This is a genomic window from Streptomyces sp. NRRL S-244, assembly GCF_000717915.1.
Classification (GTDB): domain Bacteria; phylum Actinomycetota; class Actinomycetes; order Streptomycetales; family Streptomycetaceae; genus Streptomyces.
On the sequence record NZ_JOCX01000003.1, the window covers coordinates 1 to 57,671 of the forward strand.

Annotated in this window: 49 protein-coding genes and 3 pseudogenes; 21 read left to right on the forward strand and 31 right to left on the reverse strand. The window is 72.1% G+C overall.

Annotated elements, in window-relative coordinates; translation table 11 throughout:
* Positions 1-523: 523 nt before the first annotated feature.
* A complete protein-coding gene (locus tag IF02_RS0104065; RefSeq protein WP_030153832.1) occupies positions 524-1,297 on the forward strand; it encodes a CAP domain-containing protein in 774 nt (257 codons plus the stop codon).
* A gap of 76 nt (positions 1,298-1,373) precedes the next feature.
* On the opposite strand, the gene IF02_RS0104070 is transcribed toward IF02_RS0104065, so the two are convergent.
* The 5 genes from IF02_RS0104070 to IF02_RS0104090 form a co-directional block, all read right to left on the reverse strand.
* A complete protein-coding gene (locus IF02_RS0104070) occupies positions 1,374-1,940 on the reverse strand; it encodes a DinB family protein (protein WP_030153833.1) in 567 nt (188 codons plus the stop codon).
* Between the two features lie 50 nt (positions 1,941-1,990).
* A complete protein-coding gene (locus IF02_RS0104075) occupies positions 1,991-2,434 on the reverse strand; it encodes an iron chaperone (protein WP_030153834.1) in 444 nt (147 codons plus the stop codon).
* Between the two features lie 67 nt (positions 2,435-2,501).
* The gene (locus IF02_RS0104080; RefSeq protein WP_030153835.1) at positions 2,502-3,125 is read right to left on the reverse strand and encodes a glyoxalase; all 624 of its coding nucleotides are present in this window, start codon (positions 3,123-3,125) and stop codon (positions 2,502-2,504) included.
* Positions 3,122-3,535, reverse strand: a complete 414-nt coding sequence (locus IF02_RS0104085; RefSeq protein ID WP_051695671.1) for a helix-turn-helix transcriptional regulator — start codon at positions 3,533-3,535, stop codon at positions 3,122-3,124. The genes IF02_RS0104080 and IF02_RS0104085 overlap by 4 nt, the downstream gene beginning before the upstream one ends.
* Before the next feature lie 31 nt (positions 3,536-3,566).
* Positions 3,567-3,977, reverse strand: coding sequence for a VOC family protein (locus IF02_RS0104090; protein WP_030153837.1), 411 nt, complete (start codon positions 3,975-3,977; stop codon positions 3,567-3,569).
* Between the two features lie 372 nt (positions 3,978-4,349).
* Between IF02_RS0104090 and cseB the strand changes: the two genes are divergently transcribed.
* The 4 genes from cseB (at position 4,350) to IF02_RS0104115 (ending at position 9,983) form a co-directional block, all read left to right on the forward strand.
* Positions 4,350-5,135: a two-component system response regulator CseB gene (gene cseB / locus IF02_RS0104100; RefSeq protein WP_030153838.1), complete on the forward strand. Its 786-nt coding sequence runs from the start codon at positions 4,350-4,352 to the stop codon at positions 5,133-5,135.
* 5 nt (positions 5,136-5,140) lie between these two features.
* Entirely contained in the window at positions 5,141-6,439 is a 1,299-nt protein-coding gene (locus tag IF02_RS0104105; RefSeq protein ID WP_030153839.1) for a sensor histidine kinase, read from the forward strand.
* 163 nt (positions 6,440-6,602) lie between these two features.
* A complete protein-coding gene (locus tag IF02_RS0104110; RefSeq protein ID WP_030153840.1) occupies positions 6,603-7,346 on the forward strand; it encodes an ABC transporter ATP-binding protein in 744 nt (247 codons plus the stop codon).
* A 75-nt stretch (positions 7,347-7,421) separates the two neighbouring features.
* Positions 7,422-9,983, forward strand: coding sequence for an ABC transporter permease (locus IF02_RS0104115; RefSeq protein ID WP_030153841.1), 2,562 nt, complete (start codon positions 7,422-7,424; stop codon positions 9,981-9,983).
* An 84-nt stretch (positions 9,984-10,067) separates the two neighbouring features.
* On the opposite strand, the gene IF02_RS0104120 is transcribed toward IF02_RS0104115, so the two are convergent.
* The 5 genes from IF02_RS0104120 to IF02_RS0104140 all read right to left on the reverse strand — a co-directional run bounded on the left by IF02_RS0104120 (position 10,068) and on the right by IF02_RS0104140 (position 13,420).
* Complete coding sequence (locus IF02_RS0104120) at positions 10,068-11,285, reverse strand: cytochrome P450 (RefSeq protein ID WP_051695676.1); 1,218 nt, start codon at positions 11,283-11,285, stop codon at positions 10,068-10,070.
* Positions 11,282-11,998, reverse strand: a complete 717-nt coding sequence (locus IF02_RS0104125) for a tRNA-dependent cyclodipeptide synthase (protein ID WP_030153843.1) — start codon at positions 11,996-11,998, stop codon at positions 11,282-11,284. Before IF02_RS0104125 ends, IF02_RS0104120 begins: the two co-directional genes overlap by 4 nt.
* Before the next feature lie 256 nt (positions 11,999-12,254).
* A complete protein-coding gene (locus tag IF02_RS0104130) occupies positions 12,255-12,491 on the reverse strand; it encodes a hypothetical protein (protein WP_030153844.1) in 237 nt (78 codons plus the stop codon).
* Between the two features lie 86 nt (positions 12,492-12,577).
* Positions 12,578-13,054 (reverse strand): DUF6328 family protein, encoded by a 477-nt coding sequence (locus IF02_RS0104135; protein WP_030153845.1) that lies wholly within the window; start codon positions 13,052-13,054, stop codon positions 12,578-12,580.
* 90 nt (positions 13,055-13,144) lie between these two features.
* Entirely contained in the window at positions 13,145-13,420 is a 276-nt protein-coding gene (locus tag IF02_RS0104140; RefSeq protein WP_030153846.1) for an isoamylase early set domain-containing protein, read from the reverse strand.
* A gap of 268 nt (positions 13,421-13,688) precedes the next feature.
* Here IF02_RS0104140 and katG point away from each other — a divergent pair, with 268 nt between their 5' ends.
* The gene (gene katG / locus IF02_RS0104145; RefSeq protein ID WP_030153847.1) at positions 13,689-15,878 is read left to right on the forward strand and encodes a catalase/peroxidase HPI; all 2,190 of its coding nucleotides are present in this window, start codon (positions 13,689-13,691) and stop codon (positions 15,876-15,878) included.
* Positions 15,879-15,949: 71 nt separating this feature from the next.
* Here katG and IF02_RS35365 read toward each other — a convergent pair whose 3' ends face one another.
* The 11 genes and pseudogenes from IF02_RS35365 to IF02_RS0104205 form a co-directional block, all read right to left on the reverse strand.
* Positions 15,950-16,201, reverse strand: coding sequence for a hypothetical protein (locus IF02_RS35365; protein ID WP_051695678.1), 252 nt, complete (start codon positions 16,199-16,201; stop codon positions 15,950-15,952).
* A gap of 107 nt (positions 16,202-16,308) precedes the next feature.
* Positions 16,309-16,515: pseudogene (locus tag IF02_RS36060) on the reverse strand (RNA polymerase sigma factor); the annotation flags it as partial.
* A gap of 24 nt (positions 16,516-16,539) precedes the next feature.
* Positions 16,540-17,082: a carotenoid oxygenase family protein gene (locus tag IF02_RS35375; protein ID WP_324603749.1), complete on the reverse strand. Its 543-nt coding sequence runs from the start codon at positions 17,080-17,082 to the stop codon at positions 16,540-16,542.
* Between the two features lie 67 nt (positions 17,083-17,149).
* Positions 17,150-17,407 (reverse strand): annotated as a pseudogene (locus tag IF02_RS35380) (carotenoid oxygenase family protein); the annotation flags it as partial.
* 129 nt (positions 17,408-17,536) lie between these two features.
* Entirely contained in the window at positions 17,537-18,232 is a 696-nt protein-coding gene (locus IF02_RS0104170) for an alpha/beta fold hydrolase (protein ID WP_030153851.1), read from the reverse strand.
* A gap of 514 nt (positions 18,233-18,746) precedes the next feature.
* On the reverse strand, positions 18,747-19,811 hold the full coding sequence (locus tag IF02_RS0104180) for a pyridoxal-phosphate dependent enzyme (protein ID WP_030153853.1): 1,065 nt from the start codon (positions 19,809-19,811) through the stop codon (positions 18,747-18,749).
* Entirely contained in the window at positions 19,732-20,739 is a 1,008-nt protein-coding gene (locus tag IF02_RS0104185; protein WP_051695683.1) for a GHMP kinase, read from the reverse strand. The genes IF02_RS0104180 and IF02_RS0104185 overlap by 80 nt, the downstream gene beginning before the upstream one ends.
* Positions 20,736-21,611 carry a Rossmann-like domain-containing protein gene (locus tag IF02_RS0104190; protein ID WP_078621859.1) on the reverse strand — a complete coding sequence of 292 codons (876 nt, stop codon included), beginning with the start codon at positions 21,609-21,611 and terminating at the stop codon, positions 20,736-20,738. Before IF02_RS0104190 ends, IF02_RS0104185 begins: the two co-directional genes overlap by 4 nt.
* An 11-nt stretch (positions 21,612-21,622) precedes the next feature.
* Positions 21,623-22,420 carry an ABC transporter ATP-binding protein gene (locus tag IF02_RS0104195; protein WP_030153856.1) on the reverse strand — a complete coding sequence of 266 codons (798 nt, stop codon included), beginning with the start codon at positions 22,418-22,420 and terminating at the stop codon, positions 21,623-21,625.
* Positions 22,417-23,460, reverse strand: a complete 1,044-nt coding sequence (locus IF02_RS0104200; protein WP_030153857.1) for a FecCD family ABC transporter permease — start codon at positions 23,458-23,460, stop codon at positions 22,417-22,419. Before IF02_RS0104200 ends, IF02_RS0104195 begins: the two co-directional genes overlap by 4 nt.
* Positions 23,450-24,472 (reverse strand): ABC transporter substrate-binding protein, encoded by a 1,023-nt coding sequence (locus IF02_RS0104205; RefSeq protein ID WP_030153858.1) that lies wholly within the window; start codon positions 24,470-24,472, stop codon positions 23,450-23,452. Before IF02_RS0104205 ends, IF02_RS0104200 begins: the two co-directional genes overlap by 11 nt.
* A gap of 153 nt (positions 24,473-24,625) precedes the next feature.
* Here IF02_RS0104205 and IF02_RS0104210 point away from each other — a divergent pair, with 153 nt between their 5' ends.
* The 13 genes and pseudogenes from IF02_RS0104210 to IF02_RS0104270 all read left to right on the forward strand — a co-directional run bounded on the left by IF02_RS0104210 (position 24,626) and on the right by IF02_RS0104270 (position 39,805).
* On the forward strand, positions 24,626-25,903 hold the full coding sequence (locus IF02_RS0104210) for an MFS transporter (protein ID WP_030153859.1): 1,278 nt from the start codon (positions 24,626-24,628) through the stop codon (positions 25,901-25,903).
* 87 nt (positions 25,904-25,990) lie between these two features.
* Positions 25,991-26,542 carry a GNAT family N-acetyltransferase gene (locus tag IF02_RS0104215; RefSeq protein WP_030153860.1) on the forward strand — a complete coding sequence of 184 codons (552 nt, stop codon included), beginning with the start codon at positions 25,991-25,993 and terminating at the stop codon, positions 26,540-26,542.
* 118 nt (positions 26,543-26,660) lie between these two features.
* Positions 26,661-28,140 (forward strand): annotated as a pseudogene (locus tag IF02_RS32130) (Y4yA family PLP-dependent enzyme).
* Entirely contained in the window at positions 28,137-29,465 is a 1,329-nt protein-coding gene (locus IF02_RS0104225) for a pyridoxal-phosphate dependent enzyme (RefSeq protein WP_030153861.1), read from the forward strand. The pseudogene IF02_RS32130 and the gene IF02_RS0104225 overlap by 4 nt, the downstream one beginning before the upstream one ends.
* Before the next feature lies 1 nt (position 29,466).
* Positions 29,467-30,657 carry an aminotransferase class V-fold PLP-dependent enzyme gene (locus IF02_RS0104230; protein ID WP_030153862.1) on the forward strand — a complete coding sequence of 397 codons (1,191 nt, stop codon included), beginning with the start codon at positions 29,467-29,469 and terminating at the stop codon, positions 30,655-30,657.
* A 55-nt stretch (positions 30,658-30,712) separates the two neighbouring features.
* Positions 30,713-31,480, forward strand: coding sequence for a class I SAM-dependent methyltransferase (locus IF02_RS0104235; protein ID WP_030153863.1), 768 nt, complete (start codon positions 30,713-30,715; stop codon positions 31,478-31,480).
* 146 nt (positions 31,481-31,626) lie between these two features.
* Positions 31,627-32,091 (forward strand): VOC family protein, encoded by a 465-nt coding sequence (locus IF02_RS0104240; protein WP_030153864.1) that lies wholly within the window; start codon positions 31,627-31,629, stop codon positions 32,089-32,091.
* Positions 32,092-32,287: 196 nt separating this feature from the next.
* A complete protein-coding gene (locus IF02_RS0104245) occupies positions 32,288-33,964 on the forward strand; it encodes an FAD-dependent oxidoreductase (RefSeq protein ID WP_030153865.1) in 1,677 nt (558 codons plus the stop codon).
* Positions 33,961-35,421 (forward strand): ATP-binding protein, encoded by a 1,461-nt coding sequence (locus IF02_RS0104250; RefSeq protein ID WP_030153866.1) that lies wholly within the window; start codon positions 33,961-33,963, stop codon positions 35,419-35,421. The genes IF02_RS0104245 and IF02_RS0104250 overlap by 4 nt, the downstream gene beginning before the upstream one ends.
* Positions 35,418-35,774 (forward strand): UBP-type zinc finger domain-containing protein, encoded by a 357-nt coding sequence (locus tag IF02_RS0104255; RefSeq protein WP_030153867.1) that lies wholly within the window; start codon positions 35,418-35,420, stop codon positions 35,772-35,774. Before IF02_RS0104250 ends, IF02_RS0104255 begins: the two co-directional genes overlap by 4 nt.
* A 452-nt stretch (positions 35,775-36,226) precedes the next feature.
* Positions 36,227-37,453, forward strand: coding sequence for a methyltransferase domain-containing protein (locus tag IF02_RS35075; protein WP_030153868.1), 1,227 nt, complete (start codon positions 36,227-36,229; stop codon positions 37,451-37,453).
* A 170-nt stretch (positions 37,454-37,623) separates the two neighbouring features.
* Positions 37,624-38,298 (forward strand): pyridoxine/pyridoxamine 5'-phosphate oxidase, encoded by a 675-nt coding sequence (locus IF02_RS0104265; RefSeq protein WP_051695699.1) that lies wholly within the window; start codon positions 37,624-37,626, stop codon positions 38,296-38,298.
* Positions 38,299-38,425: 127 nt separating this feature from the next.
* Positions 38,426-39,805, forward strand: coding sequence for a (2,3-dihydroxybenzoyl)adenylate synthase (locus tag IF02_RS0104270; protein WP_051695704.1), 1,380 nt, complete (start codon positions 38,426-38,428; stop codon positions 39,803-39,805).
* Here IF02_RS0104270 and IF02_RS0104275 read toward each other — a convergent pair.
* The 6 genes from IF02_RS0104275 to IF02_RS0104300 form a co-directional block, all read right to left on the reverse strand.
* Positions 39,774-41,333 (reverse strand): alpha/beta hydrolase, encoded by a 1,560-nt coding sequence (locus tag IF02_RS0104275; protein WP_078621862.1) that lies wholly within the window; start codon positions 41,331-41,333, stop codon positions 39,774-39,776. The genes IF02_RS0104270 and IF02_RS0104275 overlap by 32 nt on opposite strands.
* A gap of 331 nt (positions 41,334-41,664) precedes the next feature.
* Positions 41,665-42,888 (reverse strand): carotenoid oxygenase family protein, encoded by a 1,224-nt coding sequence (locus IF02_RS0104280; RefSeq protein ID WP_030153872.1) that lies wholly within the window; start codon positions 42,886-42,888, stop codon positions 41,665-41,667.
* A 34-nt stretch (positions 42,889-42,922) separates the two neighbouring features.
* Positions 42,923-44,437, reverse strand: coding sequence for an MFS transporter (locus tag IF02_RS0104285; RefSeq protein ID WP_051695708.1), 1,515 nt, complete (start codon positions 44,435-44,437; stop codon positions 42,923-42,925).
* A gap of 122 nt (positions 44,438-44,559) precedes the next feature.
* On the reverse strand, positions 44,560-46,551 hold the full coding sequence (locus IF02_RS0104290) for an ATP-binding protein (protein WP_199809173.1): 1,992 nt from the start codon (positions 46,549-46,551) through the stop codon (positions 44,560-44,562).
* A 76-nt stretch (positions 46,552-46,627) separates the two neighbouring features.
* Entirely contained in the window at positions 46,628-47,878 is a 1,251-nt protein-coding gene (locus IF02_RS0104295) for a cytochrome P450, cyclodipeptide synthase-associated (RefSeq protein ID WP_051695714.1), read from the reverse strand.
* 220 nt (positions 47,879-48,098) lie between these two features.
* On the reverse strand, positions 48,099-48,800 hold the full coding sequence (locus IF02_RS0104300; protein ID WP_030153876.1) for a DUF1345 domain-containing protein: 702 nt from the start codon (positions 48,798-48,800) through the stop codon (positions 48,099-48,101).
* A 469-nt stretch (positions 48,801-49,269) separates the two neighbouring features.
* Between IF02_RS0104300 and IF02_RS0104305 the strand changes: the two genes are divergently transcribed.
* Entirely contained in the window at positions 49,270-51,090 is a 1,821-nt protein-coding gene (locus IF02_RS0104305; RefSeq protein WP_030153877.1) for a glycoside hydrolase family 15 protein, read from the forward strand.
* A 39-nt stretch (positions 51,091-51,129) separates the two neighbouring features.
* On the opposite strand, the gene IF02_RS0104310 is transcribed toward IF02_RS0104305, so the two are convergent.
* The 4 genes from IF02_RS0104310 to IF02_RS0104325 form a co-directional block, all read right to left on the reverse strand.
* Positions 51,130-52,899 carry a cation:proton antiporter gene (locus IF02_RS0104310; RefSeq protein WP_030153878.1) on the reverse strand — a complete coding sequence of 590 codons (1,770 nt, stop codon included), beginning with the start codon at positions 52,897-52,899 and terminating at the stop codon, positions 51,130-51,132.
* A 31-nt stretch (positions 52,900-52,930) separates the two neighbouring features.
* The gene (locus IF02_RS0104315; protein ID WP_051695722.1) at positions 52,931-54,325 is read right to left on the reverse strand and encodes an NAD(P)/FAD-dependent oxidoreductase; all 1,395 of its coding nucleotides are present in this window, start codon (positions 54,323-54,325) and stop codon (positions 52,931-52,933) included.
* 255 nt (positions 54,326-54,580) lie between these two features.
* Positions 54,581-55,429, reverse strand: a complete 849-nt coding sequence (locus IF02_RS0104320; protein WP_030153880.1) for a hypothetical protein — start codon at positions 55,427-55,429, stop codon at positions 54,581-54,583.
* 56 nt (positions 55,430-55,485) lie between these two features.
* Positions 55,486-56,130, reverse strand: coding sequence for a GAP family protein (locus tag IF02_RS0104325; RefSeq protein WP_030153881.1), 645 nt, complete (start codon positions 56,128-56,130; stop codon positions 55,486-55,488).
* Between the two features lie 253 nt (positions 56,131-56,383).
* Here IF02_RS0104325 and IF02_RS0104330 point away from each other — a divergent pair, with 253 nt between their 5' ends.
* Complete coding sequence (locus IF02_RS0104330; RefSeq protein WP_030153882.1) at positions 56,384-57,424, forward strand: vWA domain-containing protein; 1,041 nt, start codon at positions 56,384-56,386, stop codon at positions 57,422-57,424.
* Positions 57,425-57,671 lie beyond the last annotated feature (247 nt).

Consider the following 57,671-nt stretch of genomic DNA (forward strand, 5'->3'; position numbering starts at 1 on the left):
TCCCCATCACCGCAACCGCCACCGACACCACCACGGCAACCGCCACCACCACCTTCCCCCTCACCATCAACTGGTTCTGATCAGCGGCGGCCGGGGGCGGGTGCGCACCACCCGCCCCCGAAACCCCGCTTGGTTCCACGCGAAACAGTGACATGCATCACCACGGGACAACTGATCACGGAAGCATTACGTCCGTTCACCCTTCCCCGACATGTCGATATTTGTCCCACTCGAATCGACATTCCCCTCTTCGCCCGACATGGGTATCGCACGCAAGGGCGCCGTCTGCGGCAACTTGCCACGTCACGACCATGTCTGATGGTGGATCCCGATCTCACGCGGCCGGCCGGCCACCCGGTCAGCACGACTGTCCGCCCTTTTCAAGCCCGGCGTCCGGCCCTGCTCCGCCGCCCGGCGGCGAGACTTGCCAGCCCGTTCCGGGGCTTCTAAGAATGGCGGCCCGGCCCCCGCGCTCCAGCAGCTCAGGCGCAGGACGCATCGCAGAAACCACGTGAGGTCACGCATGCACAAGCACCGCAAGAAGACGCACTACAAGAAAATAACCATCGCCGCCGTCACCCTGGGCCTCGTGGGAATACCCACGGCCGCCATGGCATGCCTGCACACCAATGAGGCAGGTGGGGCGAAGGCCGGCGGCAGGCACGGCATGCGCCCCTCCCACAGCGTCCCCTCCCCCACCGAGTCGATCCTGACCCTGACGGAACCGACGGACGCCCCCCTCCCGGTCGAGACGGCGACGGCCACGCCGGCCGCGCAGACCACGCAGGCCCCGGAGCCGACCCAGCCGGCCGCCGAGCCGACGCAGCAGCCTCCCGCGGCGAAGCCCGCGCGCCCTGCCCCGGCGAAGCCGACGGCTCCGCCCACCGCGCAGCAGCCGACCACCCCGACCGGTACGGCCTCCGGCCCGGCGGCCGAGGTGGTGGCCCTCGTGAACAAGGAGCGCGCCAAGGTCGGCTGCTCGGCGCTGACCGTCAATCCGAAGCTGACGGCCGCCGCGCTGAACCACAGCCAGGACATGGCCGCGCACTCCAACATGTCGCACACCGGCTCCGACGGCTCGGACCCGGGCGAGCGCATCACCCGCAGCGGCTTCAGCTGGATGACGTACGGCGAGAACGTCGCGTACGGCTACAGCACGCCCGAGCAGGTCATGACCGGCTGGATGAACAGCCCCGGGCACCGCGAGAACATCCTCAACTGTGCCTTCAAGGAGATCGGCGTCGGCCTCGCGCAGCCGAACTCCTACTGGACGCAGGACTTCGGCACGGCCCGCTGACCGACCCTGCCGACGGTTCGCGGCGACACCTCCACCCCCTGCCGGCCGGAGGTGTCGCCGGGCCGGGGAGCGAGCGCTACTGGCCCACCCGGCCGTCGACGCACTCGCGCAACAGGTCGGCCTGCCCGCAGTGCCGGGCGTACTCCTCGATGCGGTGCACCATCAGCTCCCGGATCGCGATCCCGTCCTTCCCCACCCGCTCGCCCAGATCCGGGTGCTCGGCCAGCGCGGCGTCGGTCGCGGCCTGCTCGCGCTCCAGATCGGCGTGGGCGGCATCGACCACGGCCTGCTCGGCGACGGCTCCGTGGAAGTCCGCGTCCTTCGCGCCGTACAGTTTCGGCACCGGTTCACCGTCGGTGATCCAGTTCCGCCAGTCCCGTTCCGCCTCGGCGAGGTGCCTCAGCAGGCCGAGCAGCGACATCGTCGAGGGCGGAACCGACCGGCGGGCCAGCTGCTCCGCGTCCAGTCCCTCGCACTTCATCCGCAGGGTCAGGCGGTAGTTCGCCAGGAAGTCCTGCAGCGTCGCGAGCTCGCCCTCCGGGCTGTTCTCGTTGTTGCGGGGGTCGTCGTCCGGGTCGGCCCACATGTCGGGGTAGACGGTTGCCTCGGTCCATCGCTCGGGTTGATCGCTCATGCGGCGCATGTTCGTACGCAACAGCCCTGGTGCGCCACTGAATTCACTTGACGGCTGCCTCAGCTCACCGCGCGCTTGACGAGTGCGCCGATCCGCGCCTCGTCGTCGGGCGTCAGCTCGGTCAGGGCGTAGGCGGCCGGCCACATCGTGCCGTCGTCGAGCTTCGCCAGGTCGCTGAAGCCGAGGGTGGCGTACCTCGTCTTGAACTTCTGCGCGCTCTGGAAGAAGCAGACGACCTTGCCGTCCCTCGCGTAGGCGGGCATGCCGTACCAGAGCTTCGGCGTGAGCTCCGGCGCGTTGGCCTTGACGATGTCGTGGATGCGCTCGGCGATGACGCGGTCCGCGTCCGGCATGTCGGCGATCTTGGCCCGCACCTCGCCGTCCCCGTCCGCCTTGGCCGCCCGCGAGCCGCGGCGCGCGGTGGCCTTCAGCTCACTGGCACGCTCCTTCATCGCGTCCCGCTCCTCGGCCGTGAATCCGTCGTACTTCTCCGTGCTCGCCATGACGGGCGTCCTCTCTCATACGGGTCGTGGAAACTGATCGGTCGGTCGCCGGTGGGTCGGCGGCAGGTCAGGGCGCGGGCGTCAGCGACGCGGCCTCCCAGGCGAAGCCGTCCGGGTCGGCGAAGGCACCGGCGTCGCCGCCGAGCACGAGCCGGTGCGATCCCGTGCCGTCGGCGGGGACGCCGAGGTCCTTGGCGAGGGCGCGGCGCCCGTACAGCGCCAGCTTGACCCCGCCCGTCGGGGCCTGGAACTGGACGTACTTGCTGCCGAAGCTCTTCTCCACGGCGAGTCCGCGGCCGACGTAGAACCGCTTGCTCGCGGTCACGTCCGCGGATCCCAGCAGCAGCACCACCTCGTCGAACTGCAGAGGGGCCGGGCCGCTGTCCTTCTTCTGCGACGTGGCGACCTTCCAGATCGTCCCGTCCGGTGCCTGTACGACGCCGCCGTAGCCCCAGAAGGACTTGGCGGCCGGCTTCAGCGGCGTGGCACCGGCGTCGAGGGCGGCGCCGATGAAGCCGTTGACGACGGACGGCTGGGACACGGTGAGCGAGAGCGCGAACCCGCGGAAGCCGGTCGTCGGTGCCTGCGAGGCGCGCAGGCGGACCTGGGCGCCCAGACCGAAGGCGGTGTAGAAGCGGTCGGCGGCCGTGGGGTCGGCCACCTCGAGGGTGACGGATGCGATGGAGTTCATGTCCTTGACGCTAGTTGCGGCGGGGCGGCCGGTGCTTCTCGATTCCTGACCGGTCCGTAGGCGCTCGGCGGTACGCCGACCAGCTCGGTGAAGCGGGTGCCGAAGGTGCCGGGCGAAGGGCAGCCGACCGCGGAGCAGACCTCGGTGACGCCGAGGTCGCCCCGGCGCAGCAGCGCCGCCGCACGTTCGATGCGGCGCGCCACCAGATAGCCGTACGGCGACTGCCCGTACGCGAGCCGGAACTCCCGGCTGAGGTGCCCGGCCGCCATGCCGGCGCCGCGCGCGAGTGCCTCGACGTCCAGCGGCTGCGCGTACTCCCGGTCGATCCGGTCGCGGACGCGGCGCAGTCGGGCGAAATCCTTCAGGCGCTGCGCCTCGGTGAGTGCGCGCCCCCACGCGGGATTGCACATACGGGAACCCCCTCTGTTTCGGTGCCGCGGCTCAGCGGAGTTCTTGGATGCGGATCAGGTTGCCCGCGGGGTCGCGGAAGGCGCAGTCGCGGACGCCGTACGGCTGCTCGGTCGGTTCCTGGACGACCTCGGCGTCGCCGGCCTGGATCTTCTCGAAGGTGGCGTCGAGGTCCCCGGTGGCCAGCAGGATCCAGCCGTACGTGCCCTTGGCCATCATCTCGACGACGGTGCGGCGCTCGTCGTCGGTGATGCCGGGGTCGGCGGCCGGGGGCGCCAGGAGGATGGACGTGCCGGGCTGGCCGACGGGGCCGACGGTGATCCAGCGCATCTTGCCGTGCCCGACGTCGCTGCGGACCTCGAACCCGAGGGTGTCGCGGTAGAAGGCCAGCGCGGCCTCCGGGTCGTCGTGCGGCAGGAAGCTCGTGTGAATGGTGATGTCCATGACCAACACGGTAGTTGGGGGGCCAGGCCCCGCGCTTCTCCGTTCCTGATCCGTCCGCCGGTCACTTTCCGACGGTGTTCATCAGGATGATCGCCGCGAGGTCGGCGAGGATGACGAAGAGGATGCCGAAGATCGCGATCCAGGCCCGGCGTGATTCGTCCATGCGTTTCAGTCAAGCCCCACGGCCCCGGAGCGGCAACCAGAGTGCCTCCGGGGCGGGTTTTGTATCCGCCGCGTATCAGCGAGCGCGTGGTTGCCCATCGAAGCGCGAGACCGGGTCGGCGGGGCCGTCGCCGCGCCCGCCACCTGCCGTATCGTTCCTTTTCGGGTCGCCCGCCGCCCCCGCCCGTCCGCCCCACAGGAGTCCTCCCCGTGTCCTCGTCCGCGCCCTCCCCGGCCTCTCCGCGCCCCGTGCGCGTCTTGCTGGTGGAGGACGACGAGCTGATGCGCCGCTCCTTCACGGTCGCCCTCGAACGCTACGGCTACCGGGTGGAGGCCGCGGCCGACGGGCTCGCGGGGCTGGAGCTCTTCCGTGACGGCGACCGTGGCAGCAGCGACAACGGCAGCAGCAGCGGCGACAACGGCTTCGACCTGCTGATTCTCGACGTGATGCTGCCCGGCCTGGACGGCATCGGCCTGTGCCGCAGGGTCCGGGAGACCAGCCTCGTGCCGATCCTGATGATGTCCGCCCGCGGCGACGGGCTCGACATCGTGGCCGGTCTGGAGGCCGGGGCGGACGACTACGTCGTCAAGCCCGTGGACACCTACGTACTCGTGGCCCGCATCCGCTCGCTGCTGCGGCGGGCGACGTACGCGCCCTCGGCCGCCGGAGCCGGGCGCACCGCGGGCGAGGAGCCGGCCCCCTCCGAGGGGAACCTGCTGGTCTTCGGGGACCTGACCCTCGACACCGGCGGCCTGGAAGTCTTCGTCTCCGGAAGCCCGGTGGCGCTGACCCCGACCGAGCTGAAGCTGCTGCTGGAGTTCGCCGCCCACCCGGGCGTCGTACTGGAGCGGCACACCCTGCTGCGCAACGTCTGGGAGTACGGCTGGGACGGCGACAGCCGGGTCGTGGACCTGTGCGTGCAGCGGCTGCGCCGGAAGCTCGGCCGGGACCGGATCGAGACGGTCCGCGGCTTCGGCTACAAGCTCAGGCGCTGAGACCGGTGCGCCCGTACCGCCGACTCCCCCGCCCGTACCGCCGACTCCCCCGGCCGGACCGCGTCTCCCTGCGCTGGAAGATCGCCGCGCTGGCCGCGGCCACCGCCTGCCTCGTCGCGGCGGCCGTCGGCGTGCTCGTCCACCTGTGGACCGCGAGCGACATCCGCAGCCGGGCCGAGATGCGGGCGTTCAACGGCGTGTACGCGGCCATGGAGACGTACCGGCGCACCGGGACGCTGGTGGACGGTGCCGAGCTCGATCCCGCCGGGCTGCCCCTCGTACTGGACCACCCGGCGGACGGCGACCGGCACACGGCCTACGACGGGCACGTGGACAACAACGTCGGGCCGAGCGTCTGGGCCGCCCAGCGGGTCGGCGGCCCGGGCAGCCCGGTGCTGGCCGTCCAGGTCAGCATGAACTCGGAGCTTTACGACCTGCGCCGGCTCGACATGAGCGTGACGGTGGCCTCCCTCGTCTCGCTCGCGGCCGCCGTGCCCCTGGCGGCCTACGGGGCCGGGCTGCTGGGCCGCCGGCTGCGGCGGGTCTCCGAGACGGCCGGGCGGATCTCCGCCGGTGACCTGGACGCCCGTACCGGGCCCACCAAGGGCGGCGACGAGGTGGCCGACATCGCCGCCACCGTCGACCTCATGGCCGACAGCCTCGGCCGGCGGCTGCGGACCGAGCGCCAGTTCACTGCGGACGTGGCCCACGAGCTGCGCACCCCGGTCGGCGGTCTGCTGGCCGCCACCGATCTGCTGCCGCCCGGTGAGACGGAGGACCTGGTCAGGGGCCGCGTACGCGATCTGCGCGGGCTGGTCGAGGACCTGCTGGAGATCTCCCGGCTGGACGCGGGCGCGGAGCATCCCGTCCGCGCCCGTGTGCCGCTCGGCGCGGTCGTCCGCGAGGCCGTGGCCCGCACCGGGTTCGACGCGCCGGTCACCGTGACCGAAGCTGCGGGGACGGCGGCCGCCGAGACCGGGGAGACCGTAGAAACCGATCCGCGCCGCCTCGAGCGGATCGTCGGCAACCTCGTCGTCAACGCCCACCGGCACGGCGCGACCCCGGTCGAGGTCACCGTCGAGGGCCGTACCGTCGTCGTACGCGACCACGGCCCCGGCTTCCCTCCCGACCTGCTGCGCGACGGTCCGCGCCGCTTCCACACGGGCGCGGCCGAGCGCGGCTCGGGCCACGGCCTGGGCCTGACCATCGCCCTGGGCCAGGCCCGGGTCCTCGGCGCCGAGCTGCGCCTGGCCAACGGCCCTGACGGCGGCGCCGTCGCCACCCTGCGCCTGCCGCCGTCCTGACGGGCCCGCCCCGCTACGCAACCGATACGAAGCGACGCGGACGCCGATACACGGCGGCCCGGGTCCCGATACACGTCCCGGACACCCTTCGAAGTGCATCTACCCGCACCGAAGAGGAGTCCCCGTGACCGCCGCACCCTTTGACGCCCTCGCGCCGCACCCCATGACCGGGTTCGCTGCGGCCACCAGCGACCTGTCGAAGGTCTACGGCAGCGGCGACACCCGCGTCGTCGCGCTGGACCGTGTCAGCATCGCCTTCCGGGAGGGTGAGTTCACCGCGATCATGGGCCCTTCCGGCTGCGGCAAGTCCACCCTGATGCACTGCGCCGCCGGCCTCGACTCGGTCAGCTCCGGCTCCGTACGCATCGGCACCACCGAGCTGAGCGGCCTGGGCGACCGGCAGCTCACCGAGCTGCGCCGCGACCGGATCGGCTTCATCTTCCAGGCCTTCAACCTGCTGCCGACGCTGACCGCGCTGGAGAACATCACGCTGCCGCTCAGCATCGCCGGCCGCCGCCCCGACCGGCAGTGGCTGGACCGCGTGGTCTCCATGGTCGGCCTCTCCCAGCGGCTCGGCCACCGGCCCGGACAGCTGTCCGGCGGGCAGCAGCAGCGCGTGGCGGTGGCCCGCGCCCTGGCCTCCCGGCCCGCGATCGTCTTCGGCGACGAGCCCACCGGCAACCTCGACTCCCGAGCCGGGGCCGAGGTCCTCGGCTTCCTGCGCGACTCCGTGCGCGAGCTCGGCCAGACCGTGGTCATGGTGACCCACGACCCGGTCGCAGCCGGCTATGCCGACCGCGTGGTCTTCCTCTCGGACGGCCGACTGGTCGACGAGATGTCCCGTCCCACCCCGGACCGGGTCCTGGACCGGATGAAGGCGTTCGACGCCCGCTCCCGCACCAGCTGACCCACGTCTCCCTCCCCCGGCCCCCGGATCCCGGCCCTCCGGCTCCACGTACGCCCACGTCCCCGAAAGCTGCCCATGCTGAGAACAGCCCTGCGCAACGTCCTGGCGAACAAGGCCCGTCTGGTCATGACCGTCCTCGCGGTATGCCTCGGTGTCGCATTCGTCTGCGGCACCCTGGTCTTCGCGGAATCCTCCGCAGCGGCCTACCGCGCCGCCGCGTCGAAGGACTTCGCGGACATCGCGGTGAGCGTGACCCCGAAGTACGCCCCTCCCGGGGCCGCCGAGGAGAAGGCCGGACCGCTCGACGACGCGCTCGTCCGGAAGCTGGCCGAAGTGCCCGGCGTCGCCGCCGCGCGGCCCGCGGCCGACGGCTCGGCCACCCTGAACGGCGCGGACGGCCGTCCGCTGCGGGCCGGCAAGGCGTGGTCGAACCTGGCCGCCGCCTACGTGCCCGGCAAGGACGGCAAGGACGACCGCCATCCGCTCGTCGAGGGCCGCGCCCCGCGCAGCGGCGGGGAACTCGCCGTGGACAGCGGCACCGCGGCGGCCGGCGGGTTCGGAATCGGCGACACGGTCACGCTGGCCACCGACGGCCCGGTCCTGAAGAAGCGGCTCGTGGGCATCGTCAAGACCAGGGACTCGCGGGTGACGGCCGGAGGCACCCTCGCCGTGTTCGACAAGGCGACCGCCCAGGAGCTGTTCGCGTCCCCGGGCCGGTACACGTCGATCGACGTGTCCGCCGAACCCGGCACCGACGAGTTCAAGCTCGCCGAGCGGATCACCGCGCTGCTCCCGGCCGACCGGGCCGAGGCCGTCACCGGCACCGCCCAGGCGACCCAGCAGGCCACCTACACCGACACCCTGACCCGCGGGTACCAGAAGATGCCGATGATCTTCGCCGGGGTCTCGCTGTTCATCGGCTCCTTCCTCATCGTCAACACCTTCACCATGCTCGTCGCCCGGCGCACCCGGGAGATCGCGCTGCTGCGGGCGATCGGCTCCTCGCGCCGCCAGGTGGTCCGCTCCATCCTCTGGGAGGCCGTCCTGATCGGCCTGGTCTCGTCGGCGGCCGGCTTCGTGCTCGGCCTCGGCATCGCCTCCGTACTGCCCGGCCTCCTGAGCACCTCGCAGGACACCCTGCCCGACGGCCCCCTGGTGATCGGCCCGCTGCCCGTCGTGGCGGCGCTCGGCGTGGGCGTCGGCGTCACGGTGCTCGCCGCGTGGCTGCCGTCCCGCAAGGCGGCGAAGGTCGCGCCCATCGAGGCGCTGCGCGCCGGTGAGCAGCCGCCCACCGCGACCGCGTCCCGGGTCCGCGGTGGGGTGGGACTGGTCCTGCTCGCCGCCGGGGCCGGGCTGCTGGTCTCGCTCACGGGGGCGAAGGACGCCTCGGAGGAGAACCTGCGGACCGCGATGTCCGGCTGCGCCCTGCTCATCGTCGCCCTGATCGTGCTGGCGCCGCTGCTCGCCGTCCCCGTGATCCGGCTGGCCGGACGGCTGACCGGCCGGTTCGGGATCACCGGGCACCTCGCCCGCGAGAACGCGCTGCGCGATCCTCGCCGTACCGCGGCCACCGCCTCCGCCCTGATCGTCAGTACGGCGCTGGTCGCCGGGCTCGCCGTCATCGGCAACTCCACCGGGCAGGCCCTGGACCGGCAGGCCGCGGCCGGCCTCGGCGCCGACTACGTGATCGGCAGCCGCAGCGCCATGACCGCCATCGACCCGGGCACCGAGAAGCGGGTGGCCGGCGCCCCCGGGGTGAGGACGGCGGCGGGCATCGCGGACTCCACCCTCTTCACCGGCGGCGCCGTCCGCAAGATCGCCGGCGTCGACCCCGCCACCGTGCACGACGTCATGAAGCTCGACTTCGTCAGCGGCTCCCTGAAGGAGCTCGGACCGGGCCGCATCGCGCTCTCCGCCGCCGTCGCCCGCGAGGAGGGCGTGAGCGCGGGCAGCCAGGTCAAGGCCCGCATCGGCCGCAACCAGGAGTTCACGCAGTACACCGTCGTCGGCGTCTACGAGGACAACCCCACCGCCGGGGACGTGCTGGGCTCGCGCGCCGACGTACAGCGGGACAGCTTCCTGCCCGACTCCGTCCAGCGGATCCTCGTCCGCGCCGACGGCGCCGCGGTCTCGAAGACCACCGAGGACCGGCTGCGCGCCGCCGCGGGCAACAGCCCGCTGGTGCAGGTGAAGGACCGGCAGGCACTCGTCGACGAGGCCGCCGGTTCCCTGTCCGACCTGCTGACCCTGATGTACGGGCTGCTCGCCATCGGCACCGTGATCTCGCTGCTCGGCATCGCCAACACCCTGGCCATGTCGGTCGCGGACCGCACCCGCGAGATCGGTGTCCTGCGGGCCATCGGGATGGACCGCGCCGGGATCCGGCGGATGATCCGGCTGGAGTCGGTGACCGTCGCCGCCTTCGGCACGCTGCTGGGCCTGGCGGGCGGGCTGGCCGGGGCCTGGGCGGTCGGGTCGCTGACCAACGGCGCCATGAAGCAGTACTCCCTGGCGCTGCCCTGGGGGACGCTGCTCCTCGTCTGCCTGGTGTCCCTGACGATCGGCGTGCTCGCGGCCGCCGTACCGGCCCGCCGCGCGGCCTCCCTGAGCCCGCTGGAGGCCGTGGCGGAGAGGTGACGGACGGACGTGCCGAGGGCCGGGCTGGTCAGACCCGGCCCTCGGCGCCGTACGCTCAGTTCCCCCGCACGCTCCCGCGCAGGCTCACCAGAGCACGGGCATCCGCTCCGGGATCCGCTTCATGAACCCGGTGCGCCAGACGAGTTGCTCGATCGGCACGGCCAGGTCCAGGCCGGGCAGCCGCTCCAGGAGCACCTCGATGGCGATCTGTGCGTGCCGCTTGCCCAGGGCGGTGGCGGGGCAGTAGTGGCCGCCTCCGCCGAACGACAGGTGCGCGTTCGGGTTCGGCCGGTCGAGGCGTACGGTGTGCGGGTCCTCGAACTCGGCGGGGTCGTGGTTCGCGGCCTCGACCAGGACGAGGACCAACTCCCCCTTCTGTACGGTGGCATCGCCGAGCTGCATGGTCTCGGTGGCGATGCGGGGCAGTCCGTCGGCGATCGACAGGTTGATGCGCAGCAACTCGTCGACGGCGGCGGGGATGAGCGCCGGGTCGGCGATCAACTCCGCCTTGAGCTCGGGGTGTTGGATGAGCGAGACGAGTGCCATGGTGAGGAATCCCATGACGCTGATGACGCCCGCGCCGAACATCGTGACGCCGACGGTGGCGAGCATCTCGTCGGTCAGGTGCGCGTAGTCGGGGTCGCTGCGCAGGGCGGCGAGTTCGGCCATGAGGCCCGTCGTCGCCGGGTCGTCGAGCCGGTCGACCATGTGGCCCATGTCGCGGTCCCAGTTGATGCCCGCCGCGGGGATGGCGCGGGGGCTGTTCATGAACGCGACGTGCAGCGACCGGTAGAGGTCGGGGCCGTCGCTCTGCGGGATGCCGAGGATGTGGCAGTGCAGCCCGGTGGAGTACGGGACGGTGAAGTCGCGGCGCAGGTCGGCCGGCACGCCGGTGGCGACGAGCTGGTCGACGAGTGCGTGCGCGTGGCCGATCAGCCACTCCTCCAGCCCGGGGGCCTTCGGGTTGAGGGCCTTCATCACGGCCTTGCGCAGCCCGGCGCCCGTGATGTTCCCCATGTTGTTGACCACCTCCGGGGGGATGGTCAGCGCGTACTGGCGGGGCGCCCCCTCGGCGGAGGTGTCCTTGAGGGAGAACCGGGGGTCGTCGAGTACCTGCCTGCACAGTCGATAGGAGGACACCAGCCAGGCTTCCGCCCCGGCTATGGTGCGCACCTTCTTGACCGGCTCGTCGGTGAGGAGGTGTGCGATCTCGTCGGGCAGTCGCGTGCCGTTGGCGTCGAACGGGAACCGGGTGAGCTCGCCGGCCGCGGCCGCCGGTGTGGGGTCGATCGTGGTGGTCATGCGCGGCGGTCCTGTCCTTCGGGTTCTTCGGCGGGGGTGATGACGGCGTGGCCCTGATTGCGCGAGGCGCGCAGACCCCAGCCCCGTGCGTACAGCAGCTCGGCCAACGGCAGTGCCTGGTGGTAGCAGTTGAGCGAGGAGGAGACCCCGAGGATGGCCGGGGTGTCGAGGAACAGCGGTACTTCGGCGCACACGTACTTGATGCACACCTGACGCTGCAGCTCGGTGGGCGGTCGGCCTTCCAGCTTGTCGGCGAGGAACCGCGCCGCGAGTTGGTCGCACACCTCGCGGAACTCGGGGTCGTCGGCCATGAGGGTGTCGAGTCCGGAGCGGATGCGCTGGTAGGCGGGGAGCTCCAGGAGCGCGGACATCGGGCGGCCGCGCAGCCGCTCCCCTTCGGGGTCGAGCGTGGCGACGGCGGCGGTGACCTTGGCCCGTACGCCGCGGAGGTTCTTCACCGCCTTGCGCTGCGCTTCGACCTCGGGGTAGCCGAGGGCCACGAACATCTCGGCCACGTGCATGTCGGTCCAGATGAGGTCGACTTCTCGGAAGTGGTCGAGCCCCCACCGGGCGAGTTCGAGCACGCGGTCGTGGGTGAAGTAGGAGTTCCCCGACGAGATGCCGATGACGGCATGGTCGCCCTCGTCGTGGATGACCTGGCAGTGAGGAGTGTAGGGACGGACGGCGAAGATGCCTTGAATGGCAGTCGTCAACGTGAGTAATTCCCCTGCGCCGCAAGTCCCGTCAGGGCCGAGTGCCCTGGGTGTGGCGGCGCGAGCAAGACGCTAGCCGAGAACAGGCGCGATGATCCAGAGCTACCGACCGGTTACTCTACGGATTTATGCCGCACAAGCTGTGTGATCGCACAATCCACCCCGTCGGCAGATCCCCCAGACCGCCCCGGAATCACCCCGCCGACGCTCGCCGCCGCCTCGTGGGCCGGTGATTCCCGAGGATGATTCCCTAGGATCAGCCGTGGTACTTCCCGCGCTCCTCGTGGGGGATCTCGCGGACCGGTCCGGGGCCCTTCTTCGGGACCTCTCCCGGCCTGTCGAGACGACTCGCCTCGTCGGTGTCCGCCGCCCGGACGGCGTGCTCGTCCTTGCCGGGCCCGGTCCGTTCGACGTGCGGGGCGCGGCGCCGTTCCTCGTCGCCGTGGCCGTGGCCGTGCAGGGGAACGCCTCCGGCGCCACCTTGGTCTTCCATGACGGGTCACTCCTCGTAAGCCTCGTACGTCCCCCGGGGCGCGCCTGCCCGCCCACTGACGCGGGAAACCTGCGCCGCCCCGTCCCTCACCCGTTCCTGGCGCTGCTGCGCAGGAGCATGCTCGGCATGACCAGCCAGCAGATCGCGAACCAGCCCGTGACGCAGGCCGTCACCGGCCAGGCGATCCAGTGCGCGGTGGCGACCCGCAGCAGGAGCAGCACCGAGAGGGTCACGGTCAGCGCGAGGAGCACGATGCCGATGGAGACCAGACGGCCCGCCGCCCGGACCAGTTGCGGCTTGAGGTGGTGTCCGGACAGGAGCTGGTGGTACGCGACCGGGGCGATCATGGTCCCGGTGGCCAGGGCGCCCACCGCCACCGTGACGACGTACAGGCCCCGGTCGAAAGGGCCGAGCTGCGCGAAGCGGGGGGTGAAGGCGACGCTGAGCAGGAAGCCGAAGAGGATCTGGGCCCCGGTCTGGGCGACGCGGACCTCTTGGAGCGTCTCGTTCCAGCGGCGATCGGCCCGTTCCGCCGGGGTCTCGTCCCGATCGTCGTCTCGCATGGGCGCGGTCCTCCTCCGCGTAGGGCCCCGGACCCGAGGTGGTGCCCGCCCTGGCCGTGTGGGCAGGGCGGGCAGCGCCCGGGGGTGGGATCAGGTCTGCAGGCGGCAGTTGGGGCCGTCCTGGCCGTCGGCGCCCTCGTCGTTGAACCAGTAGTCCCCTGCCGCGAGGTAGCGGAAGGAGTGGGTGACCTTCGCCGGGAGCGCCACCGTCACGGCACGTGTCCCGTCGGGGCGGGATTCGAGGACGTGGGAGCCGGGCTGCCAGCCGTTGAACGTCCCCACCACGCTGACCGGTCCGGGCGGGTCCCCGTCGGGCAGCACGAAGGTGACCTCGGTGGCGTTCTTGCGACGCTGTCTCTCGAGCACGAACAACTCCTTCTCACTGTCGGGAGGGGGCCATCCTGACGGCCCGGCCCGTCCCCGACCGGCGACCCGCCGCACGGCGGGACACGTCACCCGTCCGGGCCGATCGCGTTCATCCGAAAACCCGCCTTTTCCCGAATTCCTCAGCGTCCGGAAGAGTTCTGCGTGTTCTCGTGGCGGCGCGGTCCGCGGTGCGCGACCATACGGACGCCCAGCAGTCAGCAGCAGAGCAGAAGCAGCAGAAGACACCGAGACAGGAAGAAGGGCGGACGTGTCCGGCAGCGAAAGCGAGAACCCAGCAATTCCCTCCCCGACCCCCGCGCCGAATCGCCCAAGGACGAACCGGGACTGGTGGCCGAATCAGCTGGACCTTCAAGTCCTCCACCAGCATTCTCCGCTGTCCGATCCGATGGGCGAGGACTTCGACTACGCGAAGGAGTTCGCGACCCTCGATGTCGACGCGCTGAAACGGGACGTCTTCGAGGTGATGACGGAGTCCCAGGAGTGGTGGCCCGCCGACTACGGCCACTACGGGCCGCTGTTCATCCGGATGAGCTGGCACGCCGCGGGTACGTACCGCATCGCCGACGGCCGGGGCGGTGGCGGCGCCGGCTCCCAGCGCTTCGCCCCCCTCAACAGCTGGCCGGACAACGCGAGCCTGGACAAGGCACGCCGTTTGCTCTGGCCGGTCAAACAGAAGTACGGACCGAAGATCTCCTGGGCCGACCTTCTGATTTTCGCCGGGAACTGCGCCATCGAATCCATGGGGCTCAAGACGTTCGGATTCGGATTCGGACGCAAGGACACCTGGGAACCCGAGGAAATCTTCTGGGGGCCCGAGGACACCTGGCTCGGCGACGAGCGCTACAGCGGCGAAAGGGACCTCACCGGTCCTTTCGGCGCCGTGCAGATGGGATTGATCTACGTCAATCCGGAGGGGCCGAACGGAAATCCGGATCCGGTGGCCGCCGCCCGGGACATTCGCGAGACGTTCTCGCGCATGGCGATGGACGACGAGGAGACGCTCGCGCTCATCGTCGGCGGCCATACGTTCGGAAAGTGCCACGGCGCCGTCGACCCCGCCTACATCGGTCCGGAACCCGAGGCGGCTCCCATCGAGCAGCAGGGAATCGGCTGGACGAACACGTACGGCACCGGCACCGGCGTCGACGCGCTCACGAGCGGGCTCGAAGGCGCGTGGACCACGGCGCCGACGAAGTGGGACAACGGGTACCTGGACAACCTGTTCGGCTACGACTGGGAGCTGACCACCAGCCCCGCCGGGGCCAACCAGTGGACTCCCACGGACCCGGCGGCCCAGGGCACGGTGCCCGACGCGCACGACCCGTCGAAGCGGCACGCTCCGATGATGCTGACGACGGACCTCGCGCTGAAGGTCGATCCGATCTACGCGCCGATCGCGAAGCGCTTCCACGAGAACCCCGACCAGCTCGCGCTGGCCTTCGCCAAGGCCTGGTACAAGCTGCTGCACCGCGACATGGGCCCCCTCCCCCGCTACCTCGGCCCGTGGGTCGCCGAGCCGCAGCTGTGGCAGGACCCCGTCCCCCCGGTCGATCACCCGCTGGTCTCGGACGCGGACGTCGCCGCACTCAAGGCCAGGATCCTCGCCTCGGGACGGTCCGTCCCCCAACTGGTCACCACCGCTTGGGCGTCGGCGGCGAGCTTCCGCGGCACCGACAAGCGGGGCGGGGCCAACGGGGCCCGGATCCGGCTCGCGCCGCAACGGGACTGGGAGAGCAATGCCCTGCCCGAGGTGGGCGAGGTGGTGGGGACCCTCGAAGAGATCCAGCGGGAGTTCAACGCCTCGGCGACGGGCGGAACGAAGGTGTCGCTCGCCGACCTGATCGTCCTGGGCGGATGCGCGGCGGTCGAGCAGGCCGCGAAGAACGCCGGGTACGACGTCACGGTCCCGTTCACGCCGGGGCGTACGGACGCCTCGCAGGAGCAGACCGACGTGGAGGCGTTCGCGGTGCTCGAACCCGGGGCCGACGGGTTCCGCAACTACCTCCGGCAGGGGGAGAAGCTCGCGCCGGAGACCCTCCTGCTGGACCGCGCCAACCTGTTGAACCTCACCGCTCCCGAGATGACGGTCCTGATCGGCGGCATGCGCGCGCTGAACACCGGCTTCGGGCGGTCCGCGCACGGCGTCTTCACCGACCGGCCGGAGACGTTGACCAACGACTTCTTCGTCAACCTGCTCGACATGGGCACGGAGTGGAAGGCGTCGGCCACGGCCGAGAACGTGTTCGAGGGGCGCGATCGGGCCACGGGCGAGGTCAAGTGGACGGCCACCGCCGTCGACCTCGTCTTCGGTTCGCACTCGCAGCTGCGGGCCCTGTCGGAGGTCTACGCGTCCCAGGGCGCGGGTGAGAAGTTCGTACGCGACTTCGTGTCCGCGTGGGACAAGGTGATGAACCTCGACCGGTTCGACATCCGCTGACCCAAGGGCCGGGGCCCTGGCGGCCCTGGCCCGACGGCCCGGTCGGCCGCCCCCGGCCGACCGGGCCGTCCTCAGCGCGCCGCCACCGGGAAGACCACGCGCAGGCTCTGGACGCGTCCGTTGCGGCGGAGCATGAGCCAGGCGAGGGACGGCGGGCAGGGGTCGTCGATGCCGACGGGGTTGGTGACGTCCATTTCCCAGATGGTGATGTCGCGACTGGCCACGACATGGGGCACGTGCTGGCGCACCCCCTTGTCCAGGGCCCGGCGCATGACCGGGACGGGACGGATGCGCTCTCCGGTCCGGCCGAGGACACCGACCATCTCGGTCTCCGCCGGCCACAGCTCGCATATCTCCCGGGGCAGGGCAGGCGCGTGCGGGAGGCGTTGCGCACGATCGCCCGCAGCCACGCCCCCACGGCCGCGGGGTCCCGTACGTCGCCGATGCGGCGCAGTGCGGTCAGCGCCGCGTCCTGTACGGCGTCCTCCGCGTCGGGCCCGTAGCCCAGCAGGCTCAGCGCGACAGCGCGCATCGATGCCTGGTGGCGGGCCAGCAGGAGTCCGAGGGCTCGGGTCTCGCCCGCCTGGGCCCGGCGGGTGAGCTCCTCATCCGTGGGTGGATCGAGGGGGTGTGCCATGTCTGAACGCCTCCGTGGCGAGGGTCACGAACCTTGGGCGGGCTCCGGTGGCCAGCTTCCATGGAAACCCGCCGGCACGGGATGGGGAAGCTCCACCACGGCCTGGACCGAGAGGTCCGCGGCGTCCAGGACGAGCAGTTCCCCGGCCTCGCCGCCGTCGTCCGGGACGAGCGACAGGAGCCGGCCCTCGTCCTCGGCGGTGGCATCGGCCGCGCGGTCGTCCAGGGGGACTCCGTGACACGGCCGGTGGCCGGGTCGAGGGTCCGGCGGTGCAGGACGGCGAGGGCCTCGATGCGGCCCGGTTCCAGCGCGCCGGCCGGACCTGCCGGAGCCGCCGAAGCGGCCGGGCCCGCGGTCCCGCCGATGTCCGTCCAGGTCCTGCGGAACCCGGCGCCGTCGTAGCGCACCGCGTCCAGCACGATCCCGCCCCCGCGCGTCCTCGTGGGCGTTGCCGACGTGGAAGACGTAGCAGGGGTCGATGTCGTACCACCTCACCCCGGTGCTGCCGGGCGCGCGGGACATGACCCCGAGCCGCGCCCCGTACTCCTCGTCCCACCGGTACGGCATGCCGCCGCGCCGCGCCGAACAGCTGGAGTTCGCCCGTGCCGGGGTCCGCCTTGGGGTGGGCGGTCATCGCGGTGGTGAGCCGTCCGCCGAAGTCGTACGGGCCCACCGTCTCCAGCGAGGGCGAGACCCCGTGGGGAAGGCCCGCCTCGCACAGGGCGAGGACGGTGCCGGCGTGCCGGATCACGTGCGTGTTGGCCGGGGTCGCGGCGAGGTCGACGCTGAAGTCGGGGCGGATGAACGGATGCCCCTCCAGCTCCCGCGTGCGGATCGAGCGGTTGCGGTACCACTGCGCGCGTCCGTCGCCCAGCCGGATGCCGTGGAGCATGCCCGGGCCGCTTGTTGAGCCCCCTGCGGATCCCGCGGGGGCACGGGATCCGCGGGGGGACGGCGAAGAGCCGGTGGCACCGGAGCGGTTGCGGCCGCACGGCCGCCGCGGACCGGGCCGCGGGCGGGGCTACGTGGCCGAGGCGGCCTTCTTGATGAGCTCGGCGACCTCGCCGGGCTTGGACACGTACACGGCGTGGCTGCCGCCGGTCTCGGTGACCGTCGCGCCGGCCCGCTCGGCCATGGCGCGCTGCGCCGGCGGCGGGATCATGTGGTCGTCGGCGGCAACGAGGTAGAAGCTCGGCCTGGTGCGCCAGGCGGGGTCGCCGACCGTTCCGCCCAGGGCGTCCAGGCCCCAGGGCACTTGGGAGTCCGCCAGGAACCGGGCCTCGTCGGCGGGCAGGTCGCCGGCGAAGGAGGCGGCGAACTTCTCCCGGTCGAGGAAGAGGAACCCGCCGTCGGGCGGAAGGATCGGCGGAACGGGGGCTCCGGGCGGCGGGTCGGCGATCAGCGTGTTCACGGACTCGCCCTTGCCGGGGGCGAACGCCGCGACGTACACGAGCGCGGTCACGTTGTCGTGCCGGCCCGCCTCGGTGATCACAGCGCCGCCGTAGGAGTGGCCGACCAGTACGGTCGGGCCGTCCTGGGCGTCGAGTACCTGCCGGGTGGTGGCGACGTCGCCCTCGAGGGAGATCGTGGGGTTCTGGACGACGCTGACGCGGTAGCCGTCGGCGCGCAGCAGCTCGTACACCCCCTTCCAGCCCGATCCGTCGACGAATCCACCGTGGACGAGGACGACGTTCCTTGCCTCCGGGACAGTGCTCACGATGTGGTTGCTCCTTCGTGGTGTGGGTTGGGCGGGGCCTGGGCCAGGAGTCGCGCCCGGGCCCGGGCGGGGTGGACCTTGGTGAAGACGGCGGGGCCGACGAGGCCGGCGACGTGGGCGGCGATGCCCACCCAGGCGGGGGCGTCCAGCGCGCCGCAGACGGCCAGGCTGACGCCGATGAAGGTGAAGCCGGCGCCCCAGGCGGTGGCCGCCAGCCAGCCGAACGAGATGACGTCGGTGTGCTCCGCCAGCGCGCCAGTCGAACGACGAGGCGACGCCGGAGACGATCCAGGGGATGAATCCCCGCAGATAGCCCATTGAACTGTTCCTCCTGTAAGGGAACGGACGACTGCGGAGGGGTGTGGATCGGGAGTCGTCCAGTGACCGACGCCGACTGGACGCAGGGGGAACGCCGAAGTTCGAACGCGCGCATGTGACGCTCGTCACAGGCTAGCGGGTCCTCGCGCGGGGCCGTGGACGGTGCGACGGGCGGCGGGTCCACAAGGCTCACCGGTCAACCCCGGGCGGTCGAGCCTGCCGCCGCGGGCGCCGCCGCGTCCGCCGCCGGGGCCCGGTTCCAGCGCATCCGGCACCACGGGAGGGCCAGCTGCCCCTGGTCGGAGACCTCCCGCGGAGCGAGGTCCGTGATCGCGGCCGCCTCCCGGTGGCGGGCGTAGACGGTGTCGACGTACCGGTGCCCGGTGTCGGCGGCGATGAAGAGGACCGTCCGCTCGGGGGCGCGCTCGCGTTCGTGGCGGGCGGCGAGATAGCCGGCGCCGGTGGAGAGCCCCGCGAAGACCGCGTGCCGGCGCAGCAGGTCCACGCTGCCGGCCAGCGCCGCGTCGAAGGAGATCCAGTGCAGGGTGTCGTACAGCTCGTGCGAGACGTTGCCGAAGGGGATGGAGCTGCCGATCCCGGCGATGATGATCTCGGGGTCCACGACGTGCTCGGCGCCGAAGGTGAGGCTGCCGTACGGCTGGACCCCGACGAGTTCGACGTCGGCCGGGGCGGCCGCGGCCGCCCCGCGCAGGTAGCGGGCGAGGGCTCCGGTGGATGCCCCGGAGCCGACCCCGCCGACGACGGTGAGCCCGGCGGCGTCGCCGCTCCGGCCGACCGTCGCCTCCCGGATCCGGTCGGCGATCGCGCGGTAGCCGAGGTAGTGGACGTCGTCGTGGTACTGCCGCATCCAGTGGTACTCGGGGTGCGCGGCGAGGATCTCGTGGATCCGCTCCACCCGCCGCTTCTGGTCGAGCTTGAGGTCGCTGCACGGCTCCATCTGCTCCAGCGTCGCCCCGAGTACGGCGAGTTGGGTGCGCAGCGTGTGGTCCACCGTCGTGGAGCCGACGATGTGGCAGCGCATGCCGTACCGGTGACAGGCCAGGGCGAGGGCGTACGCGTAGATGCCGCTGGAGCTGTCCAGCAGGGTGTCCCCGCGGCGCACCGCCCCGGTGTCCAGCAGATGGCGCACCGCGGCGAGCGCGGAGACCACCTTCATGGTCTCAAAGCGCAGGCAGACGAGCCGGTCGTCGAGCCGTATCAGGTCCGGCCGGCCGATCGCCTCGGCGACGTGCTGGTCCATGCGGGAACTCCTCGCTGGTGGTCGTGAAGGTCGTGAAGGTCCGGGTGGCGGGGATGCCGTGGGCGTCGAGGGCGCGCAGGCAGCCGCGTACGCGGTGCCGCAGGCCGGGCGCGGCCGGGTCGAAGAGCACGCCCGCCACCGCGCCGCTGTGCGCGATCTGTACGCCGACCGCCCCGACGCGCCGGGAGATGCCGGCCAGCGCGTCGAACTCCGGGTGGCACAGGACCTGTTGGCCGCGCCGGGCGCTGGCGGTGGCGACCTCGCCGAGGAGCGGGGCGTCTGCGGTGGCCACCGCCCGGCGCAGCAGCGTGCGCAGCCGCTCGAAGGCCCGTACATCTCCGTCGCCGGGCTCCCGCACGGGCAGGGACAGGGTGTCCACGGGGGCGCCTCCGCCGAGGGCGCAGCCGACCACGACCAGCGGCGGCAGCGCCGGGCCGAGGGCTTCCAGCACCCGGCCCTCGCGCTGGGCGAACAGCACCGGTCGCCCGTCCCACATCAGTGGATCGCAGGCCAGTTCGGCCCGTACGGCCAGCCGGGCAACCGACTCGGGGGCCGGCCGCATCCCGTACGAGTCCGCGACGGCGCGTACGGTGGCGATCACATCGCTGGTGGAGCTGCCCATGCCCAGGCCCACCGGTATGTCGCTCGTGAGCCTCAACTCCCCGCCGCAGGGCCGCTGTCCGGTCCGTTCCGCGCACTGCGCCACCGCGAGGGCCGCGGCCCGTACCGCCTTCGTACGGTCGGCGGGTACGGCGGTGAGCGCCCCGGGCTCGGTACCGGGCCTGCGGACGAACTCGGCGCGGCTGCCCGGGCCGGGCATGGGCAGGGTGACCAGGCCGGCGCACCGGCGGCCGTCGGCGTCGAGGAAGACGCCCTGGAGGATCTCGCCGTGGTGGCAGGGGGCGTGTCCGGTGCCGGTGCGGATCACGCGGAGCTCGCCGTCCGGTAGCGGTACAGGACCGTCTCCTCGGCGCTGAACTGGGAGAACGGGAAGGGCTCCGCGGACAGGGCGCTCACGCCGGAGCCGAGGAAGGCGCGGGCGACGGCGCTGCCGGTCTGCGCGTAGACGATCAGCGGGATGCCGCGGGAGCGGCAGCGCTCCAGGACGGTGTCGAACGAGCCGTTGCTCAGGGTCATTCCGGTGGCGACGACGGCCTCGGCGCGCTCCAGCACCGCGTGCATGTCATCGGTGACGGGGTCGCCCCACTGGGTGGCCCTGAGGTTGAAGTCGCAGGGCAGCGGTTCGCCGCCGCGCTCGCGGATCGCCGCGACGAGTGGGTTGACGACGCCGATGAGGCCTACGCGGGCCCCTTCCTGGATGTCGAGCAGGCCGGCGATGGCCGTGTCGCGGGCCTTCGCGCGCATCTCGGGGGTGCCGGTGGGGAGCGCGACGGGCTCGGCGTCGCCCGCCGCCGCGGCCAGCCGGTGCGGGCGGGCCTCGGACAGGTACGCGTCGAGGGCGGCGATCCGCAGCGGACGCGGGGCTTCGCGCAGCAGGCGGTCGAGCGGAATGCCGGAGGAGTCGCGGCAGATCTCCGGGTCGATCTCGCCCGCCTCGAAGGCACAGCCGCCGAAGGAGCCGCCGAGGCGGACCAGGACGTACTGGTTGAGGTACGTGGTGTCGCCGCCGGCCAGTCGGGTGCCGTGGTGGATCCAGAACACGCTGGTGGCGACGAGCCCGGAGGGCAGCGGACCGTGTTCGCCGGCCAGGACGGCCTCGATGAGCCCGTCCACGGACGACGGTACGAGGGCGGGACCGGGGGCGGAGGCGGGACCGGGGACGGGGCTTGCGTGGTTCACAAGTCTCCTTTTCACAGGGTGGGTTGGGGTGATCGAAGCGGAGTGCCGAGCGGCCCGCGGTAGCTGACCGAGGGGTGGCCGAGCGGGTCCGTCGTGAGTGCGGCGTCGACCTCGAACACCTCGGCGAGCCGCTCGGCGGTGAGAACGGCGGCGGGGGTGCCGGAGGCCACCAGGCGGCCGTGGTGCAGGAGCAGCAGCCGGTCGCAGTACCGGGCGGCGAGCGACAGGTCGTGCAGCGCGACCAGGACCGTCCGCTCGCTCCCGGCCAGCAGCTCCATCAGTTCCAACTGGTGTTTGACGTCGAGGTGGTTGGTGGGCTCGTCGAGCACCAGCCCGTACGGCTGCTGCGCCAGCGCGCGGGCGATGTGGGCGCGCTGGCGCTCACCGCCCGACAGCGCCTTCCAGGACCGGCCGGCGAGCGCGGTCAGTCCGACCCGTTCCAGCGCATCGGCGACCACCGCCCGGTCGGCGGCGTCCGGTCCGCGCCAGCGGTCCCGGAACGGGGTCCGCCCCAGGCCCACGACCTCGGCGACCCGCAGGTCACTGTCGGAGCCCGAGTCCTGTGCGACGAAGGCGACGTGGCGGGCGATGCGCCGCGCGCTCCAGTCCCGTACGGACTCGCCGTCGTAGCGGACCGTACCCGCGTCGGGAGCCCGCAGGCCGGCCAGGCAGCGCAGCAGCGAGGACTTGCCCGAGCCGTTGGGGCCGAGCAGTGCGACCGTCTCGCCGGGCGCGATGTCCGCGCCGACCTCCCGTACGACCTGCGTGCCCGCCACCGACCAGCTGACGTTCTCGGCGGTGATCCTCACAGCTCACCCCGCTTGCGCAGCACGAGGAGGAAGAGCGGTACGCCGAGCAGAGCGGTGATCACGCCGACGGGTACCTCGCGGGGCGCGAAGGCGACCCTCGCGAGCGCGTCCGTCCACACCAGGAACACCGCGCCCGCGAGCGCCGCGTACGGGAGCAGCACCCGGTGCAGCGGCCCGACGAGGAACCGCACTCCGTGGGGGACGATCAGCCCGACGAAGCCGATGGCGCCGACGGTGGCCACCGCGACGGCGGTCAGCGCGGCGGTGACCACGAGCAGCAGCGTCCGCGTGTGCCGTACGCCGATGCCCAGGGACGCGGCGGTGTCGGTGCCGAACGCGAGCCCGTCGAGGGCGTTCGAGCACAGCCACGCCGCCAGCAGCCCCAGCGGGGTGACGATCGCGCAGACGGCGACGGTGTTCCAGCGGGCCGGCGCCATCGAGCCGAGCAGCCAGTGGGTGACGGCCCGCGTGGTGTCCGCGTCCGCCGAGGCCATCAGGACCAGCGAGGTCAGCGCGGTGAAGAGCTGGCCGACGACCACGCCGGTGAGGACGATACGGACGGAGTCCAGCCCGGTACGCCGCAGGAGCAGCAGGAGCAGGCCGAAGGAGAGCAGCGCGCCGGCGAGCGCGCCGCCGGTGGCTCCGAGCGTGCTCGCGCCGATCCCGAGGACGAGGACGGTGACGGCTCCCGCCGACGCGCCGGAGGAGACGCCGAGCAGGTAGGGGTCGGCGAGGGCGTTGCGGGTGACCGCCTGGAGCACCGTGCCGCACACGGCCAGCGAGGCGCCGACGAGGGCGGCCATCAGCACCCGCGGCAGCCGCAGGTCCCAGACGAGCGAGTCGACGAGCGGCGCCAACGGCGCCACGTCCAGGCCGAGATGGGCTCCGAGTACGCGGGCGAGACCGGTCCATCCGACGTCGGCGGCACCGAGGCGCACGGCAGCCGCCACCGAGCCCGCCAGCGCGCCAGCGGCGAGGAGCAGACGGAGCGCGTGGACCGTCCCGGCAGGACCCTTCCGGGTGGCCGGGTCAGCGGACATACCCGAGGTCCTTCATGCCGTTCGCCAGGAGCCCGAGGGCGTGCACGGAGCGCACGGACGGGTCCAGCTCGATGCCCGGCACCTCCAGGATCCTGCCGTCGCGGACCGCGGCCAGCTTCGAGACCACCGGGTGGCGGGCCAGTTCGGCGCGCTTCTCGGCGGCGCTGTCGCCGGGCCGCCCGCGCTCGGACAGATCGCCGATCACGAGGAAGTCCGGTTCCCGCTTGGCGACTTCCTCCCAGGTAACCTCCGGCCAGTCCTCGTCGACGTCGTCGAAGGCGTTCTGCGCGCCGACGATCCGGCTCATTTCACTGGGCAGGCCGCTCTTGCCCGCGACGTACGGCATTCCGTTGAAGACGGAGTAGAGGTAGACGACGGTCGGCCGGTCCGCGCCCCGGGGGACCTTCCCCGCGTTCTCCCCCGCCTTGGCGACCGCCGCGCGCTGGTCGGCGGCGAGCTTGTCGGCCCGCTCCCGGGCGCCGAAGAGCGTGCCCAGGTTCTCGTAGTCGGAGAAGAGCAGATCGAAGGGGGTGGCGCCGGCCGGGTTCTGCCGGGGGCAGTCCACGGCGCTGACGAAGGTGGGGACCTTGAGGGCGTCCAGCTCCTCGCGGGTGCCGGCGCGGTCCTTGGTGTAGAGGTCCGCCGAACCGGCGATGACGAAGTCGGGGGTGGCGGCGCGCAGTTGCTCACTGGTGGCGATCTTCGGGGCGATGACCGGGACCTTGGCGTACGCGGCCTCGTACTGTGCGGGGATCTTCGTCTTGAGGTTGGCGGTCCCCGCCATCCGGCCCTGGAGGCCGAGTTCGAGCAGGATCTCGGTCGAGGCCTGGTCCAGGGCGACGGTCCGCTGCGGCGGCGCGGCGACGGACACCTGACGGCCGCAGCTGGTGACGGAGACCGCGTCGGCGGCGGGCTCGCCGTCCGCCCGGGAACCTCCGCCGGCTGCCGTGGAGCAGCCGGCGGTGGCGAGGGCGAGGGTCAGGGCTATCCCGAGGCGGGCGGGGTGGCGCATGGAATCTCCGGTCTGGGAGGAAGGGCATGGGTGTGGTCGTGCACCGGGCGGGAGTGCCACGTTCGAAGAGTACTGTAATGGTATTCATTTTCATTAACGACATCCGGGGCCGGTTCGCCGAGCCGCTCCCCCACCTCCGAAGGAGCCCCACACGTGGCGACCACACCCGCGCCGACCGCGGCCAAGACCGCTGCCCCGCCCCCGCGTTCGGTCCTGCGCGACCCCGCGTTCCTGCGCCTGTGGGCGGGTACCACCGCCTCCGGGCTCGCGACCTGGGCGCTGCCGTTCGTCCTCGGGCTCGCGGTGCTCCACCGCGATCTCGGCGCCGCCGGCCTCGGCCTGGTCCTCGCCGCCCGCACCGCCGGCTTCCTCGCCGCCGTCGCCGTCGGCGGCGTACTGGCCGACCGGCACTCCCGCCGCGCGGTCGTGCTCTGGTCCGCCCTCGCGGCGGCGCTCGCCGCGCCCCTCCTCGCCGCCGGTCTCGGCCGCTCGCTCGTGCTGATGACGCTCGCCGCCGCCCTCGCCGGGGCCGGACAGGGCGCCTGCCGCCCGGCGTTCCAGGCGCTCACCGCCGAGACCGTCGAGCCCGGGCGCCGCCAGCAGGCCAACGCCGCCATGACCATGGCGGTCCGCGGCTCCACGCTCGCGGGACCCGCCCTGACCGCCCTGCTCGCGGCCTTCCTCGACGTACCGGCGCTGCTGCTGGGCATCGGCCTGCTCTGGCTGGTCGCCGCGCTGGTACCCGGCCAGGGCGGTGGCGCCACGGCCGCGGCCGTCGAGGAGTCGGCCGCGGAGCCCGCCCCGCGCGCCGGGTTCCGTACGGAGTTCCTGGAGGGCATACGCGAGGCGCGCCGCCACCCGTGGTTCCTCGCCGGACTCGCCGCCCTCGTCGCCGTCATCGCCCTCGGCTACTCCGCCACCAGCGTCGCGCTGCCGCTGATCAGCCGGGACCGCTACGGCACCGAGTGGGTGCTGGCCGCGGCCATGACCGCGTACACCGTCGGCGCGCTCGGCGGGGCCCTGGCCATCGCCCGGTGGCGGCCGCGCTCCCCGGGCTGGGCGGCCCTCGCCGGGCTGGCGGCGTACGGCCTCGCCCCGCTGAGCCTGATGGTGCCGGTCCACCCGGTGGTGGTCGTCGCCGCGTACGCCGTCGCCGGGATCGGCATCGAACTGTTCAACGTGCCCTGGTTCACGGCCACCCAGCGCGAGGTCGCCCCGGACAAGCTGGCCCGCGTCTCCTCGCTGGACTTCCTGGTGTCGTACGGTCTGGCGCCCGTCGGGCTCGCGCTGATCGCCCCCGCCATCGACGCCTTCGGGGCAACGGCGGTACTGGGCGGCTGCGCCGCCGCGTGCTTCCTCGTACCGGCAGCGGCGGCGCTGGTGCCCACCGCGCGCCACTTCGGCCGGCCGGGCGCGGCGACGACGGACTGATCGACGCCGTTCACGGCGGGCCCCGGCCGGCCCTCGCCCGGCCGGGGCCCGGCCCGCGTCGATCCCGCATCTGGCAAGCTGCGGTACATGACCGCGTCGCAACCAGTCGATTTCGCGCAGATCACCCGAGCGCGGGAGCTGCCCGCCGAACTCCGGGAGCAGCTCGTCGACTGCTGGGTACGGGTCATCAACGCCGGGGGCGCCGTCATCCCCCGGGAACTCCCCATGCCGCCGGTGAACACCGGCCAGGCCGACCCGGCCCTGGGCCTGCTCGTCGGCGCGCTCGATCCGCGCCGCGCCAGGATGCTGATCGCCACGGTCGGCGGGAAGCTGGCGGGGTGGCTGATCGTGCGCCGTGACCCGCATCCGCTCGTCGCGCACTGCGGCGCCGTCAACCACGTCATGACCCACCCCGACTTCCGCGGCAGCGGCATCGGTACGGCGCTGATGCACCGGGTCCGCGAACTCGCCCGGCAGGAAATGGGGCTGGAGCAGCTGCACATCGCCGTCCGGGCCGGGCTGGGGCTCGAGGAGTTCTACGGCCGTCTGGGCTGGCGCGAGATCGGGCGCTGGCCCGGCGGTCTGCGGGTCTCGCCCGGCGACGACCGCGACGAGATCCTCATGTACCTGGCGCTCTGACGGCACCGTCGCATTTCGGCCAACTCCCGTCAGCACGCGTCCAAACCATGCCAGCAGGGCATGAACAGGGCCGCGAGGAATATCGTCGTACGATCGGCGCGCGGGAGGAGCAGCTGGGATGGACACCGGCCCCCTGTACCTGGAACCGCGGTTGGCACCGCGGCTCGCCGCGCTGCTCGGCTCCGCCCCGTTCCTGCACATGCTCGTGGACGCCCTCGGCTCGCCCCTCAACGTGCTCGTGCCCGACCAGATGGCGGAGAACGCCGAGGGCTTCCGCTCCGTCTACCGCCGCCACCGGCTCGGCGGGCAGGTCTTCTTCGCCCACAAGGCCAACCGTTCCCGGTCCCTCGTCCGGCGGCTCACCACCGCGGACGCCGCCGTGGACGTGGCGTCCACCGGCGAGCTCCGGCGCGCCCTCGGCGCCGGCTTCACCGCGGACCGCGGCGACCGGCCCCAAGGATCCGGCGTTCCTCTGGCTCGCCGCGCGGTCGGGGGTCACCGTGAACGCCGACGGCCCCGGCGAGTTGGAGGCTCTGGCGGGCCTCGTACGCCGCCACGACCTGCCCCGCCCGAAGGTCTTGGTCCGCCTCTGCGAGTTCGAGACCTCGGGACCCAGGATGCTCTCCCGCAGGAGCCGGTTCGGTACGTCCGTGAAGGCGCTCGGGCCGCTGCTCGACCTGCTCGAGCGCCACCGGGACTCGGTCGATCCGATCGGTGTCGCCTACCACCTCGACACGACGAGCCCGGACGAGAAGGCCATCGCCCTCGAAGGGTGCCTGCGGGCCATGGACGACCTGCGATTACGGGGATTCCAGCCGCGCGTGGTCGACATCGGCGGCGGCTTCGGGGTCAGCTACCTCGCGCACGCCGCCCAGTGGGACCGCTGGACCAGCGAGCTCGCCGCCGCGGTGATGGGCCGGCGCCCGCCCCTCACCTGGGGCGGCCACGGGTACGGCCTGCACGCCGAGGGGGGCGGTACGCTGCGCGGCGCCCTGAGCCTGTACCCCGCCCACCGCCCGGTGGCCGGCCCCGGCTACCTCGACGCGCTCCTGTCGCAGCCCGCCCCCACCCTGGGGCGGGCCCTGGGCACCCTGCTGCTGGAGAGCCTCTGCGACCTGTACACGGAGCCGGGCCGGGCCCTGGCCGACCAGTGCGGGCTGTCCCTGGCCCGGGTGCTGGAGGTGCGGCACCAGGACGCCGGCCCCGCACTCGTACGCCTCGCCATGAACGCGAGCGACGTCGCCCTGGAGGACCACGGGATCCTCATGGACCCCGTACTGGTGTCCCGCGAGGCCGAACCCGCCGGCCCGCGGGGGCCGGTCGGCGTCCACCTCATGGGCAACCTCTGCCTGGAGGCCGACCTGATCACCCGCAGAACGGTGTTCCTGCCACGGCTGCCGCGCCCGGGCGATCTGCTGGGCTTCGCCAACACCGCCGGGTACTGCATGGATTTCATCGCCACCCGCGCCCAACAGCAGCCGGTGGCACGGAAAGTGGCGGTCCGTCAGACAGAAGATTCTTGGCGCTGGTGTCTGGACGAGGAGTACTGGCCCATCGAGGAGTACGGGCCGATCACCGATTCGGGGGGACGGGCATGAGGTTCGACAGCATCACCGAGGCCATCGGCAACACCCCGCTGGTCCGCATCGATCCGGCCGTACACGGTCTGCGCCACATCGATCTCTACGCGAAGCTGGAGATGCTCAACCCCTTCGGCTCGGTCAAGGACCGGGCCGCCTGGAACATGGCCCGGGCCGGCCTGCCCGGTGCCCGGGAGCGCGGCGAGACGATCGTCGAACTGTCCAGCGGCAACACGGCCAAGGCGCTGGCCGTGATCGCGGGCATGCACGGGCTGTCGTTCAAGAGCGTCACCAACCGGATGCGCATCCCGGAGGTCAAGGACCTGCTCCTGCTGCTGGGCGCCGAGATCGAGGAGCTGCCGGGCCGCAGCGAATGCCTGGACCCGACGGACACCGAGGACCCGCTGACCCTCTTCCACCAGAGGCTCAACCAGTCCGGCAGCGCCCACCTGCACACCGACCAGTACTTCAACGCGCTCAACACCGAGGCACACGAGACGGGTACCGGCCCGGAGATCGTCGCGGATCTGGACGGCCGGGCCCCGGACTGGTTCCTCGCCTGCGTCGGCACGGCCGGCTCCTCCACCGGCGTGGCCCGGTCCCTGCGCGCGCACGATCCGGCCGTACGGGTGATCGGACTGGTCGGCGAGAAGTCCGACTTCATCCCCGGCATCCGCAACATCGACGAGGTCCACGAGGTCGGCCTCTTCGACCCGGCCACGTACGACACGATCGAGTCGGTCGGCGCCGACGACGCGATCGACGGCATGCTCACCCTGGTCCGGCGCTGCGGCATCCTCGCCGGCCCGACCGGCGGCGCCGCGTACCACGGCACCGTGCGCCATCTGCGGCCGATCGACGCGGAGTTGGCGGGCGGCCCGGAGCGCAGGACCGCCGTCTTCATCGTCTGCGACCGGGTGGAGAGCTATCTCGGCTACGTCAAACAGCGCCGCCCGGAGCTGCTGGGCCGCCCGCCCGCGCGGAACTCCGTGTCCACGCTGACCGATACCGAGGTACGGGCGGCGCAGGTCATCGAGGTGGCCGACGCACAGAAGTGGATCACGGCGGAGCGGCCGCTGGTGATCGATCTGCGCAGCTCCTTCGCGTACGCCGCGCTGCACATCGACGGATCGGTGAACATCGTGGACGAGCTCTTCGACGAACTGGTGCGGGGCGGACTGCCGTTCGGCAGGCGGCAGCCCGTGCTGTTGGCGTGCCCGGTCGGCGAGCAGTCGGCGCGCTACGCCGCACTGCTGACCCGGATGGGGCATCCCGACGTACGCAGCCTCGCGGGCGGGATCATCGCGTGGCGGGACGCGGGCGCGCCGCTGGTGCGTGACTGACGTGACCGACGCTCTGGAGGAACTGCGTTCCTGGCAGCGCCCGCTGCGCGCCCAGTTCCCGATCATCGTGGCGAACCCGGAGCTGGCGTACCTGGACAGCGCAGCCACCGCGCAGAAGCCGCAGGCCGTACTGGACGCCGTGCAGCGCTACCTCACCACCTCCAACGCCAACGCGGGCCGCGGCTCGTACCCCTGGGCCAACGCGACGACGGCCGCGGTGGAGCGGGCCCGCGACCGGGTCAAGCGGTTCCTGGGCGATCCCGCGCCGGACCGCTCGTCCGTGCACTTCACCAGCGGGGCCTCCGAGGGGCTGCGGACGGTCGCCCGGGACTGGCTGGCGGGCCGGCTCAGCGACGGGGACGAGATCGCCGTCCCGTTCGCCGATCACGAGGCGAATCTGGCGCCGTGGCTGGAGGTACGGGAGCTGCTGGCGCGGCAGGGCGCCAAGATCCGGGTCCGGGAGCTGCCGTACCAGGACAGCTCCGGCGACTACGATCCGGCGGCGCTCGCCGCCTCGGTGGGCCCGCGCACCCGCTTCGTGGCGGCCACGCACGTGCACCACGTGTACGGCGTCGACATGAACGTGCACCGGATACGCCGGGTGGTCGGGCCGGACGTCCCGATCTGCCTCGACGCCGCGCAGAGCGTCGGGCACCTGCCGTTCTCGGTGGCCGAACTCGACGTGGACTTCGTGGTGTTCTCCGGCCACAAGGCCATGGCGCTGCCGGGTACGGGTGCGGTCTGGGCCCGCGGCCGGCGCGGACCGCAGTTCCGGCCGGGCGGCTGGGCCGGCACCCCGAACACCGTCGGCATCGCGAGCCTGGCCGCCGCCCTCGACTGGCTCGACGCGGCCGGTACGGACCGGATCGAGGCGTGGACGGTGGCCCTGGCGGCCCGGCTGACGGACGGGCTGAGCCGGCTGGGCGCGTACGAGGTGCTCGGCTGCCGCTCCAGCCTGGCGGCCGACTCCGCGGTGCAGCGGCGCCGGAGCATCGTGGCGTTCCGCCATCGCGAGATCCCCTCCCGCGACCTCGGGTTCATCCTCTACAGTCACGGCTTCATGGTGCGCTCCGACGGCCACTGCCAGGCGGGCGCCGCGGAATCGGACGGCTCGGTGCGGGTCAGCCTGCACGTCCACAACACGGTGGAGGAGGTGGAGAAGTTGCTCGGCACCCTCGCCAATCTGCAATGATTTTCATGTGGAGTTCAGGGCCGTGAGAACGGCAGAAGCACGAGCGGACAGAACCATGAACGTGGGCAGCGCGGGCACGGTCGCGGCGGCCGGCCGATGGGTGGAACGCTGGGAGCGGCAGCAGCAGCGGTACGCGATCGACCGCGAGGAGCGTTTCACGGTCATCTCCGACGTGGTCGAGCGCGTCACGGCGGGCCACCCGGCTCCCCTGCTCCTCGACCTGGGCTGCGGGCCGGGGTCCCTGGCCGCCCGGCTCGCGGAGCGCATGCCAGCGGCCGAGGTCGTGGGCGTCGACGCCGATCCGCTGCTGCTGGAGCTGGGGCGGGCGCACCACGGGCCGGCCCTGCGCTTCGCCGAGGCCCGCATCGGGGAGCCGGGCTGGCTCGACATCCTCGTGCTGGACCGCCCGGTGGACGCGGCCGTCTCCACGACGGCCCTGCACTACCTCGGCGAGGACACGCTGCGGCGCACGTACGAGGAGCTGGCCGAGCGCATCCGTCCCGGCGGGGTCCTCGTCAACGGCGACCATCTGGACCCGGACTCCCCCAAGGTCCACGAGCTCGCCGTGGACATCGGCCGGCGGCGCGCCGAGCGCCAGCAGGCCCTCGCGCACGAGGACTGGGAGTCGTGGTGGTCGGGTGTGCGGGCCGACCCGGAGCTGACGCCCCTCCTCGCCACCCACGACCGCCGCGCCCACCCGCACTGCGAGGGCAACAAGCTGACCCTCACCGACCACCTCGCACTGTTGCGCGAGGCGGGCTTCGAGCACGTCGGCACGGTCTGGCAGTTCGGCAACAGCCACGTGGTGGTGGCGGTCCGCTGAACCGGCCGAAGACCGGCCGTGGGCCCTTCGGGGCAACCGTCGCGGGGCCGCCGCGCGGCGCCGGAGCGTGTTCCGCGCGATCGGGATATCAGTGGTCGCAGGCGGCGGTCGACGGCGATCGCCACGGTTCGCAAAGGCGGAGCCCGGTGGCCGTCAACCCCATTCCCGAGGGATACCCGCGGGTCACGCCGTACCTCTGCGCCGACGGAGCCGCGGCGGCGATCGACTTCTACGTCTCCGTACTCGGCGCGACGGAGCGGATGAGGATGCCCGCACCCGGCGGCCGGATCGGCCACGCCGAGCTGCAACTGGGGAACTCGGTCATCATGCTCGCCGACGAGTACCCGGACATCGGCTTCCGCTCGCCGAAGGCGATCGGCGGCACGCCGGTCACCCTCCACGTGTACGTGGACGACGTCGACGCCGTCTTCGCCAAGGCCCTCTCCCTCGGCGCCACGGAGCGCTCGCCGGTCAAGAACGAGTTCTACGGCGACCGCACCGGGCAGTTCGAGGACCCCTTCGGCCACCGCTGGAACGTCTCCACGCACGTGGAGGACGTCTCCCCGGAGGAGATGGAAAGGCGTTCCAAGGAGGCCATGCGCTCCGAATGACGCTAGGCACGGCGTGACGCGGCCGGGAGACGGCCGGGACGCGGCCGGGACGCGACCGGGAGCGACCGGGCGGGTACCCGGAGCGCACGGTCGCGGCGTTCCGGAGCGGACCGGGACCATCGAACATACGATGGGCGGGAAACCGGCGCGGGCGGCTCGCCGTGCGGCCCGCCCAGAGCACTCGGGGTGGAGACGTATGGCACAGGCCGCCGATACGGCGCGGACCGTCATCCTGACCGTGGACGACGACCCGGGAGTCTCCCGTGCCATCGCCCGTGACCTGCGGCGCCACTACGGCGCCGATTACCGGATCGTGCGCGCCGAGTCCGGCGAGTCCGCTCTGGAGGCCCTGCACGAGCTGAAGCTGCGGGGCGACCTGGTGGCGGTGATCCTCGCCGACTACCGGATGCCGCAGATGAACGGCATCGAGTTCCTGGAACAGGCCCTGTCGGTGTACCCGGGCGCGCGGCGCGTGCTGCTGACCGCGTACGCCGACACCGACGCGGCCATCGACGCGATCAACGTCGTCGACCTCGACCATTACCTGCTCAAGCCCTGGGACCCGCCGGAGGAGAAGCTCTACCCGGTCGTGGACGACCTGCTCACGGCGTGGCGCTCCAGCGACTACCGGCCGGTACCCGCCACCAAGGTGGTCGGGCACCGCTGGTCGGCGGGCTCCTCGCGCGTACGGGAGTTCCTGGCCCGCAACCAGGTGCCGTACCGCTGGTACTCCTCCGACGAGCCCGAGGGGCAGCGGCTGATGGAGGCCGCCGGGGCGGACGGGCAGCGGCTTCCCCTGGTCGTCACGCCCGACGGCACCGTGCTGATCGAGCCGGAGGCGGCCGAGCTGGCCGCCCACGTGGGGCTCGCGACCACGCCGACCGCCGACTTCTACGACCTCGTCGTCATCGGCGGCGGACCCGCCGGGCTCGGCTCGGCGGTGTACGGGGCCTCCGAGGGGCTCCGTACCGTCCTCGTCGAGCGGTCGGCGACCGGCGGGCAGGCCGGCCAGAGCTCCCGCATCGAGAACTACCTGGGTTTCCCCGACGGCGTCTCGGGCGCGCAGCTCACGGACCGGGCCCGCCGCCAGGCGAGCCGGTTCGGCGCCGAGATCCTCACGGCGCGCGAGGTCACGGGGCTGGAGGTCAACGGCGCGGCCCGCGTCGTCCACTTCTCCGACGGCTCGGCGGTCGCCGCGCACAGCGTGATCCTGGCGACCGGGGTGTCGTACCGGCAGCTCCACGCACCGGGCTGTGACTCCCTGACCGGCTGCGGGGTGTATTACGGCTCCTCGCTCACCGAGGCGGCCGCCTGCCAGGGGCAGGACGTGTACATCGTGGGCGGCGCCAACTCCGCCGGGCAGGCGGCGATGTACCTGGCGCGCGGCGCGAAGTCGGTGACGCTGCTGGTGCGCGGGGAGTCCCTGAAGGCGTCGATGTCGTACTACCTGATCCAGCAGATCGAGGAGACGGCGAACATCACGGTGCGGACCCGGACCGTCGTCGAGGAGGCGCACGGAGACGGGCACCTGGAGCAGCTGACGTTGCGGGACGTGGACGGCGGTGCGACCGAACTCGTCGACTGCCAGTGGATGTTCGTGTTCATCGGCGCGGCCCCGCTGACGGACTGGCTGGACGGTACGGTGCTGCGCGACGACCACGGCTTCATCCTGGCCGGGCCGGACCTCACTCCGGACGGGCGGCCGCCCGCCGAGTGGGAACTGGACCGGCCGCCCTACCACTTGGAGACCAACATTCCCGGCGTGTTCGTGGCGGGGGACGCTCGCGCCCAGTCCGCGAAGCGCGTCGCGTCCGCCGTCGGAGAGGGAGCCATGGCCGTGATGCTCGTCCACCGGTACCTGGAGCAGTCATGAGCGATGACCGGTTCACGCCCTGCAACCCGCAGGAGATCTCCTCGCTGTTCCTGTTCGAGAAGCTTTCCCCGGAGCAGCTCGGGCGGCTGTGCGCCGAGGGGCGGGTGGAGCGGTTCGACGTCGGCCCCGTCTACACCGAGGGCGACCCGGCCACGTGCTTCTACGTGATGATCGAGGGCACCGTCGTACTGTCCCGCCGGGTCGGCGGCGACGACGTCGAGGTGAGCCGGACCTCGCAGCGCGGCGTGTACGCGGGAGCCATGCAGGCGTACTTGGGCGAACAGGTCCCGCAGACGTACACCAACTCGATGCGGGTGACGGAGCCGACGCGGTTCTTCGTACTGCCCGCCGAGTCGTTCGCGGACATCATGCGGGACTGGTTCCCGATGGCCGCGCACCTGCTGGAGGGGCTGTTCTTCGGGTCGAGGAACATGCAGCGGGCCGTCGGCCAGCGCGAACGGCTGCTGGCGCTGGGATCGTTGTCCGCCGGTCTCACCCACGAGCTCAACAACCCGGCCGCGGCGGCCGTACGGGCCACCGCGACGCTGCGGGAACGGGTGGGCAAGATGCGGCACAAGCTGGCCGTCATCGCCCAGGGCCCCTACTCGCGCGAGGCGCTCGCCGAGCTCATCGAGATCCAGGAGCGCACCGCCGAACGCGTCGCCAAGGCGCCGGTGTTGAGCCCCATGGAGGCCGCCGACAGGGAGGACGAACTCACCGACTGGCTCGACGACCACGGCATCCAGGAGGGCTGGCGGATCGCGCCGACCTTCGTACAGGCCGGGCTGGACACGGACTGGCTGGAGCAGGTCGCGGCGACCGTGGCCGAGGACATCCTGCCGGGAGCCATCGGCTGGCTCAACTACACGGTCGAGACCGAGCTGTTGATGGACGAGATCAACGACTCCACCACCCGCATCTCCCACCTCGTGGACGCGGCGAAACAGTATTCACAGCTCGACCGCGCCCCGTACCGGGTCGTCGACGTCCACGAACTCCTCGACAGCACCCTGCTGATGCTGTCCGGCAAGATCGGCCCAGGAGTACGGGTGGTCAAGGACTACGACCGCTCGCTGCCGGAGGTGCCCGCCTACCCCGCGGAGCTCAACCAGGTGTGGACGAACATCATCGACAACGCCGTCTTCGCCATCGGGAGCACGGGTGGCGAGGGCACGCTGACGGTCCGCACGGCACGCGAGGGTGACCGGCTGCTGGTGGAGTTCCGCGACACCGGGCCCGGCATCCCGGCGGAGATCCGCAGCCGCATCTTCGATCCCTTCTTCACCACCAAGCCGGTCGGCGAGGGCACCGGTCTCGGCCTCGACATCTCCTGGCGGATCGTGGTCAACAAGCACCACGGCAGCCTCCAGGTCGAGTCCGCACCGGGCGACACCCGGTTCCAGGTGCTGCTGCCGCTGACCGCCCCCGAATCCGAGACCGCCCAGGAGCCGGCATGACCGAAGACATCAAGGGAATCGACCCGACCGTCCCGCCCGCCGGAACCGGCTGCGCCGACTGCGACGCGGTGGGCGGCTGGTGGTTCCACCTGCGCCGCTGCGCCCAGTGCGGCCACATCGGCTGCTGCGACTCCTCCCCGGCCCAGCACGCCACCGCCCACTGGAAGTCCGCCGGCCATCCGCTCGTGCAGAGCTTCGAGCCGGGCGAGGAGTGGTTCTGGAACTACGACACCGACGCCCTGTACGAGTCCGGGCCCGCGCTGACCCCGCCGTCCGCCCACCCGGCGGACCAGCCGGCCCCCGGCCCGGCCGACCGGGTCCCGCAGGACTGGACGCGGCTGCTGCACGGTTGACGACGCCGTCCGGACACCCGACGGGGCAGACGCGGCGAGAAGAGCGCATTCGACCTCGCAGATGCCATCCATAGTGACAAATTCGCCTCTTGAATGATTGACTGCCCCCATCAGGCCAGCACGGCCTGCTGCCGTGTCCGGATCCCGTCGCCCTGCCAGGCCGACCGTTGGCTGACTGACACGCACACCGGCCCCGTGACGGTCGAGCGGCTCTCGCCGCCATGGGGAGCACCGGCGAATGGCCCCTGCATGCCGATCAGCGGTGTTCGGCAGGCAGGGGCTTTGTGCGTCCCGGCCTCCACCCGACACCCCTCGCCCCTCCTCCCTCCCGTCTCCCGTCTCACGGATGAAGCGCATCTGGCATATGCACCCCGGATGAGGGCATGCTTGCGCGGATGCGGCCTGAAACGGCTGCTCCGGCTTGAATATGAGGACCGAGGGAGGACCGGGGGATGACGGTGGTCGTCATGCACGACGCGGGCGGGCAGGCTCCGGCCGCCGTGAGCCGGGTGCTCGCGGGGGCGGGACTGGCCTCCCGTACGGTTCCGCTCGCGGACGGCGCGGGCGCGCCGGCCGACCTCACCGGTGTCGAGGGCCTGATCCTCCTGGGCGGGCCCGGGTCCGCCCAGGAGGATCAGGCCCTCGTACGCGGAGCCCTCGCCGCGGGGGTGCCCGTACTGGCCCTGGGAACCGGTGCGCGGCTGCTGGCACGGGCGGCGGGCGCCGCGGCGGGATCCCCGGCGGGAACCTGCTTCGACACGGCCGCCGACCGCCGGGCGGTGGAACTCACCCCGGCAGCGGACTCGGACCCGCTCTTCGCCGGGGCCGCCCTCCCCTCACCGGGGCTGCGACCGGAACGCGACCCCCTGGAGCTGCCGGCCGGCGCCGTGGTGCTGGCCTTCTGCGACGGGTATCCGGAACAGGCCTTCCGCATCGATGCCGGTGCCTGGGGCATCCGGTTCCTGCCGGCTCCGCCGGCTCTGCCGCAGGACGACGGCGCGGGAGGGACGACGCCGCCCGGACCCGCCCTCGACCCGTGGGCGGAGCGGCTGCTGGGCCGGTTCGCGACACTCGTGGCCGCCCGCGCCGAGCACACCGCCACCCGGACCTTCTTCACCCACCGCGCGGATGCCTGGGAGGAACGGTTCGCCCACCAGACCCCCGCGTACGAGGCCGCGGTCGCCCGGCTGCGACTGGAACCGGGCGGGCGGGCCGTGGACCTCGGATGCGGCACCGGCCGGGCCATGCCCGCGCTGCGGACCCGGGTCGGCCCCCGCGGTCACGTACTCGGCGTCGACGTCACCCCGGCCATGCTGGCGTCCGCCGCCCGGCACGGCCGCACGCGCCACGGGTACCTGATCGCGGCCGACTGCACCCGGCTCCCGCTGGCGGGTGCGTCCGTGCACGGCATCTTCTCGGCGGGGGTGCTCGACCACCTCCGGGACCCGTACGCCGCGCTCCGGGAATGGGCCCGCGTCACCGCGGCCGACGGCGTACTGCTCCTCTTCCACCCCTCGGGCCGGGCGGAGCGAGCCGCCCGGCACGGCCGCGCCCTCGACCCCGGCGATCTCCTCGCCGAGCACAACCTCCGCCCCGCCCTGGAGACGTCGGGCTGGCACCTGGACGAGTACGAGGACGCCGCCGGCCACTTCCTCGCCCGCGCCGTTCCGCGCACCTGACCCCGGAGCCCGCGCCGTTACCCGCCGATATTGTCGCTACCTCCAACATCTCCCCTGCTCACTCGCCGCGAGATTCAGGGCATCAGCCAAGCATTTGCCAGGTGATTGTCGAATATCAGCCGCAGATGCAGGATGGTCCGCAGAGGTTCGACGCGGAGGAGGCGGGTCCGGTGGGCGATGGCGATCACGGCAGAACCGTCAGCGGGTGGTTGCGGGGCATCGAGGTGTTCGCGGGACCGCTCCCGGAGTTCGATCCGGAGCGGGCTCCGGCCGGGCCCGTGCCGCTGTTCCTGTCCTGGCTGTCCGACGCCGTGGCGGACGGTGTGCGCGATCCCCACGCGATGACCTTGTCCACCGTCGACGAGGCCGGTGATCCGGATGCCCGGGTCCTCATCCTCAAGGGGGTGGACGGCTCGGGATGGCAGTTCGCCGGGCACTGCTTCAGCCCCAAGGGGCACCAGCTGGCCGTCCACCCGAGGGCTGCGCTCACCTTCTACTGGCCCGAGCACGGCCGGCAGGTCCGTCTGCGCGGGTCCGTTGCCCCGGGATCCGCCGAGGACAACGCCGCCGACTTCCTCGGCCGGTCGGCCACCGCCCGCGCCGAATCGCTCCTGTCCCGCCAGAGCCAGTACCTGGCGGACCCCGCGGAGCGCGACCACGCCCTGGCGAAGTCCCTGGCCCTGATCGAGCAGGCGCCGTCGCTCGTCGACTCCGCCTGGACGCTGTACACCCTCGCTCCGGCGGAAGTGGAGTTCTGGCAGGCGGCGAAGAACCGCGTCCACACCCGCCTGCGCTACGAACGGACCGCGGACGACGGCTGGGAACGATTCCGGCTCTGGTCGTAACCCCCCGGCCGGCGGCCCTGATTGGACTTTCCGCTGATCGAGTCCGGCCTCCGTGGTGGGGAAGGCGCCTTGCCCATGCGGGCGGTGCGGGATTGGCTTGCCCCAGGAACGGGACAGAAGGAAACGAATGACATCCATGCTCGCCGGCTGCACGCCCTGGCCCGAGGAGTTCGTCGACCGCTACTGGGCGGCCGGGCACTGGCGCGGCAACACCCTGGACAACCTGCTGCGCGGCTGGGCCCAGCAGTACGGACCGCGGACCGCGCTCGTGCACGGCGGCGGCACCCGCATCACGTACGCGGGCCTGAACCGGCGCGTGGACCGCATGGCCGCCGGATTCCGGCTGCGGGGCCTGCGGCCCGGGCAGCGGGTCGTCGTCCAGCTGCCGAACGTGCCCGAGTTCGTCACCACCGTGTTCGCGCTGATGCGCATCGGCGCGGTCCCGGTGCTCTGTCCGGTCTCGCACCACACCGCCGAGGTGGCCCGTATCGTGCGGGTCACGGAGGCCGTCGGCTACGTCGGTCCCTCGACGTACCAGGGCTTCGACCACACGGCGATGGCCGCGGACATCGCGGCCCGAGGGCCCTTCCTGCGACGGGTGTTCACCTTCGAGGCGCCGGGCGAGTCGTCCCCGTACGGCGGCTTCTCGACCGACACGGCAGGCTGCCACTACTTCCCCCTGGGCTCCCTCGACTCCCCGCCCGGGCCGACGCTCGCGCAGAGCGCCGACCAGGTGGCGTTCTTCCTGCTCTCCGGCGCCGCCTCCGAGGTGCCCCGGCTCGTTCCGCGCACGCACAACGACTACGCCTACCAGGCACGGGCCGCCGCCGAGCTGGTGTCCCTCACCGAGAACGACGTGTATCTCGCCGCACTGCCCGCCGAGTCCAACCTCGCGTTCGGCTGTCCCGGCATCGTCGGCACGCTGTCCGTCGGCGGCACGGTCGTCCTCGTCGAGAACCCGGACCCCGCCGAATGCCTTGCGGCCATCGCCCGGGAGGGAGTCACCATCACGTCGGTGACCCCCTCCGCCGCCCGGGACTGGCTGGACGTACTCCCCACGGCCCAGGCCGACTTGAGCAGTCTGCGTCTCGTGCAGGTCGGCGCCGCCGCGCCCCTGCCGCGGGCGACCGCCGAGCGGCTGGGCCCCGAATGGGGCTGCCGCCTCCAGCAGGTCTTCGGCATGGCCGAGGGGCCGCTCACGCTCACCCGGCCCGCCGATCCGGACGAGACGGTGCTCGCCACGCAGGGCCGCCCGCTCTCGCCCGACGATGAGATCCGCATCGTCGACGCCGACGGCAAGGACGTGCCCGACGGGGAGCCAGGCGAACTCCTCACCCGCGGCCCGTACACCCTGCGGGGCTACTACCGGGCTCCCGACCACAACGCACGCTCCTTCACCGCCGACGGCTACTTCCGCACCGGCGCACTCGCCCGGCGCACCCCGGAGGGCAACCTGGTCGTGACCGGCCGCACGCCTACGGGAACGGCGGCGGGTCCTGGCAGGTGACGTCCGCGGCGGGCAGCCGGCCCGTGGCGAGGTACTTGTTGACCGTGCCGTCGGCACAGGAAGCCGGATTGGAGAGGTACACACCGTGCTTCTCGCCGCCCAGCGCCAGCACCATGCGCGAGCCCTTGAGTGCCCGGTGCAGGCCCTGGCCGCTGGCCAGCGGGGTTATCGGGTCCCACTCGTTCTGCACGGTCAGTACGTCGGCCCGGGTCTTCATGGGCGTCACGGGCTCGGCCGGCCGCTGCCAGAAGGCGCACGGCTTGATGTTCGACGCGAAGTCCCCGTACAGCGGGTACTTCGCCTTGTCCCGCACCGCGTCCCGCGCGTACTGATCGGGGTCGCGCGGCCAGGCGTCCGTGTCCCCGCACACGACGGACCAGTAGGCGGGCGTGGCCCCGCCATCGGAACCGGAGGCGGCCGCCGGACCCGCCGCCGCGGTGTTCAGCGCGGCGGCGTTCGGCCCGGAGGTCCGGGAGCCCGCGAGCAGTTGCTTCAGATCCGGCGCGTCGCCGTCCGTCGGCCCATGTCCGGTCTCGGCCAAGGACTTGAGGAACTTGACGACGGCCGAGGCCCCGTACGGGGAGGCGAACAGCGACGGGTCGGCCCTGAGATCGTCACCCGTGACCTTCTGCCCGTCGTGGACGATCGGATCCCGGTCGGCCCGGGCCACCAAGTCCCAGAAGGTGGCGGACACCTCCTCGGGCGTGGTGCCGAGCCCGTACTGCTCCGAGCGCTCCGCAGCCCACCGCGTCCACCGTGCGAAGGCGGGCTCCGCCTCGGTGGCCCACACCTGGATCATGCCGCGCCAGACGCGCTGCGGGTCCACACCGCTGTCCAGCACGAAGCGGTCGGTGCGCTGCGGGAACATCTGGGAGTACACCGCGCCGAGGTAGGTCCCGTACGAGTAGCCCAGGTACGAGATCTTCCGCTCGCCGAGCGCCGCACGGATCACGTCCAGGTCGCGGGCCGTGTTGCGGGTGGTGATGTACGGGATGACGTCGCCCGACTTCTCCCGGCACTTGTCGGCGATGCCCCGCGCCCAGGCCACGTCCGAGGGGAAGGTCTCGGGCCGGTACGCGCCCCCGATGCCCTGCTCCGCCTGGCTCAGCTCGCCACAGGTGATGGGGCTGCTCTTGCCGACCCCGCGCGGGTCGAAGCCGATGAGGTCGTACTGGTCGCGCACGTCCTTGGGCATCTCCGCGTTCAGGACCACCGGCCGGAACAGCCCGGGGACGCCGGGACCGCCCGGGTTGAAGAGCAGGACCCCCCGCCGCTTGCCGGGGTTTTCACTCTTGATCCGGGATATCGCGAGGTCGAGCGTGCGTCCCTCGGGGTGCTGGTAGTCGAGCGGCACCTTGAGGGTCGCGCACTCGTACGCCTCCGGCCGGTCGGGGCTGCAGCGGTGCCAGGCCGGCTTTTGGCGCATGTAGCCGGGGGTCTCGGCGGCGGCCGCCTGGGGAGCCGTCAGCAGGGGCAGGGAGGTGGCCACGAGTCCGACGGTGGCGAGCAGCGGTGCGAGGCGTTTCATGGGAGGCGTGCCGTCCTTCTTCCGGTGAAATCGCTGGTGTGCCCACTGTGTTGCATCGCCCGGCATCGCCGAATCCCCTGGAAGAGCCCTCCCTGATCCCTCTCCCGTACCACGCGATATCCGGGCAGTTGGCCGAAATCCGGCTCCGGAATCCCTCCGTCCGACCCGACGCGCCCCGCGAACACCGCCCGAACCCCCTGTAGTCCTCTCCGCCTCAAGTACGACGTTCGGCGATCCGGACGGAGCCGGGGGTACGGAATCGAGGCGGTGCCGGAGCCGCGGGATGTCCGCGGCTCCGGCAGGTTCCCGCTCCTGGTCGGCCCGTGGCGCCTTACAGGGCGCCGTCGGGGATCCAGGAGCCGTGGAGTCCGGCGCTCACCCGGTGGGGAAGGTGGACGGTGGCGACCCGCTCGAGGCCGGAGGCGTCGAGCACCAGGAGCTGCGAGGCGTCCTGCTTGAGGTCGGAGACGACGGTCAGCAGATAGCCGTCGTCCTCGCACGTGGCATCGGCGGCGGGGACGAACACGGCCTCGCTGGGCATCCGGGCATCGCCCACCCGGTGGATGCGGCGGGCACCGCTGACGCGGTCGTACTTGACGACGCCGTAGCCGCCGAGCCCCTCCTCGTTCGGGAAGGAGATGGCGTACTGGTAGCGGTTCTCGGCGCCCAGGTACGCCTCGTTGAGAGTCGGGAACTCCACCGGCAGGTCGTCGATGATCTGCTCGTCGACGGTGCCGGCGGACATGTCGAGCACCCAGCGGCGGGTGTACGAGCGGCTGACGGGCTCGCTGCCGCGCCCGGGAGCGCCGACCCACCAGTTCCAGGAGAGCCGGAAGCCCTCGCGGTCCACGGTGGGCCCTTCCAGGACGATGCGGCCCTGGCCGTCCTCGAAGGCGTTGGAGACGTGCAGCATGTTGCCCGGTTCGATGGAGAACCAGCGGATGTGCCGGGCGCCGTCCTCGCCGCGGGGCATGACGCCGATGCGGGAGGGCTGCCGGTCGCTCCAGCTGTACGGGATGCCGGAGGCTTCCGTGTGGTCGAAGGTGACGTTGCCCTCGACGAAGACCACGTGACGGCGGGTGAGGGCGAAGTCGTGCTTGAGTGCGGCGGTCGCCCCCGGCACCTCGGCGCTGTGGGTGATCGATCCCTTGGCGTCGGACACGTAGTAGGTAAGGAACGGCGGGAACGGCGAGGACCCGAAGAAGTGGAGCTCCCCGGTCACCGGGTCCTCCTTGGGGTGCGCGGTCATCGCGCTGCGCAGCTTTCCGTCGAAGTCGTAGGCACCGACCGTTTCCAGCTCGGGGGTGAGCTCGAACGGGAGGTTCGCCTCGCACAGCGCCAGCAGGCGTCCGGCGTGTTCGATGACGTGGGTGCCCGCGGCGCTCGCGGTCAGGTCGGGGCCGTGCTCGGTCATGTAGGGGGCGCCGTCGAGGGCGGGGGTGTGCACCCAGCGGTTGCGGTACCACTCGGCGCGGCCGCCGCTCAGGCCGGTGGCGGTGATCTCCTCGGCGACGGGGGTGAAGTGGCCGGTCAGGTAGGGCTTCGCAGTGGTCATGGCTGGACTCTCTTTTCGTGGAGGTGACGTGTGATCAGACAGCGGGTTCGGCAACGGACTTGAGGTGGGCCGGTGTGGTCGGGGTGGTCGGGGTGGTCGGGGTGGTCGGGGTACGTGAACTCGTACGGCGGGTGAGGAACAGTGCGAGGAGGGCCGTGGCGGCCAGGACCGCGGCCGAGACCGTGAAGGCGGTGCGGTAGCCGGCCGTGAGGGCCTCCAGTGGGGGCGTACCGGCGGAGGCGCCGGCGGTGACGGAGCCGGCCAGGGTGGCCAGGGCGGCGAGGCCGATCGCTCCGCCGACCTGCCGGGTGGTGTTGACCAGTCCCCCGGCGAGGCCCGCGTCGGCGCGCGGGACGCCGTCCACGGCGAGGGCGGTGAGCTGGACGAAGGCGATGCTGAGGCCCAGGCCGACCAGGATGCTCGGGCCGAGGACGTCCGTCAGGTAGCTTCCGTCGGCGCTGATCCTCGACAGCCACAGCAGTCCGGCGGCCTCGGTCAGCAGGGCCGCGGTCACGGTCACGGTGGCTCCGATGCGCCGGGAGACACGTGGAGCGAGGGCGGAGCCGAGCATATGGGCGACGGCGAGCGGGAGTTGTCCCGCTCCGGTGGCCAAGGGGCCCGACCCGAGGACCTGTTGCTGGTAGAGCGGCAGGAAGAAGAACAGGGCGAGCCATACGGATCCCAGCAGGGCCATCAGCAGATTGCCCGCAGCGACCCGGCCGGTGGCGAACAGACGTGCCGGAATCAGCGCGTCGGGCCGGCGGACCTCGATCACGGCGAAGGCCGCGAACAGCGCGGCGGCGGCGCCGAGCGCACCCAGCACCCGGGCGTCCGTCCAGCCGGCCCCGCGTGCGGTGGTCAGGCCCCAGACCAGGCCGGTCAGTGCGAGGGTGACGGTGGCGGTGCCCAGCAGGTCGAACCGCCCGGCCTGCCGTCCGGCATCCCGCCCTGCGTCCCGTGGCACGAGTACGGCCACCGCGGCCAGGACCAGCGCCGTTCCGAGCCCGACCGTGTGGAAGATCCAGGGCCAGCCCCATGCCTGGGTGAGCGCGCCGCCCAGCAGGACGCCACCCGCCGCTCCCGCCCCGGAGACCGCGCCCCACACGCCCAGGGCCTTGCCGCGCTCGGGGCCGGACGATGCCCGGTCCATCGCCAGGGCGAGGGCGGCCGGGGCGATCGCGGCGGCCCCGAGACCCTGCACCGCACGCGCCGCGATCAGCACGCCGGCGGAGGTGGCCAGCCCCGCTGCCAGCGAAGCCAGCGCGAACAGGGCGAGCCCGGCCATCAGCACCCGGCGGCGGCCGAGGAGGTCGGCGACCCGCCCGCCCGCCAGGAGCAGCGCCCCGAACGCCAGGCCGTAGGCGTTGACCACCCAGGTGGTTCCGCCGTCCGTGAGCCCGGTGCCGGCCCGGATCTGCGGGAGCGCCACGTTGACGATCGAGGTGGCGAGCATGACGGTGAACTGGGCGGCGGCGAGCGCCGCGAGGACCGCTCCCGGCCCGGGGGTCCGGCGTACTGCCTGGTCCGTCTGCGTGTGTGCAATGTTCATGGCGCACAGACTCGGCGCGGACGGTGTCCACTATCCAGGCCCGGCGGGCAGGGGCGCTGTCCACTCCTGTCCGCACCTGTCCACGAGGTGCCGACGCCCCTGCCGCAGGCCTGCGCCCGCCGCTAGCGGGGGTCGTGCAACTCCTGCTGCCACAGGGCTTCGCAGAGCAGGTCCAGGCCCTGGCGAAGGTGGCGACGGTAGGTGCCGTACGGCAGGCCGAGGCGGCGGGCGGCGGCCTCCTGGGTGGGCGCACCGGAGAAGTGGCCCGCCGCCAGGGCCTCGCGGGCGCGTACTCCGCGCGGGTCACGGGCGAGGTCGTCGACGGCCTGGCGCAGCAGGGCGCGCAACTCCCCCACCGGATCGGCGAAGTCGGCCGCGAGACGGGTGCGCATCAGGGCGCAGGCCGCGAAGGCCCCCGCGTCGCGCCAATGGGCCAACGCCTCGCGCACGGCCTGGTCGAACGCGGCACGCGACACGGGCGACGGACCGGACCGGACCGGCTCGTCGGTGGCCGATATGAAGCGCATGAGCCATGCCTCCACGGACACGTGGCGCCAGTCGACGCCGAAGACGCCGTACGTGTGATCACCGACGCGCGGCCGTGCCCCGGTGTCGCTGAGGGTGCCCCTGACGCGCTCCGCCCAGGTCTCGGCGTCCCGGTAGACGGCGAATCCGTACGCGCGACCGCGGGCCCGGGCCGCCTCCGCCTGGGCCCGGGAGCTGCTCAAATCGATGACGCGTGAGGGAACTTGGTACCGCTCGGGGTAGATCGAGAAGCGGCTGACGCCGATGTGTTCGCCGGGGCTCACCGGCTCGTTGGCATCGGTGTACCGCCACGCGGCGGCGACGACGGGATCGGTGGCCAGGTCCTGGGGGTCGGGCGGGGCCGGCAGGGCCAGTCGGGCCGTGAACGCCACGATCCGTCCCGTGCTCACGAGCCGGTAGACGCTGAACGCCTGCGGCTGGCGCTGCGCCCAGTACCGGACCAGCTCCGCGGAGGCGGCTCCCTCGGTCTCCTCGGTCATGCGCAGCACGACATCGATGTCATCGGGGTGCAGGGGACGGTCGTGCACTTCGTCCTCGCGGGACCAGGACCGCAGTCGGGCCAGGGTCGCGCCCTCCCGGAAGAGGTAGAAGAGCTCGTCGGTGACGGTCCACACCCGCTCCTCGGGTGCTTCGCGCAGTATGCGCAGGTACTCGTCCGCGAGGCGCCGGCGCATCGCCTCGAACGCGTTGGGCGCCCGCCAGCGCAGGTCGGCGGCGAGCGTCTCGCGTGCGGCGTCGTGCGGGTGGAGCCCCCGGTGGGTGGACTCCATGAAGGGCAGGTCCCGCAGCCAGGAGAAGAGCGGATGGGCATCCTCTTCGGGCAGTACCGCGGCGAGCAGTTCCTCGGACGTCGAGTGGGCCTGCGCCGCCACTTCGAGGGCGCGGCGGTGGGCCGCCGTGGGTACCTCCCCGATCAGCCCCGCCAGCAGGGTGCGCAGTACGTCCGCCGTGGGGGCCCAGATCTCCTCCCGGCCGCAGCCCGCCGATCCCGCCGCGGCCGCGAGGGACAGCGCCAACGGGTTGCCTCCGGCGAAGCGCAGTACCCGGTCCCGCAGTTCGGGCCGGATGTGCGCCGCCACCAGCAGGCTCCGGGCCTGCTCCTCGGAGAACGGCTCCAGTTCGGTGACGTGCAGGAGGCGCGACCAGGCGGGGTCGGCGGTCCACTGCGGCTGCGGAGCGCGCCGGCCGGCCAGGACCACCAGGGTGTCGTCGGCGGCTCGGGGCAGGAGGTGGTGCCACAGCCAGCTCTCCAGCCACTGGCAGTGCTCGAAGGAGTCCACGAACAGGACCGTCCCCGGGACGTCCAGGAACGGACCGGCGGCGCGCTCGAAATCGGCCGGGTCCCGGCTGACGAACCGGCCGTCGAGTTCGACGAGCAGCCGGCCGGCCGCACGGGCGTGGTCCGCCAGGCGCCGCAGCAGCGTCGACTTGCCGATGCCGCCCGGACCGCACACGTAGAACGCGAACGGCGCCTGCGGATCACCGGCCAAAGCCTCCCCGAAGCGCCCGAGTTCCTCGTCCCGGCCGACGAAGGCCCGTACGCGCGCTCTGCTCAGTCTTTCCCCCACGGACACCATGGCGGCTCCCAACTCCCTTGTGCACCAACCGGCTTCAACCGGTCGAACGGAGATCCTAATGGAGGTGTCATTCGACGGGTCCGAGGTCGCGTTCGCCGAGGTGGACGGGGGTGAAGTCCAGCGACAGCGAGAGGGGGCCGCGGGTGTACAGGCCGGTCTCCCGGTAGCGGAAGCCGGGGCTGTAGCGGACCTCGTCGAGCAGGGGCAGGAGCATCGCGGCGACGGTCTCGATCTCGGCGCGCGCGAAGGCCGCGCCGACGCACTGGTGCAGTCCGGTACCGAAGGCCAGGTGCTGGGCGGCCGCGGTGAAGGAGCGGGCGGCGCCCAGGTCGGGGCGGTGGATGTCGAAGGCGTCCGGGTCGGTGAAGGCGTCGGGGTCCCGGTTGGCCGCGCCGATCATGCAGAAGACGGTGGCCCCGGCCGGGACGGTGGTGCCGGCGAACACGGTGTCCTTTTCCGCCTGACGGGGGATGAGCTGGACCGGCGGGGTGTGGCGCAGGGTCTCGGCGATCGCGGCGGCCAGCAGGTCAGGGTCCCGGCGGACCTGGGCCAGCTGCTCGGGGTGGTCGATGAGGTGCTTGAAGAGCAGGGCGAGGGTCTTGTCCGCGGGCTCGGTGGCGGCCGCCAGCACGTTGATGATCAGTGCGGTGACGTCGCGATCGCTCATGGCGATGCCGTCGATCTCGGCGGTGCACAGCTTCGATATGAGGTCGTCGCCGGGGTGGCGGCGCCGCTGTCGGATGACGGGCAGGAGGTACGCCTCCAGCTGCTCGGCGCAGTCCAGGCAGTGGCGGCGGCGCTCGGGGGTGAGGGCCAGGCTGGTGATGAACTCGGCGACTCCGCTGTGCCAGGCGGCCACCTGCTGCCAGTCCCGTCTCTCCAGACCGAGGACGTCAAGCGTCACGTGGACGGCGAGGGGTCTGCCGAAATCGTTGACCAGGTCCATCCGGCCCCGGCCGAGGAAGGGGGCCATGAGCTCCGCGGCGTTGGCGCGGATGGCGCGTATCTGGTCCTGGAGGGCCTGCCCGGTGAAGCCCCGTACGACGATCTTGCGCTTGGCGGTGTGCTCGGCCCCGGTCATCTGCGCGAGTACCGGCCCGCGCATCACCGGCTCGGCGCGCTCCTGCAGCGTCTCGGTGGTGAACGCCTCGTGGTCGGTCAGCACCCGCTTCACGTCCTCGTAGCGCGAGAGGAAGTAGCTGTCGATCGCCGGCTCGTAGTGCACCGGAGTCCGCTGCCTCAGCTGCGCGAAGTACTGGTAGGGGTCAGCGTCGAAACCCTCGGACAGGACGCTGAAACGGGTGTTGGCAACGGGCACGGTGAAGGCCTCTCACATACGCGGTACGCGGAACGGTCAAGAGCCGAAGCGGCACGACGAACGCCGGCGCCGCCCACGGTCGAGCCGCGCTGCAAGACGCGCGAATGACCCCGCAGGTTCCGTGAACGGAAATGGTCCGGCTGCCGCAGTGGGTGGCGTGCACATGCTCCGGGGGTCGCGCTGCTCCCGCTGCCGAGCGGCCGCCAGGGCTCGCCGACTGTCAGGCGAGGACGTTGACGGCCCGGGCGACGACGAGTCCCAGGATGACCAGGGAGACGATCGACTGGAGCGTCATGACGGTCTTGGCCCAGGGGGCGAGCGGCATGACGTCGGTAGGGCTCAATGCCGTGGAATTGGTGAATCCGAGGTAGAGGTAGTCGATGTAGTGGGGACGCCAGTGCGCGGTGTTCAGTTCGGGGCTGAGCTGTTGGGGAAAGGCGAGCGCGGGAGTGGGGGGCATGTGGTGGGCCCGGGCGGCCGGCCCGCCGCAGTCGAGTTCGAAGTACAGCAGGGAGAACGCGAGGACGGTGGAGGCCCAGACGCTGCTGCCCGCCAGCAGGAGCGCAGTGGCGGAGTTCGTCTCGCTCCCGCCGTGGATGAGATCGTCGATCAGCCGGACCGTTGACCAGATGGCGCCGCATGCCAGTACGCCGACCAGGGCGATCGACACTGCGCGCAAGGCAGTCGAGCGACGGCTGATCCGAAGGGGGTCGCCCGAGATCAGCGCCACCAGGAGCAGTCCCTCGGCGAGGGGAAGTGCCCATCGGGGCCCCAGGCGCAAGTCGTCGGGCAGGAGCAGGGTCAGCACCGCGGAAGCAATGACGGCTCCGGCCATCGGCCAGCGGCTCTCGGCGGGCGGCGCAGGCCGCGGATCGTGGGGATCGTTCGTACGGCTCGCGTCGGAGGGAGTGTGTCCGGTCACGGCCGAGTGCTGCCCGGGCTCGGAGGCGCGTCAGATCGCGCTGTCAGCCGCGGCAGCGGCACGGCGGGTGGCAGCGGTCGCCCATGAGTCGCGTTCATCTGCGGCTCCTCGAAGGTGAAGGCGTGTGGCGGCGGCTGCCTCCACGACCGTTCCCCGGTCGCCCGCCCGCCCGCCGCGAGACTGGGATCTTGGACCTCACCGTAGACCGAAGTGCATGCGACGGCATGACCGACACGCTCCGTACTCGGATGCCTGCCGAACCTGTGAGCACCCCTGCTGCCGGGCCGCGCTCGCCCTCGCCTCGGTGAGGGAGACGATGCCGACGATGCCCCGTCCGGGTGACGCGCGGCGCCGGGCTGCACGTCTTACGGGATCCGGGCCGCCGCGCGGCCGCGTCCTCCTCGACGGGCGCCTGCGGCGGTCCTGGCCGATAGTGATCCCGAAGGATCACGCTGACCTGGGGACACTCATGGACCGCTATCCGCCCATCGCCGAGCACGGCCTCATAGGCGACCTGCAGACCGCCGCGCTGGTGACCTCGCGCGGCGTCGTGGACTGGTTCGCCGCGCCCCGCTTCGACTCCCCCAGCATCTTCGCCGCCCTGCTGGACCACGACCGCGGCGGCTACTTCCGGATCGCGTCGCAGGATCCGGAGGCCAGCTGCAAACAGCTGTACTACCCGGACACCGCCGTCCTGGTCACCCGCTTCATGTCCCCCGACGGGGTGGGTGAGGTGATCGACTGGATGCCGCCGATCACCAGCCGCACCCCGACCGACCGGCACACCCTGATCCGGACCGTGCGCACCGTGCGCGGCACCGTCCGGTTCGACATGGAGTGCCGCCCCCGGTTCGACTACGGTCGGGCCGCCCATGACCTCGACCTGCGCCCCGAGGGCGCCGTCTTCCGGGCGCCGGGAGTCTGCGCGCACGTCCAGAGCACCTTTCCGGTGGAGCGTGACGGCGACGACCTCCGGGGCTCCGTCACACTGAGCGTGGGCGAATCGGCAGCAGTCGTCTTCACCGTCTGCGACCCCGACGGCGCTGCCCCGCCACCGCCCACCGTCGACGGGATCACCCAACAGCTCTGGGATGCGGCCGACTTCTGGCAGAACTGGGTCCACGCCTCCAACTACCGTGGGCGCTGGCCCGACATGGTCAACCGCTCCGCCATCACCCTCAAGCTCCTCACCTACGCGCCCACCGGCGCCCCGGTCGCCGCGGCCACCATGGGCCTGCCCGAGCAGATCGGCGGCGAACGCAACTGGGACTACCGCTACACCTGGGTACGCGATGGCTCGCTCTCCGTACGCGCCCTGCTCGACCTCGGATTCGTCGAGGAGGCCACGCACTTCACCCACTGGCTCGGCGACCGGCTGCGCGAGGCCGAGGGCAAGGGCGGCGAACCGCTCCAGATCATGTACCGGGTCGACGGCGAACCACTGTTGACCGAGGAGATCCTCGGCCACCTGGAGGGGTACCGGGGTTCCGCGCCGGTACGGCTGGGCAACGCGGCCGCCGATCAGTTGCAGCTGGACATCTACGGCGAGGCCCTCTACGCCCTGTCCGAGGGGCACGAGATCGCCGTACAGACCGGCTACCGGGGCTGGAAGGTGCTCGCCCAGACGCTGGACTGGCTGGCCGATTCCTGGGACCGTCCCGACGAGGGAATCTGGGAGACCCGCGGCGGCCGCCAGGACTTCACCTACAGCCGGGTCATGTGCTGGGCCGCCTTCGACCGCGGCCTGCGGCTGGCCGCCGAGTTCAGCCGGCCCACCGACGCCGTCCGCTGGACGAAGACCCGCGACGCCATCCTGGAGCAGGTGATGGAGCGCGGCTGGAGCGAGTCCAGCCAGGCCTACGTCCAGCACTACGGCGGCGACGCCGTCCTCGACGCCTCCCTTCTGCTGATGCCCCGGGTCGGCTTCGTCGCGCCGAGGGACCCTTCCTGGCTCTCCACCCTGGACGCCATGGACCGCACCTTGGTCTCCGACAGCCTCGTCTACCGCTACGACCCGGCCGCTTCCCCCGACGGCCTGCGCGGCTCCGAGGGCACCTTCAGCCTCTGCACCTTCCTGTACGTGGACGCGCTGGCCCGGGCGGGGCGCCTGCGTCCGGCCCGGTACACGTTCGAGAAGATGCACACCTACGCCAACCACGTCGGCCTCTTCGCCGAGGAGGTGGGACCCAGCGGCGAACAACTCGGCAACTTCCCCCAGGCGTTCACCCACCTGTCGCTCATCATGGCGGCGAGCACCCTGGACGAGGCCCTCGACCAGCAGCGCGGCTGACGGCCTCCGGCGCAGCGCAGCCGGTCCTCACGCGGCACGCTAGGGAAGGGACTTGGCCGCAGGTGCCAGGAGGACGGCGGTGTCGCCTCCGCCCGGCCTCGGCGCGCCGGTCTCGGTGGCGGCGGCGAGCTGTCCGTCGGGCCGCACCAGGAACAGCACGTCGTGTCCGGCCGGGACGCCCTCGTCGACCCGGCGGACAACGATGCGGGCGCCGCCCGCGTACCGGCGGGCCAGTTCCGGCCGGTCGAGGCCATCGCCGAACAGCGCCTCGCTGCTGCCCGTGGAAGGGGCGACGACGCCGTGGCTGCGCAGGGGCGGCGCCAGCCGGTGGACAGGTCCCTTCACCGTCTCCTTGAGCGTCATGAACGCGAGGGTGTTGAAGTCGTCCTCGTCGGTGAGCAGCAGGACGTCCGTGATGCCCTCGCGCTCGGCGCCGGCGCCGGTGGCGGCGGCGAGCAGTTCACCGGGGGCCAGGTCGAGGCCGGCGTCGGTGATGCTGCGGCGCTGGCCGTCGGGGCCGGCCCACATGAGCACGTCCAGGCCCGCGGAGCGCAGGGCGCGCCCGAGCTCGATCACCCAGGGGTCGCCACCGACCAGGAGCGGTCGCGAGCGGGCCGAGCGGCGGACGTCGAGCCGACGGGCCACCGGGATCGCCGTCAGGCCGTACACCATCACGGTGGCGACGATCACCATGAAAGTGGCGGGAAGGATCTTCTGTGCGCCGCCGATGCCGGCCTGGACGAGCGATACGGAGAAGGTCGAGGCGGTGGCCGCGGCGACGATGCCGCGCGGCGCCATCCAGCCGATGAACCAGCGCTCCCGGTAGGGAACGTCGGTGCGGGCGGTGGAGAGCACCGCCACCAGAGGTCGCACCACGAGGACGAGCGCGGCGACCAGGCCGAGGGCGGGCAGCACCACGTGGCGCAGGGACTGCGGGGTCACCGTGGCCGAGATGGAGATGAAGAGCAGGCCGATGGTCAGCGAGACCAGCGCCTCGAAGAAGGGTCGGCGGGCGGGCATGTCCAGACCGGGCAGGTTGGCCAGCGCCACACCCATGACGACGGCGGCGATCAGGCCGGTGTCGTCGCGAAAGGCGTCGCATGCCGCCGCCACCGAGACCACCGCGGCGAGTTGCACCGTCGTGCCGAGTACCTCGTCGAGCGTGAGGTGGCGCAGTAGCAGCCAGAGCAGGGCGGCACCGACGGCGCCGCCGGCGAGCCCGACGGCCGCGCTGCCGCAGAACGAGGCGAGCTGGCCGGCGAGGCCTTGCTGTCCGCTGGCCAGGACGCCGTGGAAGACGAACGCTCCGAGGATGCCTCCGAGCGGGTCGATCAGGGAGCCCTCCCAGACGAGGACGCGTTGCAGGCGTTCGGTCGGGCGGACGAAGTCGAGCAGTGGCCCGACGACGGTCGGCCCGCTGACGACGAGGATCGCGCCCAGCATCACGGCGGCGCTCAGCGACATGCCGATGACGGGGACGGCGAGCAGGGCCGCGGACACCCAGGTGACCAGAGCACCGAGCCAGACCAGCCGGACCACGACCGTGCGGGTGTGGCCCTTGAGGTGGCGAAGGTCGAGTCCGAGGCCCGCGTCGTAGAGGATGACCGCGACGGCGAGGGAGACCAGCGGAGAGAATGCCGGACCGAGCAGCTTCTCGGGGTTGACGTCGTCGGTCAGCGTGCCCGCGATGAATCCGGCCGGAAGCAGCAGGAGGATCGCGGGGACGCGCAGCAGGCTTGCGACCAGCTGGGAGCCGACGGCGAGGGCCACGATCAGTCCGGCGCCGAGCAGGATCTGACTTGATGTCACGGCAGCCCGGCCGGGAGATGTGCTGCGGTGTTCATGCGGGCCTCGGTGGCTCGTGCCGGGCGCGGGGGTCAGCCGGCGGGTCGGACGGTGGGTCAGCCGGCGGGTCAGCCGGCGGGCCGGCTTGCGCGGCGGTGGTGTCCTCGATCGCCGGGGTGAAGGCGCGCTCCCGGCGCGAGCCGGAGGCGAACACCACCGCCCAGCTGACCAGCGCGCCGATCCTGCTGCGGAAACCGGTGAGGAAGACGATGTGGATGAACAGCCAGATCAGCCATCCGAGCAGTCCCGAGGCGTGGAAGCGGCCCATCTTCACGACGGCCTTGCCCCGCGAGATGTACGCCGCGCTGCCCAGGTCCAGGTAGCGGAAGGGGCGCGGTGTGCGGGTCCGGCCCTCGACGAAGTGGCGGATCCGGCGGCCGGCGTAGGCGCCGCTCTGCATGGCCACCTCGGCGAGTCCGGGCAGCTTGTCCAGGCTCATCAGATCGCCGACCACCCGGATCTCCGGATGGCCGGCGATGGTGAGGTCGGGCTCGACCCGGATGCGTCCCGCCCTGTCCTGCTCGGCGCCGGTCGCCCGGGCCAGTGCCGTCGCCAGCGGTGGCGCCTCGACCCCGGCCGTCCACAGCACGGTGCGCGCCTCCACCCGTTCCGTGCCACCGTCCTTGCGGCGTACGGTCAGGCCCCGGTCGTCGACCTGGGTGACGACCGACCCCAGGTGAACCTCGACGCCGAGGGCGTCCAGGGTGCGGGCGGCCCGGCGTGACAGCACCGGGCCGAACGCGCCGAGCACGCCGTCCGAGCCCTCGAAGAGCAGCACCCGCGCCCGACCGGGGTCGACGGCGCGGAACTCCCGGTCGAGCGTGTGGCCGGCGATCTCCCGGATCTGCCCGGCCAGCTCGACCCCGGTGGGGCCGCCGCCCACCAGGGCGAAGGTGAGCCACTGCGCCCGCTCCTGCGGGTCCTCGCTCGCCTCGGCCGCCTCGAAGGCCTGGTAGATCTTCGTACGCACCGTCAGCGCGTCCGCCAGCGTCTTCATACCGGGCGCGTACGGCGCGAATTCGTCGTGCCCGAAGTATGACTGCCGTACGCCGATCCCCACGATGAGATCGTCGTAAGGCAGCTCCAGCGCGCCGCCATCGGGCTTCTGCGCGTGGACGACCCGCCCGGCCACGTCCACGCCGGTGGCCGTCGCCAGCAGGCACCGCACCCGGGGGTGGCGGCGCAGGACCGCCCTCAGCGGCTGGCCGATCTGTCCCTCCGAGAGGATGCCGGAGGCGCACTGGTACAGCAGCGGCTGGAACAGGTGGTGGGCGCAGCGGTCGACCAGGGTGACCGCGACCGGGGCGCTGCGCAGAGCCCGCACGGCGAAGAGGCCGGCGAAGCCTCCGCCGAGGATCACCACCCGGCGGGGTGTGACGTGATCGTCCACAGATCTCTCCCGTCGTCGGCCACGCACCGGCCCCGGGGGACAACACTCCTCGGCGTCGATCTGCGCGGGGGCGGGCGGCTCGCCCCGCTCGGCCGTTCGGGGCAGCGGCGCCCCTCGAACGACGCAACGGGGTCGGCTGCTTCACCCGGACGGCGGGGACCGGGGCTCTCAGGCGATCGCCCCCTCGGTTGAGGCCGACGTACCAAAATGAAGCCGTAGGGGACCTGGACCTGCCCGTCACCGTGGGCGCGTCGCCTACGGTCGTTCGAAGGCCTGGAGCACGCCACCGACCGAGAAGCACAGGGCGCCCGTCAGCGTTCCCCAGTTGGCGATGGCGGAGTTGACCAGGCTTCCGGTGGCCGGCCGGGTGAACGCGGCCAGTGCCGACACCATGAAGAGCACCGACCCCAGCTGGTTCACGGCGACGACCCACCAGCCGAGGCTGCGCGAGCGCAGGCAGGGCCGGAACCGGTGGCAGACTTCAGCGAACGCGAGATGGCCGGAAACCAGGAACAGTACGCATCCGACCACGTCGGGGGTCCAGACGAGCCGGTTGACCTGCTGGGTGGTGAGCCCTTGGAGGAAGGAATCCAGCAGGTTGACGCCGAACACGAGCGTCCCCACGAACAGCACGAACGTACCCAGCCAGTCCAGCCGCATCGGCTCGTAGCCCCACCACCTCCAGTCGGCCGTGGCCAGTCGGCCGCTGCCCGGGGCGTGGCGAGGCCCGTTCAGCACCTGCAGGAGCGAGCTGTAGCCCCCGAGGTTGAAGAACAGACCGCCCGCGAAGTAGATCGAGGCGCTCACGAGGGCGTCGCCGGACCCGAACTGGGCCACGGCGGCTCCGAGGGCGAAGAGCGCCCCTCCGATGACGAACGCGCTCGAGGCAATGGCGTTCAGCCTGCGAAGGCGGCCGAGGGCCGCTGCATCGGCGCTCGCGGACAGGGTGACCGCGTCCCCGTCCCCGGGGCCGCGGACCGAGAGCACCCCGCGCCTGCGCGCGGGCCGGGACTCCCACACCACCGTTCCCCCTTCGGGGCGGTCCCAGAAGAGGCGGGTGGTGAACGGTCCTGCGCCGTCGGCGCGCTGCTCCGGCTGTCCCACCACCCGAGCCTAGCCACGGGTACGGGCCCCGGCAGGCAGTGAAACGCGTCCGTCCGTCAGGCGACCAGCTCGTAGATGCCCCGCGCCGCCAGCCAGAGGCCGACGAGCAGGGAGAGCGTGATGACCAGCTGTTCCTGATGGTGCGCGAGCCAGCTGCGCAGAGCGTTCAGCTTCGCGCCCGCGGCCTGCGGCGCCCAGACGGTGTACATCTCCATGACGACGAGGCTGAGCGTGGCCAGCAGGCAGTAGCCGGTCAGGGTCAGCCAGTCGGCGAGGGAGGAGAGGTCCGCTGCGACGACCGTGGCGGCGCCGGCTCCGACCAGCGCCCAGGGCTGGAACAGCCAGGCCAGCCCGGCGGCCGTGGCCAGTGAGGCGCCGTCCACCTTGGCGGTCCAGCGCGGAGTGCCGTGCGGACGGGGCGGCCGACGGTGGCGGTGTGCGCCGTACAGCACCAGCCCCACGCCGATGGCGAGTTTCGCGCAGGCCGCGGCGGTCGACGGCGCGCTGTGGAGTGCCGGGGGCTCACCGCCGGTCAGCAGCAGCACGCACGCGATGACCGCCACCAGGTCGGCGAGCCAGGACAGCAGGAACGCCAGGCCCTTGCGGGCGCCACGCGGCGAGGAGAGCAGCAGGATGAAGGCGCTGTTGTGCACAGGGCCCAGGGTGATGGCCGTACCGATCACGACGAGGTCGACGACCATCAGCGCAGTCACTCCCGGAGGTCGGGGCCGTCCGCCGCCGTCCGCCGCCGCTGGACGGCGCAACCGGCTGGGACGGGGTCGAGCGGCGCTGTCACGGCACCGCATGGCGACTCTGCGGGCCGCGGCCCGACCGGTCAAGGAGGCCACGCGCACGACCCCGAACGCCGCATCCGGAGCCGGATCCCTTCCAAGATCGATTGTCAGTGGTGGATGGGAGGATCGAAGTATCGAATCGGAAAACGGGGGAGCCTCCATGTCCGGAATGCAGAACTACATCAATCACGTCGCTCTCGTGCTGGACGCCAGTTCGTCGATGTCGCACCTGAGCCGCAAGGTGGTCGAAGTCGCCGATCAGCAGATCGCCTATCTGGCCCGCCGGTCGCAGGAACTGGACCAGGAAACCCGTGTCACGGTGTACGTCTTCGCCGACAAGGTGGAGTGCGTCATCTACGACAAGGACGTGCTGCGCATGCCGTCCCTGAAGCAGCTGTACCGGGCCGGGGGGATGACGGCCCTGCTGGCGGCCACGCTGAAGTCGCAGCGGGAGCTGGCGCAGACGGCCCAGCTCTACGGCGACCACAGCTTCCTCACGTTCGTCCTGACCGACGGGCAGGAGAACGCCAGTCACCGCTGCCCGGACGCCCCTTCCCGCAGCCCTCGTGACCTGGTGCAGGCCGTGGCCACGATGATCGAAACGCAGCAGGACAACTGGACGCTGGCCGTCCTCGTGCCGGACCAGATGGGCAAGCGCGAGGCCATGCAGTGCGGCTTCCCGAAGGACAACATCGCCATCTGGGACGCCACGAGCACACAGGGCCTGGAGGAGGCCGGACAGGTCATCCTGAAGGCCACCGAGAACTTCATGATGGGCCGCACCAAGGGCATCCGGGGATCGAAGGCGGTGTTCTCCACGGGTGCCGAGGTGGTCAACAAGGAAACCATCGCCGCGGCCGGTCTCACCCCGGTCGATCCGTCGCAGTACCAGCTGATTGCCGTGGCCCGCGATGCGGCGATCCGGGAATGGGTCGTCGAGTCCGGTCAGAATTACCGGACCGGTTGTGCTTTCTACCAGCTGAGCAAGTCGGAAAAGATCCAGGCGCGGAAGCAGATCGCGGTGCTGGAGAAGAAGACGGACCAGGTGTACACGGGACCGGAGGCCCGGGCCCTGCTCGGCCTGCCCGACACGGAGGTCCGCGTCAAGCCGGACCACAACGACGACTTCACCATCTTCGTGCAGAGCACCAGCGTGAACCGCAAGCTGGTACCGAACACGCGGCTGCTGGTCATGGTCTGACGCCCCCGGTCACGGATCCGTGGGCCGGCCCGGATACGGCTGCACGATCGGACCGAACAGGGCGTTGACGGTCCGGCTGCTCGCCGCACAGCCGAGGCGGAGGCAGCGGGCCGAGGCGGGTACCCGGTGTGGGCTGTGAGTTGGCTGTGAAGCGACGGGTTGAGGAGGCTGGAGTGTGGGATGAGTGGCGACAAGTTCTATATTCGTACGAACCATCCACACGCGGCCCGGCTGCGGGGATCTCAGG

What these genes read in the sequence shown, in the direction of transcription:
- IF02_RS0104070 (WP_030153833.1), bottom strand. Translation starts at nt 1,940, where the DNA reads ATGCGCCGCATGAGCGATCAACCCGAGCGATGGACCGAGGCAACCGTC.
- IF02_RS0104245 (WP_030153865.1), top strand. Translation starts at nt 32,288, where the DNA reads ATGGCACAGGCCGCCGATACGGCGCGGACCGTCATCCTGACCGTGGAC.
- IF02_RS0104135 (WP_030153845.1), bottom strand. Translation starts at nt 13,054, where the DNA reads ATGCGAGACGACGATCGGGACGAGACCCCGGCGGAACGGGCCGATCGC.
- IF02_RS0104215 (WP_030153860.1), top strand. Translation starts at nt 25,991, where the DNA reads ATGACCGCGTCGCAACCAGTCGATTTCGCGCAGATCACCCGAGCGCGG.
- IF02_RS35375 (WP_324603749.1), bottom strand. Translation starts at nt 17,082, where the DNA reads ATGCCGTACCGGTGGGACGAGGAGTACGGGGCGCGGCTCGGGGTCATG.
- IF02_RS0104075 (WP_030153834.1), bottom strand. Translation starts at nt 2,434, where the DNA reads ATGGCGAGCACGGAGAAGTACGACGGATTCACGGCCGAGGAGCGGGAC.
- IF02_RS0104120 (WP_051695676.1), bottom strand. Translation starts at nt 11,285, where the DNA reads ATGACCACCACGATCGACCCCACACCGGCGGCCGCGGCCGGCGAGCTC.
- IF02_RS0104090 (WP_030153837.1), bottom strand. Translation starts at nt 3,977, where the DNA reads ATGGACATCACCATTCACACGAGCTTCCTGCCGCACGACGACCCGGAG.
- IF02_RS35075 (WP_030153868.1), top strand. Translation starts at nt 36,227, where the DNA reads ATGACGGTGGTCGTCATGCACGACGCGGGCGGGCAGGCTCCGGCCGCC.
- IF02_RS0104255 (WP_030153867.1), top strand. Translation starts at nt 35,418, where the DNA reads ATGACCGAAGACATCAAGGGAATCGACCCGACCGTCCCGCCCGCCGGA.
- IF02_RS0104325 (WP_030153881.1), bottom strand. Translation starts at nt 56,130, where the DNA reads ATGGTCGTCGACCTCGTCGTGATCGGTACGGCCATCACCCTGGGCCCT.
- IF02_RS0104270 (WP_051695704.1), top strand. Translation starts at nt 38,426, where the DNA reads ATGACATCCATGCTCGCCGGCTGCACGCCCTGGCCCGAGGAGTTCGTC.
- IF02_RS0104065 (WP_030153832.1), top strand. Translation starts at nt 524, where the DNA reads ATGCACAAGCACCGCAAGAAGACGCACTACAAGAAAATAACCATCGCC.
- IF02_RS0104275 (WP_078621862.1), bottom strand. Translation starts at nt 41,333, where the DNA reads ATGAAACGCCTCGCACCGCTGCTCGCCACCGTCGGACTCGTGGCCACC.
- IF02_RS0104130 (WP_030153844.1), bottom strand. Translation starts at nt 12,491, where the DNA reads ATGGAAGACCAAGGTGGCGCCGGAGGCGTTCCCCTGCACGGCCACGGC.
- IF02_RS0104225 (WP_030153861.1), top strand. Translation starts at nt 28,137, where the DNA reads ATGAGGTTCGACAGCATCACCGAGGCCATCGGCAACACCCCGCTGGTC.
- IF02_RS0104200 (WP_030153857.1), bottom strand. Translation starts at nt 23,460, where the DNA reads ATGTCCGCTGACCCGGCCACCCGGAAGGGTCCTGCCGGGACGGTCCAC.
- IF02_RS0104285 (WP_051695708.1), bottom strand. Translation starts at nt 44,437, where the DNA reads ATGAACATTGCACACACGCAGACGGACCAGGCAGTACGCCGGACCCCC.
- IF02_RS0104115 (WP_030153841.1), top strand. Translation starts at nt 7,422, where the DNA reads ATGCTGAGAACAGCCCTGCGCAACGTCCTGGCGAACAAGGCCCGTCTG.
- IF02_RS0104205 (WP_030153858.1), bottom strand. Translation starts at nt 24,472, where the DNA reads ATGCGCCACCCCGCCCGCCTCGGGATAGCCCTGACCCTCGCCCTCGCC.
- IF02_RS0104085 (WP_051695671.1), bottom strand. Translation starts at nt 3,535, where the DNA reads ATGTGCAATCCCGCGTGGGGGCGCGCACTCACCGAGGCGCAGCGCCTG.
- IF02_RS0104180 (WP_030153853.1), bottom strand. Translation starts at nt 19,811, where the DNA reads ATGGACCAGCACGTCGCCGAGGCGATCGGCCGGCCGGACCTGATACGG.
- IF02_RS35365 (WP_051695678.1), bottom strand. Translation starts at nt 16,201, where the DNA reads ATGGTCGGTGTCCTCGGCCGGACCGGAGAGCGCATCCGTCCCGTCCCG.
- IF02_RS0104305 (WP_030153877.1), top strand. Translation starts at nt 49,270, where the DNA reads ATGGACCGCTATCCGCCCATCGCCGAGCACGGCCTCATAGGCGACCTG.
- IF02_RS0104080 (WP_030153835.1), bottom strand. Translation starts at nt 3,125, where the DNA reads ATGAACTCCATCGCATCCGTCACCCTCGAGGTGGCCGACCCCACGGCC.
- IF02_RS0104110 (WP_030153840.1), top strand. Translation starts at nt 6,603, where the DNA reads ATGACCGGGTTCGCTGCGGCCACCAGCGACCTGTCGAAGGTCTACGGC.
- IF02_RS0104235 (WP_030153863.1), top strand. Translation starts at nt 30,713, where the DNA reads ATGAACGTGGGCAGCGCGGGCACGGTCGCGGCGGCCGGCCGATGGGTG.
- IF02_RS0104280 (WP_030153872.1), bottom strand. Translation starts at nt 42,888, where the DNA reads ATGACCACTGCGAAGCCCTACCTGACCGGCCACTTCACCCCCGTCGCC.
- IF02_RS0104250 (WP_030153866.1), top strand. Translation starts at nt 33,961, where the DNA reads ATGAGCGATGACCGGTTCACGCCCTGCAACCCGCAGGAGATCTCCTCG.
- IF02_RS0104330 (WP_030153882.1), top strand. Translation starts at nt 56,384, where the DNA reads ATGTCCGGAATGCAGAACTACATCAATCACGTCGCTCTCGTGCTGGAC.